A 57671-nucleotide genomic window follows, 5' to 3' on the forward strand; every position below is an offset into this window, starting at 1 on the left:
TGATCGATGATCCGCGCTTTGCCACCAAGGCCGATCGCCATGCCCGCTCGGTCGAGCTGATCAGGATCTTCGACGAGACCTTTGCGACCAAAGACCTCGCCGAATGGCGAAAGATCCTCGACCGCAACGGCCTCGTGTTCGGCGTCGTCGCCATTCTCGACGACATCCCGAACGACCAGCAGATGCTCGATAACGAGGTGCTGGTGCCGTTCGAGAACGACACCATGCTGACCATCTCCAGCCCGATCTGGATCGATGGCGCCACGAAGGTGCAGCCGCGCAAGCCGCCCGCGGTCGGCGAGCACAGTGACGAGATTTTGCGCGGGGCGGGATACGACGAGGCGGCGATCAGGCAGCTGCGGTCGTCGGGAGCGGTGGGGTAACGCGACGTGCTGGCGCTACGCACTCCGCTGTCGTCCCGGCGAACGCCGGGACCCATAACCCCAGGGAGAAGTTTGGCGAAGACTCGTCGTTCGGTACCCCTACCGATCACGGCCGATGGATTCCGCGGTATGGGTCCCGGCGTTCGCCGGGACGACACAGAGCAAGCGGCGACACCTCGACGACAGATGCATTGCTGGATTGCTTCGCTGCGCTCGCAATGACGGCGTGGAAGCATCTCGTTATAACAATCGACAAAACACCGCCTCGCGAGGTCCCCATGCCCAGCTATCGCCTGCACTACTTCCCCGAATCCGGCAACAGCTACAAGCTGGCGCTGATGCTGACGCTTTGCGGCGAGACCTTCGAGCCGGTCTGGACCGACTTTGGCGGTGGCGTCACGCGCACGGCGGAATGGCGCCGGAGCGTAAACGAGATGGGCGAGATTCCCGTGCTCGAGGTCGACGGCGTGAAGATGACGCAGACCGCGCCGCTCCTGCTCAAGCTTGCCGATCAGTACGGGCGGTTCGGCGCCGAGACGGAAGACGAAAAATTCGAGCTGCTGCGCTGGCTGTTCTGGGACAACCACAAGCTCACCGGCTACATGGCGACCTACCGCTTCATGCGGGCGTTCACCGAGAAGAACGATCCGCAGGTGCTGAAGCATTTTCGCCGGCGGCTCGAGGACTTCCTCGGCATTCTCGACGGGCATGTCCAGCACAACGCCTTCGCGATCGGCGCGAAGCCGACGGTCGCCGACATCTCGATGATGGCCTATCTGCACTATCCGAGCGACGAGCACGGCTTCGATTTCGCGACGAGCCATCCGGCCATCCACGCCTGGCTCGGCCGCATGGCCGCACTGCCCGGCTGGAAGCCGGCCTATGAGTTGCTGCCAGGCAAGCGCATGACGAATTACGCGAAGTGAAGTGCTCTCTTCCCCCTCGCCCCGTTCTTACGGGGAGAGGGTTGGAGTGAGGGGCCTCTCTCCGCGCATGAGATCGTCGAGGGACCTGTACCCCCTCACCCGGATTGCATCTGACGATGCAATCCGACCTCTCCCCGCAAGCGGGGCGAGGTGAACCCGCGGCTTACTTCACGATTCAATCGAAAGAGTCCGCAGCCTACCTCAGCGCCAGCCAGCCGAGCGTGAACAGGATGCCGCCGACGATGACGATGACCGCGACCGCCCAGATGCTGACGCGGACGCTGCCGGTGACCTGCTTGGCTTCCTCATTGCGCGCAATCTCGCGATTGCGCTCCTTGTTGGCTTCGCTGGTATCCGTCATGGGTCATCCGAACCTGTTGGGGGTCGAACCTAACGCGTCTTGATGAAGCACATGCCGATGCGGCTCGAGGCCGCGGCAGCCTGACAGGTGAGACCGTTAGCACAACTCCATGACGTAAAACTCTCATCCCGCGTTCCCGATCCCGCATTTTGCAGGGAACAATGCGCACCCCAGCCATCCTGATATTCGCTGCCGGCCAGCTCGCGGCTGCCGCGGGTCTGCGGGCGGTCGGCAAATCCGCGTGAGAAATCAGGACGCTTGCCCGCGGCAAACGCGGTCAGGATGTCACGGCGGCGCAGCTGGTCGCCAAGGAAATGCGGCGAGGCCGGCACGATGGTGGACTTGGACGGCTGGTCAGCAAGCCAGTCGACGCCCGGGAAATGGAAGCCGCCGATGCCGCGGGTCTGGTGACAGCCGGCACAGGTGACGTCGTTGAGACGGCGCTGGAAGCCCGCCACCGAGCGGATGTTCTGCATGTCACCGCGCGCGGTCGCCTGCTTCAGGGCACCGACCACGTCGTCATCGCTGAAGACGGGATCGCCTTTGCCTTCCCCTTGCATCATGCCGAACTCCGGCTGGAGTGCAGAGGCATCAAGGCCAGCCGGCGTCGGCACCACCGCGGCTCTGGCCAGAAACTTCTCCGGGATCAGCACCGTGCCGCGATCGAACTCGCGGAGATGATCGGGCGCGAGCAGCCAATGCTTGAAGTCGCGCCGAAGATCGTTGTCGGCGAGAATGCGGTCGCGATCGATCTGGTTCTCCAGCGTCGATTCCTCGAACTGCTTCGTGGCGGCGTCATACTTGAACACCTTGAGCAGATAATCGGAGCGGAAATCATGCAGCGCCGATTTCGGCGCGACGGAGACCTGGATGTTGGTCTCGATGCGATCGAGCATGGCGTCGGAGGGATGGAAAGAACCGCCGATCAGCTCCTGCCAGTCGCCGTTGTCGAGCCAACGCCGCGCGACCTCAGCGCAGGCGATCGGCCTGCCGTTCCCGTCCGTCTGGCGCGCGTCGCGCGCCTTCATCACCAGATTGAACGTCATCGGCAGGCGCGTTGCGGTCTTGCCGCCCTCCGGCCTGTTGTCGAAACGCGCAAGACGGTAGATCAGGCGGATCTCGCCGCAGGACTCTTCCGACACATAGGCGCGGTCCATGCGGTTGACGATGCCGGCCAGCACGAAACGCGTGTCGCGGGATTTCAGATTGGCAAGGTCGAACAATTGCGCGTCAAAGCCCTCGCCGACGCCGATGGTCTCGCCCGGATATATCGCCCTGTACCGCGCGATGTAGCGATCGAACTCCGCATCGATCGCCGGCGGTATCGCTTTGAGCTGCGGCAACGACGAGAACATCAGGTCGGTCGCGAGCGGAACGTCCGCGTTCAGCTCAGGCCGCAACAGGCGCGAGATCGTCAGCGTATCGTTCTGATCCAGCTTGCGCAAGAGATCGGGATCGGTAATCGCCGTGCCGCGCGCCAGCTGCGCGTTCTCCGCCGCCGAAAGCGAAACGACGCCGCCAAACAATGCGGCGACAGCAACGAGAATTCGCAGCGCTCGGCTCATGCCTCCAGTAACACCGCGGAGGGACGCCTATTCAAGCAAAAAGGCGCTTCACATGGTGGTGAAGCGCCTCTTCGGAAGCAAGAGATCGAACGGCTAAGGCGCGATGAGATTGGAATGAATCGTCATCGCGCCTTAGGTTATTGTTTGAGCATGATCTTTTCGGAAAACCGCTTCGCACTTTTCCGGATCATGCTCAGCGCGCGACGATCAGGCCCTTGCTGGTGACGACGACCCAGCGGCCGTCCTGGCGGCGGATTGCATCGACACGGCCAACGCCGGGGATGGGATCGCCGGGATAGACCTCGTAGAGGCCGTCGCGGCCCTCGATCAGCGCACCGCCATTGGCAGCGTTGCGCAGCCTCCAGCCTTCGATCGTCGGCAGGCGGCCGACCTCGGTCTTGGGCGCGGCGGGCGCCGGAGGCGGTGCGGCGGCGGTCGCAACCTGGGTCGGTGCGATCGAGCCGGTGGTCTCCTTGGCGGGCGCCGCGGCTGCGGCCTGTGCGGGGGCGGCAGGCGGCGTGGCACGGAGCTTGTCGACGGTCTCCGACAGCTTGGCGATCTTGGCCATCGGCTCGGCCTGCGCCTTCTCGAGCTTGTCGAGACGGTCGTTGGCCCGGTTGAGCTGGCTGACGCCGGTTTTCGAGCTGTGCTCGACATTGGCCTTCAGTGCGACGAGGTCGGCATCGATCCGCGCGACCGAGGCGTCGAGCGCGCTGGTGTCGGCGACCCGGACCGGCGCCTGAGCCGGGGCGGCGAAACGCATCATGCCGGCAGTCGCGAGCGCACCGCTGATCGCGCCGACGCAGGCGGCAATCGCCACCACCGCGGCCATCGCCGACAGGCGGCGCTTGCCGCCGGTCTCGCGCGGCTCCTCGGCCTTCACATGGGGGGCAAAGTCCTCGCGGTCCCAGGAGCGCTCCGACGGCGCCATGACGATGAGCTTGCCGGGCTTTGGCTCGGGCTTGGATTCGGCTTTGGTTTCGAACTTCGGCACCTCGATCCTTGGTGCCTCGATTTTTGGTGCCTCGATTTTTGGCGGTTCGACCTTGACGGGATCAGGCTTGGGCGGCGCCTCATGGTCGGGGGCGATCGAGGGGGCTTCGATCCCGGCGGCCTCGACGGCCTGCGGCGCGGTCGCTGCGGCTTCGACCACGCCATGATCCTGGGCAGCCTGCTCGGGCATTGGTTCGCTCACGGCTCAAATACTCCAGTCCTGGTTGACCTTTTGGTAACTTTCATTGCTTGCGAAATCCTTACCTCCGGACCCGCTTACCGGAATTTTAGGAACTTATCCGGGGCTGAATTTGGCCGGGAAAGTGGAACCGGCGTGGCGAGCATGAAACAATTTGTAACCGGGGGAAGATGAACGGCTGCGCAACGGCGACACGAGGCGCAATTCCCAACCCGTCATCCTGAGGCGCGAGCCATGAGGCGCAACGCGCAGCATGGAGAGCCTCGAAGGATGAGCGGCCGCGCCGTTGCAGCCGGACCGTCGCCCTTCGAGGCCTCCGCTACGCTCCGGCACCTCAGGGTGACGGCGAGAGAGTTGAGTTCGCTATCTCCACACCGTCATTGCGAGGAGCGCAGCGACGAAGCAATCCAGACTCCGCCGCGGAAAGACTCTGGATTGCTTCGCTGCGCTCGCAATGACGGACGTGGATAGGCCTGCGGTCACATCACGACCGGCGCATCCGGCAGCTCGTTCGGTCGCGATCCCTGCGGCGGGAAATGCTGCGCCAGCTCGCGCGACACGGCCTCGATGCCGCCGATCACGCCGCGTTCGAACTGGCCTGAGCCGAACTCGGCCTCCATCGCGCGGCAGATGTTCTCCCAGCCCTGCGTACCAACCTTCGCGTCGATGCCGCGATCGGCGACGATCTCGACGTCGCGATCGGCGAGCAGGAGATAGATCAGGACGCCGTTGTTGTGCGCAGTGTCCCAGACGCGCAGATGCGAGAACACGTCGAGTGCCCGTTCGCGGGCCGGCTGGTTGCGGAACAGCGGGCGGCCATCGAGCGCGCCTTCGACCACGAAGCGGACCTGGCCGGAATGGGTGGCCTCCCCCCGCCTGATCGCCTGCTCGATGCGGGTGAGCACCTTTGGCGGAAAGATCTGCTTCGCTCGCCAATGATGCTGCACGAGATGTCTGGCAATGCGCTTGATGCTCATGACCGCTACCAGCTCCCCGAGGCGCCGCCACCGCCAAAACTGCCACCGCCGCCGCTGAAGCTTCCGCTGCTGCTCGACGACCCGCTGCTCCAGCCACCGCCGGAGGAGCCGCTCGACCACGCGCCGCCGCGCGACGACCCCCTGCTTGGCCCCATCGCTGAAAACAGATCGGCGATGAATCCGATGATGAAGCCGAGGGCGCCGAGAGCCAAGGCGAGCGCGAAGGAGCCGAGAATGAGCCAGCTCAGCGCTGCGATGATCCCTCCGGTCGCCAGTGATCCGAGCAGCCGCCCCAGCATGGCCCGGAAGAACCCGCCGACCCCGATCGAGGCGAACAGCGTCACGATGAAGAGCGGCGCGAGATCGTCCAGATTGCCGAAGTTGACCGTCGGCGAGGGGACCGGCAGCGGCTCGCCGTCGATGACGCGGATCATGCGATCGACCCCATCCGAGATGCCGCCGCTGAAATCGCCCGTCCTGAATTTCGGTGTGATGATCTCATCGATGATACGCCGTGACGTGACGTCGGTCAGCGCGCCTTCGAGCCCGTAGCCGACCTCGATGCGCAGATGCCGGTCGTTCCTGGCGACGACGAGAATCGCGCCGTCGTCGACCTTCTTGCGACCGATCTTCCAGGCGTCCGCGACGCGGATCGAGAACTGCTCGATCGTCTCCGGCTGTGTCGTTGGCACGATGAGGACTGCGACCTGGCTGCCCTTGCGGGTCTCGAAGTCACGCAGCTTCTGCGACAGCGCGGCGATGTCGGCGCTGGAGAGCGTACCGGTCTGGTCGACCACGCGGCCGGTGAGCTGGGGCACGGCGACGTCGGCCGAGACGGGGAACGCAAAGGCAAGGAAGAGTGCGACGACCACTATCGCCCGCAACAAATTCGCTGTCATCGCCCGCCTTGTGCGCCCTGCGCACTGGGGCGGGCGATCCAGTATTCCAGAGGCCGCAGTGCTTACACCGAGAAGCCGCGGCGTACTGGATTCCCCGCTTTTGCGGGGCATGACGGCGGAGCGTGTGGCGCGCATCGGAGGCGAACGCGCTTACTTCGACGGTGCGGGCGCCGGATTGAAATCGACCTTGGGCGCGGTCGATATCTCCTTCTCGTTCTCGACCGTGAAGTTCGGCTTCTCCTTGTAACCGAACATCATCGCGGTGAGGTTGCTCGGGAAGGAGCGGATGGTGACGTTATAGTCCTGCACCGCCTTGATGTAGCGGTTGCGCGCCACCGTGATGCGGTTCTCGGTGCCTTCGAGCTGCGACATCAGATCCTTGAACAGGGCATCCGACTTGAGCTGCGGATAGTTCTCTGTGACGACGAGGAGGCGCGACAGCGCGCTGGAGAGCTCGCCCTGGGCGGCCTGGAACTTCTGGAAAGCGGCGGGATCGTTCAGCACCTCGGGCGTCGCCTGGATGCTGCCGACCTTGGCGCGCGCATTGGTGACGCCGAGCAGCACGTCCTTTTCCTGCTGGGCAAAGCCCTTCACCGAGTTGACGAGGTTGGGCACGAGATCGGTGCGGCGCTGGTACTGGTTCACGACCTCGGACCAGTTGGCCTTGATCCGCTCGTCCTCGCTCTGAATGGCGTTGTAACCGCAATTGGTCAGGCTCAGCGAGGCCAGTGCCGCCAGCACGGTGAGGATCTTGCGCATTAAATTTCTCCCGGTGAAATCCTGTGACTCAATACCAATAGCAATCACACGATGCCAGTTTTCGTCATTCCGGGGCGCGAAGCGAACCCGGAATCTCGAGATTCCGGGTCTGGTCCTTCGGACCATCCCGGAATGACGGCGGTGAATGAGCGAGCGCCAGCCGATTGACGCAAGCCTCTTGCCTATCGCTGGCCGACATAGTCAACTCTGCGAAACAACAAGATCAAGCGGGAAACGCCAGGGGAACGCGATGGGAAACGCGATGACCTCGTTCGAGACCATCCTCGTGGAGAGGCCGGATCCGGCGATCACCCGGGTCGTGATGAACCGGCCCGAGGCGCGCAACGCACAGAATCTGCAAATGACCTACGACCTCAACGCCGCCTTCGATGCGGCGGTGCAGGACGATGCGGTCAAGGTGATCATCCTCGCCGGCAGCGGTCCGCACTTTTCTTCCGGTCACGATCTGCGCCCCGGCGGCAAGAATGCCGCAGGCGTGGATTTTCCGCCGATCGGAAATTGGGGCGGCTTCGCTGAACCGAATGCGCATGGCCGCTTCGCGCGCGAGCAGGAAATATATCTCCAGATCACCCGGCGCTGGCGCAATCTCGCCAAGCCGACCATCGCCGAGGTCCACGGCAAGTGCATCGCCGGCGGGCTGATGCTGGCCTGGGCCTGCGATCTCATCGTCGCCAGCGACGACGCGCAGTTCTGCGACCCCGTCGTCACCATGGGCGTCTGCGGCGTCGAATGGTTCGTGCATCCCTGGGAGCTGGGCCCACGCAAGGCCAAGGAATTCCTGTTCACCGCCGACAGCTGGAGCGCGCAGGAGGCGCAGCAACTCGGCATGGTCAACCAGGTCGTGCCGCGCGCGGAGCTGTCATCGCGCGTGCTGGCGCTGGCGCAGCGGATCGCGACAAAACCGTCCTTCGCGCTGAAGCTCACCAAGGAGGCGGTGAACCGCTCCGTCGACGTGATGGGTCAGCCCGCCGCGATCGACCAGGCCTTTGCGCTGCATCAGCTCTGCCACGCCCATAATCTCCAGGAGTTCGGCATGATCGTCGATCCATCCGGCCTGCATCCCTCCGTGCGCAAGCCACCGGCGGCGGAGTAGCGCGATGGATCTCAACCTCAGTGACGAGCAGCGCCTGCTGCGCGAGAGCGCGGAACGCTTCGTGGCCGAGAGCTACGATGCCGATCATCGCCGCAAGATGGCGAACGATCCGCTCGGCTTCAGCCCTGATGTCTGGAAGCAGTTCGCCGAGCTCGGCTGGCTGGCGCTTCCGCTTCCCGAGGAGTTCGGCGGGCTCGGCGGTGGCGCGGTCGATGTCGGCATCCTGATGGAAGCCTTTGGCCGCGGGCTGGTGTCGGAGCCCTATGTTGCGACCGTGGTGCTGGGAGCCGCGCTGATCGACAGATGCGGCACCACGGAGCAGAAACAGGCGAGCCTGCCCAAGGTGGCGGACGGATCCCTGAAACTCGCATTTGCGCATTCCGAGCGCGCAGCGCGGTTCGACCTCGCCAAGGTCGCGACATCAGCCAACAAGACGGCGCAGGGCTGGCGCCTGGCCGGCAGCAAGATCGCCGTGCTCGACGGGCATGCCGCCGACGAGATCATCGTCTCCGCGCTCATGCATGACCATCACGGCCCTTCGGGACGTATCGGCCTGTTCGTGGTGCCGGCGACGGCGCCGGGCCTCGCGATCTCCGACTACGCGCGCCTCGGCGGCGGGCGCGCCTGCAACATTGAACTGTCCGACGTGCACCTGCCGGAAGACGCCCTGCTCGGCGACGGCGACGACGCGCTGCCCGCGATCGAATGGGCGGTCGACCGCGCCATGGCCGCACTCGGCGCGGAAGCCGTCGGCATCATGCAGACGCTGCTCGACACCACGCTGGAGTACACCAAGATCCGCAAGCAATTTGGCCGGCCGCTCTCCGCCAACCAGGTGATCCGCCACCGCCTCGCCGACATGGCGATGCAGGTCGACGAGTCCCGCTCGATGGCGCTGCACGCCGCGCTGAAGGCGGACGGCAGGCCGATCGAGCGGGCGCGCGCCGCCTCGGGCGCGAAGGCGAAGATCGGCAAATGCGCGCGCTTCGTCGGCGAGCAGGCGATCCAGCTTCACGGCGGCATGGGCGTCACCGAGGAGCTCGAGGTCGGCGCCTATTTCAAGGGTCTCGTCGCCTTCGATACGCTGTTCGGCGGCAGCGCGCATCACTATGGCCGCCATGCCGAGCTTGGCCGCGTCGCCATGACGACCTGACGAGAGGAGCGCATCATGGACCTGTCGTTCAATGCCGAGGAGCGCGCCTTTCAGGATGAGGTGCGCGGCTTCATCGCGAAAAACCTGACCGAGGAGATGAAGCGCGCCACCGCGCTGACGCCGTCGGTGTTCTCCGACCCCGAGATCGGCATGGCCTGGCAGCGCGCGCTGCACAAGCAGGGCTGGGGCGCGCCGGGCTGGCCGGTCGAATATGGCGGGCCGGACTGGACCCCGGCGCAGCGCTGGATCTTCGAGACCGAATCCGCGCGGGCCGGCGTGCCCAATGTCAACGTGATGGGCGTGAAGATGGTGGGGCCCGTCATCATCGGTTTCGGCTCGCCGGAGCAAAAGAACTTCTACCTGCCGCGGATCCTCTCCGGCGAGGATTACTGGTGCCAGGGCTATTCCGAGCCGGGCTCAGGCTCCGACCTCTCTTCGCTGAAGACGCGCGCGGTGCGCGACGGTGACGACTACATCATCAACGGCACCAAGATCTGGACCACCCATGCGCACCACGCCAACCGCATGTTCGCGCTGGTGCGCACCAGCGACGGGCCGCGGCAGCAGGACGGCATCAGCTTCATCCTGATCGACATGAAGACGCCGGGCATCACGACGCGCCCGATCCTCACCATCGGCGGCGACCACGAGGTCAACCAGGTGTTCTTCGACGACGTGCGCGTGCCTGTGGCCAACCGCGTCGGCGACGAAGGCAAGGGCTGGACCTACGGCAAATATCTGCTCGAGTTCGAGCGCGGCTCCGGCATCGCCTCGGCGAAGCTGCGCGAGGGGCTGAAGGCGATCGCGGAGCTGGCCGAATCCGACCTGACCGGACGCGCGATCGACAGTCCGGATATCGCGACGCGCATCTCGGAGGTGGAGGTCGACATCGACGCGCTGGAGATGACCGAGCTGCGCGTGCTCTCGGCGCTGCAGACCGGGCAGAATCCCGGTGCGGTGTCGTCGATCCTGAAGCTGCGCAACAGCGAGATTCGGCAGGAGGTCACGCGACTAGGGGCCGACGTGATCGGCCATGACGCCCTCGCGGTCGAGCCGATGCGACCGCTGTACAAGCTGAACCACGAGCCGGCAATTCCCGAGGAGATGCTGACGGTGATGCCGGAATATCTCAACGGCCGCGCCTACACGATCTTCGGCGGCACCTCGGAGATCCAGCGCGACATTATTGCGAAGATGATGCTGGGGATTTGAGCTGCCTGCGATTTAACGACACGCGCGCGACATTCTCCGCTGTCGTCCCGGACAAGCGAAGCGCAGATCCGGGACCCATAACCACAGGCGGATGTGGTTACGGGGACTCGGAGTTGCCGCTTCGTACCAAACTCCGCCCTGTGGTTATGGGTCCCGGGCTCGCGCTTCGCGCGCCCCGGGACGACAGTTGAGTTTGTCGCAACAGCCTGCGTCACAGAACGTCCCGCTCAGCCCGCCGCCTTCGCGTCCCGGATCGCCTGCCAGATCTTCTGCGGCGTCAAGGGCGTATTCAGCTGGGTGATGCCGAGCTCGGCGAGCGCGTCCATCACGCCGTTGGTGACGCAGGGCGGGCCGCCGATGGCGCCGGATTCACCGCAGCCCTTGGCGCCGAGCGGATTGGTGCGGCAGGGCGCGGAATCGTCCAGCGTCACAACGATCGGCGGCACGTCGTCGGCGCGCGGGATGCAATAGTCCTGGTAGCTCGCGGTCAGGAGCTGGCCGTCGGCATCGTAGGAGACGCCCTCATACAGCGCCTGGCCGATGCCCTGCGCGACGCCGCCATGGATCTGGCCCGTGACCAGCATCGGGTTCACGGCAACGCCGACGTCGTCAACCGTGGTGTAGCGCACGACCTTGGAGACGCCGGTCTCAGGGTCGATCTCGACCTCGCAGATATGGGTGCCGTTCGGCCAGCTCGGACCGTCGACCTCACCTTCGGAATCGACGCTGAGCTTGGCGCCGCCTTCCTTCTCGGCGAGATCGAACAGGCTGATGCGGCGGTCGGTGCCGACCACCGTGAGCATGCCGCCCTGATATTCGATGTCCTCGACCGAGGTCTCCAGCACGTTCGCCGCCTTCTCGCGCGCCTTCTGAATGAGATCGTTGGAGGAGACCGCGACCGCGGTGCCGCCGACGAACAGCGAGCGCGAGCCGACGCTGCCAAAGCCCATGGCCAAATCAGTGTCGCCCTGGACGACGTCGATCTTGTCCATGGCAATGCCGAGCGTGTCGGAGATCATCTGGGTGTAGGTGGTCTGCAGCCCCTGCCCCATCGCCATGGTGCCGGAATGCAGCACGACGCGGCCCTGCGAGGTCGCGTGCAGGCTGACCTTCTCGGTATGCGCGCGGCCGCCGGTCCATTCGATATAGGAGGTGAGGCCGCGGCCGTAGAGCAGGCCCTTCTTCTTCGCCGCCTTCTTGCGCGCCGCATAACCATCCCAATCCGCAAGCTTCACGGCGCGATCGAGCATGTGCGCGAAGGCGCCGGAATCGTAGACCTGGCCGGCGGCGTTGGTGTAGGGCAGCTGTGCCGGCTTGATGTAGTTGGCCTTGCGGATCGCGCGCGGATCCATACCGATCTTTCGCGCGGCGGCGTCGAACAGGCGCTCGACGATGAAGACCGCTTCGGGACGGCCTGCGCCGCGATAGGCGCCGACCGGCGCGGTGTGGGTCATCACCGACTGCACCTCGAAATGCACCAGCGGCAGATCGTAGACGCCGGTCTGCACGAACGGCCCGAGCACCAGCGGGATGATATTGGCCGCGCCCGAGGAATAGGCGCCGGTGCAGCCGATCGACTTGACGCGATAGGCCAGCACCTTGCCCTTCTCGTCGAGCGCGAAGGACGCGGTCGAGGTCAGGTCACGGCCGTGGGTACCGCCGACGAATTCGTCGGTGCGGTCGCCGCGCCAGCGGATCTTCTTGTTCAGCTTGGTCGCGGCATAGGCGACGATGCCGTCCTCGGGATAGAGGTTGGTCTTCTGGCCAAAACCGCCGCCGATGTCGCCGACCAGCACGCGCACGCTGTCCTTGGGACGCTTGAGCACGGCCTCGGCGAGCACGTCGCGGGTCGAAGCGGGGGTCTGCGACTGCACGTGCAGGAGAAGACGTCCGGACTTCTTGTCGATCTCGGCAATGGTCGAGCGCGGCTCCATCGCGGAGGGCACCAGGCGCTGGCTGACAATGTCGAGCTCGACGGTATGCGCCGCCCTCGCAAAGGCCTCGTCCACCTTGGCCGCATCGCCGTAAGCCATCGCACCCACGATATTGTCGGGCGCCTCTAGCCACACCACGGGCGCGCCGGGCTTCACCGCCTCGACGGGATCGACCACCGCAGGCTGCACGTCATATTCGACCACGATCGCCTCGGCCGCGCTCTGCGCCTCGGTGCGCGACGACGCCACCACAGCGGCCACGGCCTCGCCGGCGTAGCGCACGACCTCGTGGGCGAGCAGGCGGCGCGGCGGCACCGTCATCGGCTTGCCGTCGGGGCGCTTGAAGATGCTTAAGGTAGGGATGCTGCCGATATCGTCCTTGACGAGGTCGGCACCGGTGTAGATCGCGGTGACGCCCGGCATCGCCGCCGCGGCGCTGGTGTCGATCGAGACGATCTTCGCGTGGGCGTGCGGCGAACGCAGCACGTGCAACCACAGCGCGCCGTCTTGCGGCTTGTCGTCGATGAACTGTCCCTTCCCGGTGAGCAGCCTCTGGTCTTCCAAACGCTTGACGGGCTGGCCCGCTCCGAAACGCAAATTGCCGGGAAGAATGTTCATTCCGTGGGGTCCTCTAAGCCTCAAAGTGCGGCCGCCTTTTAGCGGATCGAGGCAGGCGAGACCAGCCGCGGTTTTGGGCGGGTGGGATACCGTCATTCCGGGGCGGTCCGAAGGACCGAGCCCGGAATCTCGAGATTCCGGGTTCGCCCTGCGGGCGCCCCGGAATGACGACTACGCCAGCTCCCGCAATGCCGCTTCCACGACCTTGCGTGCATCGGCCGTCAGCGCGGCCTGCGGCGGGACGGGATCGCCGACGTCGTAGCCCTGGATCGAAAGGCCCGCCTTGATGCAGGCGGCGAGATTGAAGCGGGCGAAGGCCTCGTTGATCCGCCACAGCCTGCGCTGGAGCACCATGGCCTCGTCCCAGCGGCCGGCCTTGCAGAGATCGTAGAGCTTAACGCTCTGGTGCGGGATGATGCAGGCCGGTCCCGCCATCCAGCCGAGCCCGCCGATCAGCATCACCGCAGCCGGGATATGGGCCGAGGCCGAGAACACCCGCAAGGCATCGCCGCAGCGGTTCATGATCGAGAGCAGCCGGCCGGTGTTGGTCGAGGCGTCCTTGATGTAGCCGATGCGCGGGTGCTCGGCGAGGCGCGCGATGATTTCGAGCGTGAGATCGGAGCGCTGAAATTGCGGATTGGTGTAGATGACGACAGGGATGTCCACGGCATCGGCAATGGCGCGGAAGTAGGATTCGACCTGGGCATCGGCGAGCGGGAAATAAGCCTCCAGGATCGCGAGGATGCCGTCGGCGCCGAGCTTCTGATACGCCCTCGCCTGCGCCACCGCATCCGCCGTCGAGGTCGAGGCGACGCCGGCCACGACCGGCACGCGGCCCCTCGCTGCCTCGATCGTGGTCCGCACGATGGCGGTGCGCTGCGCGGCATTGAGATAGGCAAACTCGCCGGTCGAGCCCAGCGGCGTCAGACCGTGAACGCCGGCGCCGATCAGATCGTCGCAGAGCCTGGCGAGCACTTGGGTGCGCACGCTGCCATCGGCATCGACAGGCGAAACGAGATAGGGAAAAACGCCGTGAAAATCGGGCATGTCAGGTGTGAACCCAAAAAAACTGGTTGCGCCTGACCGGTCTTACCAATGCCCGCGGCCGCGATCAAACCCTGAGCAGCCGCACCCGCGTGCCCCAGGGATCGGTCGCCTCCACCCCATCCGCAAGTGCCGTGACGTTCACACCACTCTTGCGCAGGCGTTCCTGCTGTGCGGCGAGCACTTCCTGCTTCTCCGTCACCAGCGAGAACCAGGCGAGGCCCGTGGCCTGGTCGTCGCGCTGGCCCGCGCCCTGGCTCTGCCAGACGTTCATGCCGAGGTGATGATGATAGCGGCCCGAGGACAGGAACGCGGCGCCGTTGCGGCGGCGGGTCGGATCGAGGCCGACCGTACCGTGATAGAAGCTTTCCGCCTGCGCAAGATCGCCGACGCGCAGATGCATGTGACCGACGCGCAGGCCATCCGGCGCCTTGGCATAGTCGGCAATGCGCGTATTGGTCAGCGACAACAGGTCGGGGATGTTGAGCTCGTCCGTTGCCATCTTCACGCTGCCCTCGCTCCACTGCCATTGCGCGGGATCACGATCGGCATAGACCTCGATGCCGTTGCCTTCGGGATCGTCGAGATAGACGGATTCGCTGACGAGGTGATCGGCAAAGCCTGACAGCGGAACGCGATGCGAGGCGGCGTGCACCAGCCAGCGCGCCAGATCCTTGCGCGTCGGCATCAGGAAGGCGGTGTGGTAGAGGCCGGCGGCGTTGCGCGGCTCGAGCGCGGCGTCGGGACGGGCTTCCAGCACGAGCAGCGTGATTCCGGCCGTGCCGAGCCTTGCTGCAGTCCCCGAACGCTCCATCACCGTGAGCCCGATCACGTCACGGTAGTAGTCCGCAACCTTGTCGAGATTCTTGACCCGCAGCGTCACCATGCCGACCCGCATCGGCGTGCGGCTGGCGTAGGTCGGCCCGGCGCCCTGAGGAGCGCCCTCGGCGCGCGCCGCGGCTGCGGCCGCCATCGCGAGCGAGGTCGCGCCGGCGAGTTGAAGCAGGGTGCGGCGGGTGAAGTCGATGGTCATCGGTTGAAGCTCGCTGAAATCCTTGAGGTCATGCGGCGCGATTTCCGGATTGCTACACGTTCCCGTGAGCGCCTCCCAATCACATGTTCGTCGGCCGCTGCAGCCCGGAGGTCCTGACCACCCGGCCAGTTTCGCAAACGCCTGCGACGTCCCAGATAGAGGACAGCTACAGGAGCCTGCCATGACCGACTTTACTCCCCTGTCTTCTCTATCGTCCGCACTTGCGGACGTCGCGGCGCGTGCCGCGCCGTCCGTGGTCTCCGTGCACTCGCACCGCTCCCGCGCAACCGGCTTCGTCTGGAAGGCGGGCCTGATCATCACCGCCGACGAGGCGCTGGCCGATGAGGGCGAGGTCGAGATCGGCCTTCCCGACGGCAGCACCGCGGCCGCCACGATCGCCGGCCGCGACCATACGACCGATATCGCACTGCTGCGCACTCAGGCCGCCATCGCGCCGGTCAAGCTGACGGCCACGGTCCCGCCCCTCGGCGCGCTGTCGGTCGTGGTCGCCACCAACCGCGATACGCCGAGTGCGGCGCTCGGGATGGTGTCGGCATCCGGCAAGAGCTGGCGAAGCCTGCGCGGCGGCGAAATCGATGCGCGGATCGAGCTCGACGTGCGCCTGCGTCCCAGCCAGGAGGGCGGCCTCGCGCTAGATGCCTCGGGCGAAGCGTTCGGCATGGCCGTGCTCGGCCCGCGTCGGGTGCTGGTGATCCCGACGGCGACGATCGAGCGCGTCGCGCCCCAGTTGGAGGTACGCGGCCGTATCGCGCGCGGCTATCTCGGCCTCGGGCTCCAGCCGGTGCGGCTCGAGGACGGCGTCGGCGCCATGGTGATGAATGTCGACAAGGCCGGACCTTCGGCTGCGGCCGGCATCCGTCAGGGCGACGTCATCGTCGCGGTCGACGGCCAGAAACTCTCCGGCGTGCGCGCGCTGTCGCGGACCCTGGGTCCGACGAGCGTCGGCGCCGTGGTCGATGTCGCGGTTCGTCGCGGCGGCGAGCCGGTCAATTTCAAGGTCACGGTCGGCGAGAGGCCGGAAGCGTGAGCGAGCACAACGCGCCCGAGATCGTGCTGTCGCTGGAGATCGACGATTCCGCCCTCGCCGATCGTCTGGCGGCCCTGCTCGGTAGCGTCGCGGGGCTGCGCCTGGCCGCGCCCGGCGAGCAAGCGGCGGCAGCGATCGTCGCCCGCGATCCGCGCGTCATGCCTGCGGACATCGCGCTGACGCAGCGCGAGCTCGACGTGCTGGCGCTGATGGCCGAGGGCGCCTCCAACAAGATGATTGCGCGCCAGCTCGGCATCTCCGTGCACACCGTGAAATTCCACGTCGGCTCGCTGCTCGACAAGCTGGATGCCACCGGCCGCACCGACGCGGTGGCGCATGCGGCGCGCCGCGGCGTGATCGAGCTCTGAGCGCGGTAAGTCATCCGGACGGAGCGATCTGCGCCAGCGCGCGCAGACGTTCCATGTCGACGACGCGGCCATGGCTGATGACGACACGCGGCGGAGCGTGGAAGCGAAGCGCCTCGGTGACATCACCCTGATCGAGGATGACGAGATTCGCCGCGCAACCAAGCCCGAGGCCATAGCGTTCCAGATTGATCGCGGTCGCCGCACGCGTGGTGATCATGTCGTAGAGCGTCTCGCGCTCGCTCTTCCTGGTCATCCACAGCAGATGCGAGGCGAGGAACGCCACCTCCAGCATGTTGTTGCGGCCGTGCGGATAATAGGCGTCCGAGATGTCGTCCTGGCCGAGGCAGACATTGATGCCGGCGCCCAGAAGCTCCTCGACCCGCGCATGCAGCGGGCCGGTGTGAGGATTGCTCACGATGCTGACGCGGGCCTTCCCGAGCAGCGCCATCAGCTCGCGGAGGTAGGTCTCGGGATAGAGCGCCATCGCCCGGCAATGATGGGCGAGTGCCCGTCCCTCGGCGCCACGCGCGATCACCGCGCGCGCCATCATGTCGAGCGTGCGCATGTCGGGATCGCCGACATCGTCCAGCAGCATCGAGACGTCGGCGCCGTGCTCGGTCGCCAGGTCGAAGCAGAATTCGACATGGCGGCGCATGTCCTCCTCATTGGCCTCGATCCAGGGAATGCCGCCGACGATATCGGCCCCGAGCGCCATCGCCTTGCGCATCAGATCTTCGGCCCCCCGCTCGCGCGACAGACCGTCCTGGGGAAAGGCGACGACCTGGATCTCGACGATGCCGCGAAATTCCTCGCGGATTGCGAGCAATGCCTTGACGCCTTCGAGCCGGGCCTTGGTGTCGACATCGGCGAAGGCGCGAATATGGAGATTGCCGTGGAGCGCGGCGAGCGCCACGGCGCGCCGCGCGTTCGGGACGATCCAGGACGCGTCGTAGCCGCTCTTCACGACGGCGGCGAGATCGACCGCCTTCGCCGCCGCGCTCATGCCGCCGCCCTGATAGGCCTCCAACGCCTCCTCCGACATCATCGGCAGGGTCCAGACCTTGCAGAGGTGCAGGTGCGGATTGACATAGGCCGGCGTCACCAGACCACCCCCGGCATCTACGACGGATTTCGCGCCGGTTTCAAGCCGGCTGCCGATCGCCGTGATGACGCCGTCGGTGATCGCGATGTCGACGATCTCGCGACCGCGCGTACGGGCGTTGGTGACGACGATGTCGGGCAGCCGGGACATTGCGAAACTTTCACTCGGTACCCACGCTCATGCAAACGCGGTGCCGGACTGGGACGGCGGCGGAAACTGGAGCCGGACGGTGAGGCCCGGCGCATTGTCATGGAGGACAATCTCGGCGCCATGGAGGCGGGCAACCGCCGCGACCAGGCTCAGGCCGAGGCCGTTGCCCGGCGTGTAGCGGCTCTGTTCGAGCCGGTAGAAGCGTTTGAAGACCTGGTCCCGCTGGTCGGCGGGAATGCCGGGACCGTCGTCGGCGATCGCGATCGCCGCACCGCCATCGGCGCTGCGGCAGGTCACGGTCACCGTCCCGCCCTTGCTACCGTGCTTGATCGCATTGTCGACGAGATTGGCGACGGCGTCGAACAGCAGGTCGCGGTCGCCTGTGATCGCAACCTCGCGGTCGCCGCCGAGGCTGAGACGGGTCGCGACCTGCTCGGCTGCGGCGTCGTAGAGCTCGACGACTTCGCCCGCGACCTCGGCGAGGTTGAGGGTCCGGAACGCGCTCCGGCGCGCGCGGGTCTCGATCTCCGAGATCCGGGTGATCGAGGCGAACATGTGAAGCACCGCGTCGAGATCGGCGATGGTGTCGCCGATCAGCGCCGCGTCGGCCTCGCCGTTGCGTGGGGTGTGATAGGCCTTCTCCAGCCGGCCGCGCATGCGCGTCAGCGGCGTGCGCAAATCATGGGCAACGTTGTCGCTGACCTGCTTGACCTCGCCCATCAGCGTTTCGATGCGATCGAGCATCTGGTTGAGGTTTTCCGCGACGCGGTCCCACTCGTCGTTGCTGTCGCGCAGGGGGATGCGCTGATCCAGCCCCGACAGCATGATGGCGCGGCTGGTGGCATTGATCTGCTCGATACGCCCGACCGTACGCCGTGTCACCAGCACGGCCGCGAGCCCGGCGAGCACCAGAAGCAGAACGGCGACCGCGACCATCGCAAGCTCGATCATGCGCGTGAAGGCATCGTGATCGCCGGCGTCGCCGATCCGGCTCTGCACATAGGCGAGCGTGCCGAAATAGACATAGGCCATGATCGCCGCGACGATCAGCCCGAACGCCGCGATCGCGATCAGCGCCAGGCGGAAGGTCGAGGAACGGAGCGTCTTAGCCAGGAGCACGGAGGCAATATCCGATGCCGCGGATGGTGTGGATCAGCGGGTAGTCCTGGCTGTCGTCGACCTTGCGGCGGACCCGTCCGACATAGACGTCGATGATGTTCGTGGAGGGGTCGAAATGCAGGTCCCAGACATGCTGGAGCAGCATGGCGCGGGAGACGACGCGGCCCTCGTTGCGGACGAGATATTCGAGCAGCTGGAATTCCCGCGGCAGCAGCGGAATCTTCCGGCCGCGGCGGCTCGCGCTGCGCGCGATCAGGTCGATGGCGAGGTCGCCGACCCGCAGAAGCGTCTCCTTGGCAATGGTCTCGCTGCGGCGGCCAAGGGCTTCCAGGCGCGCCAGGAGCTCGACGAAGGAGAACGGCTTGACGAGGTAATCGTCGCCGCCGGCGCGCAAGCCGCGCACGCGGTCATCGACCTCGCCGAGCGCGGAGATGATCAGGAAGGGCGCGGCGATGCCGTCATCGCGCAATTGCCGCATCACGGTGATGCCGTCGATGTCGGGCAGCATGCGGTCGATGGTGATCACCGCATAGTCGCGCGCAACGCCGTGGCTCAGGGCTTCGCGCCCGTTGGCCGCGAGGTCGACCTCGTAACCGGAGGTCGTCAGCTCCTCGACGAGCTGGCCTGCGGTCTCCGGGTCGTCCTCGACGACCAGAATGCGGCGGTGACCTCCGGTCATGCAAAACTCCGCGCGACGATCGCCACCAGACTATCCCGTTCCGGGGCTGAGCGGAACTGCCCGATGGCGATCGCGACAATGGTGCGGTAGGGCGATGCGACTACCAATAGTCTCCGCACACATTGACCCATTGCCACCCATAGGCTGTCCAGCTCCTCTGCCAGCAGCCGTCGTCATAATAGTTGGCATAGCTGGCATAGAAGAACGGCGCGCCGGCGAAAGCGAACCGGTTGAAGCGGTGACGGTGGAAGAAGGCATGGCGGCCGATGAAGGGCCTGCCGTGCCAGCCCGGGCCAGCAAACCGCGGGCCGAAGGCGGCGCGGGTCGCTAATGGTGCACCGGCAAAGCGCGGCCCCATGGCAGCACGGGCGGCCATTGGCGAACCGGCGAAGCGGGCGCCACCGAAACGAGCACCGCCCATGCCGCCAAATCGCATGCCGCCGCCACCCATGCCGCCACCGCCGACATGCATCCCGCCGCCACCGAAGTGGCCACCGCCGCCGAAATGGCCGCCACCGCCAAAGCCGCCATGGCCGCCGCCGCCGCCACGTGCGAGCACCGGCGAAGCAACCGCCATCGCTGCTACAATCATCGTCGCGGTGAGGCCTTTGAGAAGCCTGTTGTTCATCGAAACGTCCTCCTTGCAGCGCGGCAGTCTGCGTGCCGCGCGAGGAGGATTAGATGAGGAGAACGAGCCCTCTCCTTCAACTTACAAATGCGCCAGATTCTGACGCGGGTGTTAGGGAGGTGGAGGCCCACTCTCTCCTCGTCATTGCGAGCGCAGCGAAGCAATCCAGAATCCCTCCGCGGAAAGACTCTGGATTGCTTCGCTGCGCTCGCAATGACGACGTGGATAGAACTTTCCGTAAGTCGAGTAGCTCGACGCGCGGACGGCTCCCCCTCACCCGGAATCCGCGCTGCGCGCGAATTCCGACCTCTCCCCGCTGAAGGGCGGGGAGAGATTAAGACATCACACGCGCTTGCCGTTGCTCTTCTCGGCCGCGCGGCGCATGGCTTCGGCGAGAGCGCCGCCGCCGGAGGATTCCTGCTTGCGCGGTGCGGACGAAGTCATGCGGTTGGCATTGCGTGAATTGTCGCGCTGCATGCCGGGCGCGTCCTTCTTGGCACCGACCTCGTCGTCGAGCCGCAGCGTCAGCGAGATGCGCTTGCGCGCGACCTCGAAGTCCAGCACCTTCACCTTGACGATGTCGCCGGGCTTCACCACCTCGCGCGGATCCTTGATGTAGTTCTTGGACATCGCGGAGATGTGCACGAGGCCGTCCTGGTGCACGCCGATGTCGACGAAGGCGCCGAAGGCGGCGACGTTGGTCACGGTGCCCTCGAGGATCATGCCCTTCTGGAGATCCTTGATCTCCTCGACGCCCTCCTTGAACACCGCCGCCTTGAACGCCGGACGCGGGTCGCGGCCGGGCTTCTCGAGCTCGCGCAGGATGTCGGTGACGGTCGGCAGACCGAAGGTCTCGTCGACGAAATCCTTCGGCTTCAGCGTGCGGACGATGTCGCTGCTGCCGATCAGCGCCTTGATGTCGCTCTTGGTCGCCGCGAGAATCCGGCGCACCACCGGATAGGCTTCCGGATGCACGCCGGAGGCGTCGAGCGGGTCCTCGCCGCCGAGGATGCGCAGGAAGCCCGCGCACTGCTCGAACGCCTTGGGCCCGAGCCGTGGCACATCCTTGAGCGCCTTGCGCGACTTGAACGGGCCGTTGGCGTCGCGATGCTGCACGATGCTCTGCGCGAGACCGGAGCCCACGCCCGACACGCGCGCCAGCAGCGGCGCGGAGGCGGTGTTGACGTCAACGCCGACCGCGTTCACGCAGTCTTCGACCACGGCATCGAGCGATTTGGCGAGCTTGGCCTGGCCGAGGTCGTGCTGGTACTGGCCGACGCCGATCGCCTTCGGCTCGATCTTGACGAGCTCGGCGAGCGGGTCCTGGAGCCGTCGCGCAATCGAGACTGCGCCGCGCAACGTGACGTCCAGCCCGGGCAACTCCTGCGAGGCGAAGGCGGAGGCCGAATAGACCGACGCGCCCGCTTCCGATACCACGATCTTGGTCATCTTCAGTTCGGGCAGCCCCTTGACGAGATCGGTCGCGAGCTTGTCGGTCTCGCGGGAGGCCGTGCCGTTGCCGATCGCGATCAGCTCGACGCGATGCTTCAGCGCCAGCCTGCCGAGCGTTGCCAGCGACTCGTTCCATTGCCGCTGCGGCTCGTGCGGATAGATCGCGGTGGTGTCGACCACCTTGCCGGTCGCATCGATCACCGCGACCTTGACGCCGGTGCGGTAGCCGGGATCGAGCCCCATGGTGACGCGGGTGCCGGCCGGCGCTGCCAGCAGCAGGTCGCGCAGGTTCGAAGCGAACACGCGCACGGCCTCGGTCTCGGCCGCATTCCACAGCCGCATCCGCAGGTCGATGTTGAGATGCACCTGGATCTTGGTGCGCCAGGCCCAGCGCACGGTGTCGATCAGCCAGCGGTCGCCGGCGCGCTTGAGGTCGGCGATGCCGAACCGCTTCATGATCTTCAGTTCATAGGCGCCCGGCACGCCCGGCGGCGGTGCCTCGGCCTCGGCCTGGATCTGCAGATCGAGGATCTCTTCCTTTTCGCCGCGGAACATCGCGAGGATGCGGTGCGAGGGCAGCTTCGTCAGCGGCTCGGAGAAATCGAAATAGTCGGCGAACTTCTCGCCCTCGGTCTTCTTGCCGTCGCGCACCTTGGAAGCCATGCGCGCATTGGTCCACATCTCCTCGCGCAGTGCGCCGATCAGGTCGGCGTCCTCGTCGAAGCGTTCGACCAGGATGGCGCGGGCGCCGTCGAGTGCGGCAGCGGCGTCGGCAACGCCCTTCTCGGCATTGATGAAGCTTTCTGCCACGACCTTCGGATCGTTGCCGGGCTCCGCCATCAGCTGATTGGCGAGCGGCTCGAGGCCGGCTTCCTTGGCGATCTCGGCCTTGGTGCGGCGCTTCGGCTTGAATGGCAGATAGATGTCCTCGAGGCGCGCCTTGCTGTCGGCAGCGAGAATGGTGGCTTCCAGCGCAGCGTCGAGCTTGCCCTGCTCGCGGACCGATTCAAGGATGGCCTTGCGGCGGTCCTCGAGCTCGCGCAGATAGACCAGCCGCTCCTCCAGCGTACGCAATTGCGCGTCGTCGAGCGCACCGGTCGCTTCCTTGCGGTAGCGGGCGATGAAGGGAACCGTGGCGCCGCCATCGAGCAGCGTTACCGCCGCTTCGACCTGCTCCGCACGAACCCCAAGCTCCTGCGCAATCTTCAGGTTGATATTTGCCACGCGAGAATCCTTCTATCCAGGCACGCAACGCGGGGGCGAACCACCGGCTGCGGGACGCCGCTTATGGACCAACCAAGGTTGATTCATCAAGGTGCGGTGCACAACCGTCGACAGAGGATTTTTTTCTTGCGTCGATGCGATCTCGCCACATTCGTTCGGGTGCGGCAGACAGGGGACAATAGCCCCTCATCCGGCGAGACGAACCAATGGCGCAACGCGGTGCTCGGAAACTCGCCGTCGTCGGCGAGCGAGTTCGCGATCGGGCATGTAATGAACGATGCCGCAGCCGCGGCGATGTCGGCGTCGGAGAGCTGGTCCCGGCATCGCAACGCTGGCAGCCGGGGACCGGCGGACCGGGTTGCAGCGACCGCACGGCTCTCTCTTTGATAGGATTACCTCTCCGTCCCATGCAACCCTGCCCCTCGCGCCGGCTCGGTTGATTCAGGCGGGCCCTTGCGAAAGGAAGGTAACGCCGCATCAAGGAGATTTGGACTTTCATGACTTTGCCGATGAGCTGGAATGAATGGGCGCAGCACGACGGCGTGGCGCTGGCCGCCCGCGTCCGCAAGGGCGAGCTGACGGCAAACGAGCTGGCGCGGCAGGCCGCTGCGGGCGTCGCCAAGGTCAATCCGGCGCTGTCGGGCGTGGTCGAGCTGTTCGACGACGTGATCGCCGATCCCGCCAAGGATGGCGCCAATCTCTCCGGCCCGTTCGCCGGCCTGCCCTTCCTGATGAAGGATCTGGGACCGACCATGAAGGGCCGGCTCCAGGAGATGGGCTCGCTGCTGATGCGCGGCAATCGCGCCCCAGCCGACACGTTCCTGACCGGTAAATTCCGCCAGGCTGGCCTCAACCTGATCGGACGCACCACGACGCCGGAATTCGGCGTGTGCAGCTCGGCCGACAATCCGGCCGTCTACGTCACGCGCAATCCCTGGAATACCGACTACACCACCTGCGGCTCGTCCGCTGGCAGCGCCGCGATGGTCGCCGCCGGCGTGGTGCCGATCGCACATGCGACCGATGGCGGCGGTTCGATCCGCATTCCCGCTGGCGTCAACGGCAATATCGGCCTGAAGGTCTCGCGCGGCGTGTTCTCGCTCGCCCCGCACATGTCCGATCTCACCGGTCTCGTCTCGATCCAGGGCTGCCAGTCGCGCTCGGTGCGCGACACCGCTGCCTTCGTCGATCATGCCCGCGGGCCGGCGCCGGGCGAGTTCATGCCGTTCTGGACCACGGCGCAGCCCTATTCCGAGATGATCAAGCGCGATCCTTCAAAGCTTCGCATCGCGCTGTCGCACACATGGGGCGACTACACCGCGACGCCAGAGATCGCAGCCGAGCTGGAGAAGGCCGGCCGCTTCCTCGAGGGACTCGGCCATCACGTCGACTACGCGCTGCCCGAGCTCGATTTCCGCGCTGCCTTTGCGGCGCAGACAACCTGCTACATCTCGAATTTCGCGGTGGTGATCTCCAACATGCTGGCCGCGCGCGGGCTGGAGAAGCCGCCGGAAGATCTGATCGAGCCCATGAACATCCGGATCTGGGAAGCCGGCCGGCACACGAGCTTCGCCGAGCGGGCGAAGATGCAGGGCGTGTTCAACACCACGTCACGCGGCTTCGGCGCGTTCTTCGAGCAGTGGGACGTGATCCTGACGCCGATCACCGCGCTGCCGACGCCGAAGGTCGGCACCAAGGAATATCTCACGATCTCCGACAATCCCGATGTGCTCGACTGGTTCGGCAATCTCTGGCGCTTCTTCGCCTTCACGCCGCTCGCCAATCTCTGCGGCATGCCGGCGATCTCGATGCCGATGGCGAGCCAGGAGCACGGCCTGCCGCTCGGCATCCAGGCCATCGCCAAGCAGGCCAATGACGGCCTCCTGCTGCAACTCGCCGCCCAGATCGAGCGCGCGCTCGACGGCAAGTGGAACGGCGGCAGGAAGCCGAAGGTGCATGTGGGCTGAAGAGCTGCGATCGCGATGATCTGCGATCGCGCTACCCGCCTCAGTTCTTCACCGCCGGGATATCCTCCGCCGGCGGCTGCTGCTGACCCTGCCGGTACATCGCCAGCGCCTTGTCGAGCGCTTCGCGCAGCGCCAGCGCCGCGGCGACACTGCAACGTAAGTGCGCGGTCTGGACCACATCGACCCTGACGGCGGGGCCGACCGGCATCAGCAGGTTCGCGGCGAGCTCGATCTGGATCGCGCCGTTGTGATGGCCGAAGCAGGATGCGCCGTCGAAATAGATGATCGGCGCCCGCTCCGAGCTTGAGCTCGAAATGGTGACGGGCCCCTGATTGGTGGCGGGCGTTTCGGGGTCGGTCATGGGCGCTCCTTACGGCTAGTCGACGGGCGCTCACCATCGTTGCTTCGGCCCGCTCTGTCGAGGCTAAACCGCCCGGCAGACCTGCCGTGCGACACGTTTTCGGGGTTTTGCGCGACGCCCGACACTGGTCTAGAACATCGCCATGTCCAGCACACCTACGACGCTCCCGTTCGAGGAACTCGCCGAGGCCATCAAGGGCCGCCGTTCCGATTACGGCCATATCAGCGGGCTCCAGCTCGACCGTTTCGCGCCGGGCGAAGCCTGGTCCAGCCTACCCTACCGGCCCGTCTTCGTCGGCGACACCGAGACCGGCGTGCTGCATGGCGGCGTCGTCACCGCGATGCTGGACGAGAGCTGCGGCATGGCGGTGCAGCTGGCGCTCGACGGCACGCGCGCGATCGCAACCCTCGATTTACGGATCGACTACCAGAAACCGGCGACACCCGGCCTCGACATCAAGGCGCATTCAGTCTGCTACCGCACCACGCGCTCGATCGCCTTCGTGCGCTCCACCGCCTATCAGGAGTCCGAGGACGATCCGGTCGCGACCGCGACCGCCTGCTTCATGATCGGCGCCAACCGCACCAACATGCTCGCCGACCGCAGGATGGATGCGCGCAGCATCCCGACGCTGGAAGCGCCGGAGGATCCGGACGGCCCGTTCGCGCGCAGCCCGTTCGCGCGCTGCCTCGGCATCCGCCTCAACGACGACGGCACGCTGACGATGCCGTTCTCGCCGCAGATCATCGGCAATCCGATCCTGCCCGCGATCCATGGCGGCATGACCGGCGCTTTCCTCGAGACCACCGCGATCGTCGGCGTGGCGCGCGAACTCGGCACTGCGGCGCCACCCAAGCCGATCGGCCTCACTGTCAACTATCTGCGCTCGGGCCGCGCGCTCGACACCTTCGCCAACGTCTCGATCGTGAAGCAGGGCCGGCGCATCGTCGCCTTCGAGGCACGGGCCTGGCAGGATAATGCGAACAAGCCGATCGCCACGGCCTTCGGTCACTTCATGCTGCGGCAGGCGCCCGGAAACGACGAGGAATAGGCGCATTTTACTTGACGGCCGGGGCTCGGGCCACAACGATAGCGCGTTCTCCGCGAGAGGTATTGGGTTGCGGCATCCGCTCGACATCGTCGCCATGTTCGCCGCACTCTGGCTGCTGGCCTCGATGGTGCTCGACGCGCTGACGCCGAAGGAGCTGACGGCGATGATGATCGCCATCGCGATCGGGCCCGCCATCGTCATCACCGCCGTGTTCTATTACCTGCGCTGCCCGCGCACGGATTTCGCGGTGATGTTCGCAGCGCTCTGGCTGATCTCGGACATCGCGATTGCCTTCATATCGCCGAAGGAGCTGCCGCATTTCCTGATCGCTCTCGGCTTCGTGCCGGCCCTGCTGATCGGGATCGTGCTGCACTGGCAGCGCTTCCAGCGCCGCCACGAGCGGCTGCCCGTGCCGTCAGTGAAGCGCGGCTAGCGTAAAAGCGGACGCCCCGGCTCAGCCACCCTGCTCTTTCTTCAACGTCTCGACGGCGCGGATCACCACCTGATCCTCATCCCAGTGCAGACGCTCAAAGGAAACCGCGACCCGTCCCGCGGCGTCCAGGATGTAAAGCTCGATGCGGTGACGGTTCACCAGCGATTCGACGAAATTGACGCCGAGCTGGAAATGCGCGCGCAGCGCATCATTGCCCTCGATCGCCCGTAATATCCGATGATCTTCATCCATGCGGACCGCGCGGTCCTTGCCGTAGACGCGCAGCCGTTCGGGCCGATCGAACTCCGGATCGTACGTGATCGCGGCCGTGCGGATGCGCGTCGCGAGGCCTTGCGCGTCGAGCAATGCCTGGACACGCGCAAGCTTCGCGACCGTGAGCGAGCACTTCAACGGATTGTCGCATCGCGTATAGAAGAAAACCACAATCGACGGGCTGCCACGGAAGAAGTCGACGAACTTCAGCAATTTTCCGTCCTGATCCTGCATCACGATGGAATCGATCGATTCGAACTCCCGGCGAGCGGTCGACGTACGGATCGAGACGTTGCCGCCTTTGGGCAAGCCACCGCAACATGATGGAGTGCCGCCGGCGGTCGCGCTGATGGCCTGCAGAACCCTGTCGAGGTCGAGGCGAAGCTTCCGTGGCAGCCCCGGCTCAACGCGCCAGCGCTCGAGCTGGGGCAGAATCGCCCGCGCGTTCGGACCAAGCCAGGCCAGGGTTGCCAGCAATTCGGATACCGCGCTCGTGCCGCTGGATGACGTGGCGTACTCGCCGTAGCTTTCGAACGACACCGGTTCGTCGTGGTATCGAACCTGGTTGAGAGCACGCGCGACGAACGGCGCAAAACTCTCATTCGGTTTTGAATAGGAACGCAACGCCCGGGCGGCCGCAGCGACCAGGTAAGCATCGATACCCGTGTCCAGCTCTTCGAGCACGAAGATCAGCGCCTGATCGGAGAGCCCGGCGCGCGCGAGCGCCAGCAGTATCCAGCCGCGCATGCGGACGACAGTTGCCGCCCCTCGCCCGCTGTAGACCGGATGTTCCTCGCGCAGCAAATCCGAGAGCTGCGCGCTGCCGACCGGATCGGCCGCAAGCGAGTCGACCAGTCCGGCGAAGTCGTCCTCCGACACCGCGCGCGTTGCGTTGCCGAAGATCACCATCTTACTTTACCGGCCGTACTTGCTGAGGAAGCGGCGCGCGGTCTGCTTGTACTTCGCCGGGGCCTTGGCTGCCCCGAAGCGCGTGACGCTCTGCATCAGGACCTTGTCCTTGCCAAGCGCGGCGTCATCGCCGAATTGTTCCAGCGCAGTCAAGCTGGTGGCCTTGATGTCCGAGTAGTCTTTTTTGTCCTTCAGTATCTTGAGCGCCTGCTGTTGCAGCTTTTCCGGGTTCAACGAATGCAATGCGGAGGCTGCGAGCTGCCGGTTCTCGCGCAACTCCTTCTTGTCGCGGAGCACCTTCTCGAACAGCGGCGCCGATCTGGCGTCGGCCGCGAGCAGACGCAACGCCTCGCGCTTCGCCTCCTTGTTCGGCGGCTTCTTCACGATCGCTCGTGCGGCCGCGTAGGCTTCCGCGTGCACATCATTGCCGAGAAGCTGAAGCGCCTTCTCCGGCGGAAGCAGCGCCTTGGCGGGATCCTTCAGGCCGTTCAGGAGCTTCTTCTGTGCAAACCCGTCCTTGTTGCGCATGAGGATGCCGAGGGCGCGCCGCCGCAGCTGCTCGTGAGAATCTGTCGAGACGTCCCGCAGGGCCGCAATGTAGTCCGCATTCACTGATTCGAAGTTGGCGACGCTGAACGCCGCCGCACCAAGCGATTGCAGCGCCGCCATCCGCACTCCGATCGGCTTGCCGATGTTGCGCAGGAGTTTCAACAGGCGCCGCACATCGTCGGTGTTCTCCGCCACCTGGACGGAGGGCGGCGCGCCGGCTTTTCGCTTTCGGGGCTCGAGCTTCTTTGCAACTTTCCGTTTCGTTGCCATCATCTCATCTCCCGATGCCAGAGCGCGCTAGATCTGGACGTCGTCATAGCCGAATCCCATGTTGGACCCGGCATTGACGGTGCCGAGATAGTCAATGCAGTCTCGGACACGCGGCTGCAGGCCCGGTGCTCCGACGCAGAGCGAAGTCGCCAGGGACCCGCCGGGAGCCGTCGGAGGACGGGTGGGGTCGGTGGCACTGGTGATGCCGTTCCAGGGCCACATGGTGTCGTTCAGTCTGTGGCCCGGCCGGCTGCCCGGCCTGTCGTCAAATGACGACGTGGCTGCCGGGTCGAAACGGCCGTTCTGACGTTGCCATTTCGCCCACAGCCGATCGACGTTGCAGTGAAGCAGGAAGAACAGCGGGTCTTTCGCCGCCGTCGGCGGGTCGTGGATGAAGCCGCCGAAGCTCGTATGTGCGAGCCCGTGCGGGTCACCTTCCATGCTCCGGAACGTCCGGAACTGAGTGCCCAGCGCCAGCGTTTGCGCCTCCTTCATCGGATTGGGGGGCGCCTGCGAGACCGGAAAGTCGGGCGTGCGGCTAATCCCCGGAGTGCTGTCCGTCTTCCAGAATTCCAGCGGGTTGCCGTTGCGGAATTTCACGGTCCCGTTCGCGTCGGACTCGCCTAGAAAGTCGCGCGTGAAAACATTCGGCGCGGGTTGATCGAAGCGCCAGTAGGGCAGCGCCACGCTCGGATCGAGCGCCTGAAGCTCGCGCTCCAGATCGAGCAAATAGGCGCGATGCCAGGGCAGAAAGCCCGGCGCGGCGTGCGCCTGCGACAGGTTTGGAACCTTGTGCATGTTGTTGAAATCCGAGTAGCGCCCGAGCCCCTGATTGTTGAGCTTGGCGAACGCCGCGATGAATCGATCGCGCTCGGCGTTGGTGAGCTTGGAGGCGTTCTTGCGGATGCGCACCATCAACCCGACGGATCCGACCAGCGTGTTTCCCACACGCGCCTCGATCTTGACGTCGCCGTTGCTGGTGCTCGGCTGGCCAAATGTCCCGGCCGTGAAGAACGGAACGGTCGCCCCGCTTGTCGGAACGGTCAGCGTGAGAGTGCTTGCGAACGCTCCGGTCGGGCCGCTGCGGAATCTGACCGCGCCCCCGTTTGCCGCCGATACACCGGTGATCTTCACACTAACGGTTGGCGTGTTCGCGCCAGAAGGATTGGTCACACGAATCCGGCACGGAGAAGGCGACCATGTAACAAACCGTGCCTCGGGAGCGATGCTGTTATTAATCTGCAGTTCGACGTCCATAATTATGCCCTCCCAAGTCTGGACGGCCTAAACGGCATTCTCTGCGAGCAATGATTAAGATTACAACCAGACTGCGCAAATGGCAATACGCTCAATCGGCACAGGTCAGCTCTCGGGTTGAGACCGAGAGGCCGTACCGACTCCAGGGCTGCTTTCCGAGGGCAGAGCGGGGCCGACGAAAGTTGGCGAGGGCTCGCCTTAGCGCGGCAAGAGATTCGTCTTCGCGAGATCGAGCACCTCGTCGCCGCGGCCGTTCATCACGGCGCGCAGGACCCAGAGGCTGAAGCCCTTGATCTGCTCCGGCGTGATGGTCGGCGGCATCGACAATTCCTGCTTGGCGGTGACGACGTCGAGCAGCGCCGGCCCGTCGTGGGCGAGCATCTCCTGCATCACGCCGGGGAGCTCGCCGGGATCCTCGACGCGCCTCGCGAAGATGCCCATCGCGCGCGCCATCGCCGCGAAGTCCGGGTTTTCGAGATCGACATTGGTGTCGACGAATCCTGCGGCCTTCATCTCCAGCGCGACGAACCCGAGCACGCCGTTGTTGAAGACGACCACCTTCACCGGCAGCTTCATCTGCGTCAACGTGATCAGATCGCCCATCAGCATCGTGAACCCGCCGTCGCCCGACAGCGAGATCACCTGACGGCCGGGCTGGGCGGCCTGCGCGCCGATCGCCTGCGGCATGGCGTTGGCCATCGAGCCGTGCACGAAGGAGCCGATCAGCCGGCGGCGGCCGTTCATGTCGAGATAGCGCGCGGCCCACACCGTCGGCGTGCCGACATCGGCGGTGAAGACGGCATCGTCGGACGCATGGTCGCTGATGATTTTCGCCAGATATTGCGGATGGATCGGCTTGCTGCCGGGCGTGCCCCTGGCGAGTGAATCCAGACCTTCGCGGGCCTTCTTGTAGTGCGCGATCGCATCGTCGAGATGCTTGCGCTGGGTCTTGGTCTTCAGCAGCGGCAGCAGCGCCTCGATCGTCAGCTTGACGTCGCCGACGAGGCCGAGATCGATCCTGCACCGCCGTCCCAGATTTTCCGGGCGGATGTCGATCTGCGCAACCTGGCAGTCGGTCGGGAAGAACTGCTTGTACGGAAAATCCGTGCCGAGCATCACCAGCGCGTCGCAGGCGTGCATGGCGGCATAACCCGAGGAGAAGCCGATGAAGCCGGTCATGCCGACGTCGTAGGGATTCTCGTATTCGACATGCTCCTTGCCGCCGAGCGCATGCACGATCGGGCTCTTCAGGGTCTCGGCAAGCTGCATCAGCGGCGCGTGCGCGCCGGCGCAGCCGCGGCCGCAGAACAGTGTGATGCGTTCGGCACCGTTGAGGAGGTCGGCGAGGGCCTGCACCTCATCGGCTTGCGGCACCACCTTCGGCGCCGCCAGCGCGAGCCCGCGCGACGTCGAGATCGCGCGCTTCGGCGGACTGCGGAAGGCGACGTCGCCGGGCATGGCGACCACGGCGACGCCACGCAGGCCCACCGCCGCGCGGATGGCGTTTTCCAGCACGTAAGGCAGCTGGCTCGCATCCGAGATCAGCTCACAATAATGGCTGCATTCGCGAAACAGGTTTTGCGGATGGGTTTCCTGGAAATAACCGCCGCCGATTTCGGCCGAGGGGATCTGCGCCGCGATTGCCAGCACGGGAACACGGCTGCGATGCGCGTCGAACAGGCCGTTGATCAGATGCAGATTGCCGGGACCGCACGAGCCGGCGCACACCGCGAGACTCCCGGTCATCTCGGCTTCGCCGGCCGCGGCGAACGCCGCAACCTCCTCGTGCCGGACATGGATCCATTCGATGGTGCCGCGGCGCCGCAGCGCCTCGGTGAAACCGTTCAGACTGTCGCCGACGATGCCATAGATGCGCTTGACGCCGGCCTGTTCGAGCGTTGCCACGAACAGATCGGCTATGTTGTTGATCGCCATGTCGGCCCCCTCATCTCGCTGGTGCAGCAAGCTAGGATAACGCGCGACAATGACGGCATCACGGCTTGTTTATTGCGGCTCAGTCTTTCGCAATCGCCCGATCGTAGGCTGCGATCGTCGCCTTTGCACGAGCGGCAACATCTGCCGCCGTCATGCCCGGCTTGTAGAGGCTGGAACCGAGCCCGAACGCCGTCACGCCGCCCTTGATGTATTCCGCAAAATTCTGGTCGGAAACGCCGCCGACGGCGGCGATCATCACGCCGGCCGGCAGTACGGCGCGGATCGCGGCAATGCCGGACGCACCGAGCACACTCGCCGGAAAGAACTTCAGGCTCGACGCACCGGAACGCGCCGCAAGCAGCGCTTCGGTCGGTGAGAACACGCCGGGCATCGTCACCATGCCGTGCTGATGCGCACGCGCCAGCACCGCTGTGTCGACATTCGGCGAGACCATGAGCTTGCCGCCGACATCATTGAGACGGTCGACGTCTGCCGCCGTCAGCACCGTGCCAGCGCCGATCAGCACGCCGGCCGGAGCCAGCTTCACGGCGGCCCCGATCGAGCGGAACGGATCGGGCGAGTTCAAGGGAATCTCGATCGCGGTCATGCCGGCCGCGATCAGCTCGCCGACGATGGCCTCGGCTTCCTCGGGCTTCACACCACGCAGGATCGCGACCAGGGGCCGCTTCATCGACGGAAAGGGAACGCTCATCCAGAGACTCCTTCTATTTCGTCCAGATCGCCGCAGCCGCCATCGACAGGCCGCGGCGAACCGCTTCATCGGCATCGATCGGCTTCACGGTGACCGCCAGCGCGTCGAAGGCGAGCCGATACAGCATCGCCAGCCGTCCCGATGCGATCAGCATGATGCCCGCTTTCGGCACCGCGCCGGAGAGTCCTGCCGCCAGCTCGATGCCGATCAACGTGCCCGACAGCGTTTCGCGCGCCGCGGCTGGCGTGCCGCCGAACAGCAGCTGCCGCGACCGCGCGCCGAACAGGAGATTGGCGGCGAAGGCCGGCGCTTCGTAGGCGGCTTTCACCGCCGTCTGGAAGCTCGCAACATCCTCGGCGTCGTCAGCGCCGGCGACCGCGAGCGACAGGATCGTCTCGCGCGAGACCGCGCTGAAGAGCTCGCCGGTCATGAAGGTGGAAAAGTGCTCGACCGCCCCATCCTTCACCCGCACCCATTTCGAATGCGTGCCGGGCATGCAGACCACCGCTTCGCCGGTGGCATCGAGGCCGATCGCGCCGAGCAATTGCGTCTCCTCGCCGCGCATCACGTCCGGCGCTCTTTGGTCGCGTTGCGCGATGCCCGGCAGGATACGGATGTCGCGCGCCTGCTCGGGCACAAGCGCAGCCTGTTTCAGGATCGCCGATAACGGCGCCGGTGTGTCGACATAGCCGGCTTCGACCCAGCCGGTCTTGGCGCCGGCCATGCCACAGACGAGAACCGGCAGATGATCCGGAGCCTCGACCGCAGCAAGGTGCGATTGCAGCACGGTCGCGAACCCGGCCCTGGCCGCAACCAGCATGCCCTCGCCACTGCGGCGCTCGGCCAGGATCTGGCCGGCGCGGTCGATCAGCCAGAGGCGGAAGCTGCTGGTGCCCCAATCCACCGCGACATAGGCGGGTTCAGTCATCTTGACGGGTATCCTCGTCTCACAGCCAAGACACCGTCTCGCGACAATGAGACGGCGCCCTGCAAATCCGCCCCGGGATATCGGCAATTGCCGCCGCAAACCAGCCTTTTCTCGCGGGTCTGAGGCGCCGCTCGCGCTGGCACACCGCTTGCTGCTAGCGCATCGTTTGCTGAAGCATCCCCACTCACGTCCGTGAACCGCGCAACAAGACGCGTCAACATCAGATGAGGAAACCCATGGAGATCGGCTATTTCACGATGCCTTCGCATCCGCCGGAGTGCGGGTTGAAGGAAGGGAACGACTGGGACTTGCAGGTCATGCGCTGGCTCGACGAGCTCGGCTACCAGGAGGCCTGGGTCGGCGAGCACCACACGGCGCCCTGGGAACCCAATCCCACCCCGGACCTTTTGATCGCCCAGGCGCTGATGCAGACCAAGCGGCTGCGCATCGGGCCGGGCGGCTTCCTGCTGCCCTATCACCACCCGGCCGAGCTCGCCAATCGCGTCGCCATGCTCGACCATCTCTCCGAGGGCCGGCTCAATTTCGGCGTCGCGGCCAGCGGCCTGCCGAGCGACTGGGCGATGTTCAACGTCGACGGCATGAGCGGGCAGAACCGCGACATGACCCGCGAGGCGCTGGAGATCATTCTCAAGCTCTGGACCGAGCCGGCCCCGTTCACCCACAAGGGCAAGTTCTGGACGGTGACCAAGCCGGACACGATGTTCGATTTCCTGAAACCCCACATCAAGCCGCTCCAGGCGCCGCATCCGCCGATCGGCGTCGCCGGGCTGTCGAAGAACTCGGACACGCTGAAGCTCGCGGGCGAGCGCGGCTTCATTCCGATGAGCCTCAACCTCAACCCGGCCTATGTCTCCAGCCATTGGGACTCGGTCGAGATCGGCGCCGCCAAGACCGGCCGCAAACCGAACCGGCAGGACTGGCGGCTGGTGCGCGAAGTGTTCGTCGCCGACACCGACGAAGAGGCCTGGAAGCTCTCGACCGGCGACATGATGGGCCGGATGATGCACGAATACTTTCTGCCGCTGCTCGGCCATTTCGGCTTCAAGGACTATCTGAAGCACGCACCCGACGTCCCCGACAGCGACGTCACCGTGGAATATTGCGCCAAGCGGAACTGGATCGTCGGCTCGCCCTCGACCGTCGCCGAGAAGATCGAGAAGATCTACGACGAGGTCGGCGGCTTCGGCGTGCTGCTGGTGTTCGGCTTCGACTACAAGCACAAGGCCGAGGCCTGGCGCCACTCGCTCTCGCTGCTCAGCAACGAGGTGATGCCGCGCCTGAAGCATCTCGGCTCCGCAAAGAAGGCGGCTTGACCCCCGGGCGGGTGCGGCGCGATCGTGCCGCACCCGCTACCGTTACGGAGATGTCCGCGTGAGCGTCGACGCAAAGGATTTCAAGCAGGCGATGCGCCAATGCGCTGGCGCAGTGGCGCTGGTGACGGTCGGCGCCGAGCACGGCAAGCGCACGGGGCTCACGGTGACGTCGGCCTGCTCGCTGTCGGACAATCCGCCGTCGCTGATCGTCTGCGTCAACCGCAACGCCAGCGCGCATGCGCGCATCCGCGAGGAAGGCGCGTTCGCGATCAACTTCCTGCATGAGGATCACGCGCTGCTCGCGCTGACCTTCAGCGGCCAGAAGGGCGTCAACGGCGACGACCGTTTTGCCTTCGGCCAGTGGACAAGCGGTGTGACCGGCGCGCCGGTATTGATCGATGCAGCTGCCGCCTTCGACTGCGTGCTGGCGCAGGAGTTCGAGACGAAAACGCATTCGATCTTCGTCGGCGAAGTGCGCGGCGTGTCGCATCTGGCTTCCGTCGCGCCGCTCGTCTATCTGCGCAGCAACTTCCATACCCCGCAGGAGATGCGCGAGGCGGTCGCGCTCGGCGACCTCGATGCGCGGCATCTGAGCTGGACGGATTTTTCGTGATCTAGAACAGATCATATCCGGGCGTGAGGATGCCGCCCGGGTCATGACGGCGTCTGGCTTCGCGCAGCAGCGGCCATCTCGGGCCGAAATGGTCCGCCCAATCCTGTGATGACATGGCAAGCGCGCTCACCGGGTACAGCATCCCGCCTGCGGCCCGAATGCGATCGTAAATGGCGCGATTCTGCGCGACTTGCCGCTCCGCATTCGCCTTGTCCGCCACCGCAGGGATGCGGATGAGATTGAACGGGAACACGATGCGTTCGTCGGGCAGCCGAAGCAGAGGCGTGCGGCACCGGTCCGTGAACATCGGGTAGTAGGTGATCCGTCCGAGCGGACCGAGGTCATCGCCGTTCAGCCCGGCGATGACCTCGCTTGCAATCTCAAGCGCATTGCTGCCGGGCAGATAGGTCAAAAGCCATGGATGCGGATTGAACCATTGTCCGTTCGATCGCAAGAGCTTTTCGAGCTTGGCGAATGCGTTGGCGTCGTCGCCAAAGGTCAGGTCGGAGACGGTCTCGCGCTTGTCGGTAAGGCCCGCAAACAGAACCTTTTCGTCGGGCAACGTGCTGCCGTCGTAGAAGACCCCCGCTTCCAACTGATAACGCCAGCCGCCGGTACCGTCGGGCACGACAGCCCCCTGCAACTGATCGAAGCGCGACTCGGCCAGGACGCGCCGCTGATCGGCGCTCAATGAAGCAAGATCGGGATAAGACAGCAGATAGCGCCGAACACGTTCGGGTGCGCGCATGAGCGCAAGCGTCGCTCTGGTGATGATCGCGCATTGCGCAAGACCGGCCCGAACGGCATCGAAGAGTTCGGCGTACGAGGTTGGCGAGCAGGTCAGCTCCACGCCTTCGCCGGTGACGATGTCGAGCTCCAGAACCTGGTCGGACTGGAGGCCGTGGCGGGACGACGACCCGCCGATCCCGCCGACGGCGAGCGTGCCGCCGACGGAGAGGCCAAGATAGTTGGTCAGAACCGGCGGGGCGAGCCCTCTGGCCAGGGTTGCGTCGAGCACCGTGTGCCAGGTCGCTCCGGCGTCGACGACGACACGGTCGGGCTCGATGCGATGGATCGTCGTCAGCGCGCCGAGATCCAGTACGATGCCATCTTCGGCCATGGCCCGGCCGTAGGTCGCGTGGCCCTGCCCGCGTGCCGCAACCTTCAGCCCTTGTTGCCTGGCCCAGCGCAGGATCTCGGCGACCTCGCCGCTCGTTGCGGGCTTGCAGACAGCCCGTGGCCGCCTGGAAATGATCTGACCGAAATCGCGTGCGGCCGCCGCGCAGGATTCCGCATCATCCGCAAGCAGGACCTTGGATGGCCGCAGGTCGCCCGCGCCCGTCGGCGGTCCGGCAAAGCTGGCGGAGGCCAGCGTCGCGGTGACGCTGACGCCCGCATGCAAGAGTGTACGTCGATCAGGAGTCATGATGCAGTCCTTTGCGGCGCTGAGCGGATGTGCCCCCGCGCTTCAAGCTGCGATCGACCGCTGGCCGGGACAACCGGCGCGCTGCGGGATAGACACTCCCGCTATCCGGTAGAATGACGCGTTCCCCAACGCGCCCGCGGAAATGGCGTCATCGGCGTCGATGTCAAAGTCGCTCGTGCTTCAGCTTCTCCGCCAGCAGGTCCACGAAGAGACGCGTCTTGGCAGGCGGTATCGCGCTCGGCGGAAACACGGCGTGCACCGGCATCCGGGGCGCCTCGAAATCTTCCAGCACGATCTCGAGCGCTCCGTGATAGATGAGGTCACGGATCTGCCAGAACGGACCGTAGCCGACGCCGATGCCATGACAGGCCGCGGCATGCAGGGCCGTAGTATGATCGGCTCGAAAGCGGCCGTTCACCTGCACCGTCTTCACCTCGCCGCCAAGCTGGAACCGCCACATGTCCGTGTTGCCCCGGCCGGTCTCGCGCACGATGCATTGATGATCGGCCAGATCGTCGGGATGCCGTGGACGGCCATGGCGCGCGAAATAGCCGGGCGCGCCGTACACGACCGTGCGCAACTCGCCGAGCCGCCGGACCTTCAGCGACGAGTCCGGCAACTCCCTGATCCGGACGGCGAGGTCGAAACCATCCCCGACGACGTCGATCGGCCGATCGGACACATGGAGATCCGCCTCGATCCGCGGATAGCGCGCCATGAATGCGGCGATGGCTGGCACGACGTGCGTCGATCCGAACAGGACGGGCGCGGCAATGCGCAAGAGACCGGATGGCTCGACGCGCCGATTGGCCGCTTCCAGCCGCGCCTCGTTGATCTCGGCGTAGGCCGGCTTGACGCGACGATAGAACGCCAGTCCCGCTTCGGTCGCCACCGATTGCCGGGTGGTTCGTCGCACCAGTTCGACACCGACGCTGCGCTCCAGCGCGGCGAGGACCCGGTTGACGGACTGGAGCGACCGTCCCAGTTGCCGCGCGGCCGCGGTCTGGCTGCCGGCTTCGATGACAGCCAGAAAGACTTCGATCTCCTCCATCGAATCCTCTCCTTGCCTCGTTGTGGTGAAATGCATGGTCACGCGGGTGCCCGGCACCCGCTCACGCAAGCTGCACGAGGATTCCGGAGATCTTTCGGCAAAACCCGAGCCGCGGAACTAGGACGGGCCCGTGTCGACCTTCAGCACCTTGATCTTCCGATACAGCGTGGCCCGGCTGAGCTTTAGCGTGCGCGCGGCCTCCGCGACGCGGCCGCCATGCTTGCGCAGGGCGTCGACGATCGTCGCGCGTTCGGCTGCGGCGAGATCGGGCTCTGCTCTCCGCCCGCGGAATGGCGGCAAGTCGAGGTCAGCGTCGGCGATGATGCCATTCTCCGCCGTGCAGCCGGCGAGCCGCAGCACGTGGCGGAGCTGGCGCATGTTGCCGGGGAACGGATAGGCCGCGAGCTGCGACCAGGCACTGTCCGAGAGACGGCAGTTCGGCGCCTCCTCGCGCGCGATCTGGCGGATGACGTCGTCGCGGTCGGCGCGCTCGCGTAACGCCGGCAAATGCACCTCCATGCCACGCAGACGGAAATAGAGGTCGGCGCGGAAGCCTCCCTCCTCGGCCAGGCGACCGAGATCGCGATGGGTGGCGCTGATCAGGCGGATGTCGACCGGTACCGGCTTGAGCGCGCCGAGGGGCCAGACCTCGCGGTTCTCCAGCACGCGCAACAGGCGCGTCTGCAGCGCGATCGGCATGTCGCCGATCTCGTCGAGGAACAGCGTGCCGCCGTCGGCCTGCACGATCAGGCCCTTTGAGCCGTCGCGCCGCGCGCCGGTGAAGGCGCCGGCCTCGTAGCCGAACAGTTCGGCATCGATCAGGCTCTCCGGCATCGCCGCGCAATTCAGCGCGACGTAATGATTGCGCGCGCGACTGCTCGCCGCATGAATGGCGCGCGCGAACACGTCCTTGCCGACGCCGGTCTCGCCATGCAGCAGCACCGGCAGATTGTGATCGCCGATGCTTCTGAGCCGCTTCACGCTCCTGATCAGGCCGGGGTCGCGTCCAGCGAGCCTGTGCAGCGCATCGAAGCGGTCGACAGGCGCATCGCGGCGCTGAGTGAGCGGGCGCGCACGCTGCGGCGGCGCGATCTGGCCCTGGCCCAACGGCCTGCCATCGGCGCGGCGCAGCTCGACGATCTCGTCCGCGCCGCGTGCGGCGCGATGGTCGAACCTGATGTAGCGCGACAGGTCGATGCCGGATGCGATCAGGCCGTCGGTGAGGCCCAGCAGTGCGCGGGCCGAACGGCAGGCGCCGACGATGCGGTGGTCGTCATCATAGGCGAGCAGGCCGCTGCCGCCGTTATCCGGCACGGTCGCGATCCAGGCGTTGCGGAAATGGCCGCGGAAGATCGCGCCTTCCATCCGCCGCGTCGCCTCCATCGTCACCGCGAGCGCGAGCTGGTGCGCGGCGCGGCTGAGGTCGTCACGACAGGACGTGATGTTGACGGCGCCTGCAATGCGACCGGCTTCGTCGAACAAGGGCGTCACCGCGCAGGAGAAGATGCCCCACTGCTCGCGAAAATGCTCGTCGCGATGGACCAGGATCGGTTTCTGCTCCGCAAGGCAGGTGCCGAGCCCGTTGGTGCCCTCGAAGGCCTCCGAAAAGTTCGAGCCGGTGTAAACCTTCCAGCGCAGGAAGATCTCGGTGTCGGCCTCGCCCGGCAACCGGCTGAGCAGCATGGTCGCGTTGACATCGGCGAGATTGACGCAATAGCCGGCGTCGCGCAGCACGCGGGCGAGATCGTCGAGCTCGGGCGTGAGCAGGCGGATGGTCTCTTCCATCGGCTCGGCGACGTGACGGACCTCGGCTTCGGTGAGGGTCTGCGGCGGACCCCGGCGGGCGGGATCGAGCTTGTGACTGACCAGGCAGCGCCGCCAGGAATTGGCGATCCGCGAAGAGGCGTCGACGTCGGCCACGTGGTTGGCGACGGACAAGACACGGGCGACATGGTTCGAGGCCGAAAGGCTGGCCATCGCGGACGTCTCCACCCTGTATTATTGCGCAAAGTCTGGCACCGCAGGCGGGGATGTCAATCGGGAACCGGGAACGCCGAGTGGCGCCGCCACCTCTCTCTATCGTCATTCCGGGGCGGCTCGAAGAGCCGAACTACGGTGCGCCATTGCGCACCTGAGAATCTCGAGATTCCGGGTTCGATGCTTCGCATCGTCCCGGAATGACGGCTGAAGCGACGGCCAGGACCCAATCAAGATTGCTGCACCGCCCTCACCACGTATCGATGCACGGCCGCTTCTTCCCCGTTCTCGCGGGCGGCTTCGGCACCGAGCGCAGGCCCGCCATGATCCAGCGGCGTGTCTCGGCGGGGTCGACGACGTTGTCGATCTCGAACACCGAGGCGATCGAGACCGCCTTGCCGTTGGCGTAGAGCTCGGCGACCTTGTTGCGGTAATAGGTCTCGCGCTCTTCGGGGTCGGCGATCGCCTCCATCTCCTTGCGGAAGCCGAGGCGGACGTAGCCTTCGAGGCCCATGCCGCCGAACTCGCCAGTCGGCCAGGCCGCCGTGAAGAAGGACGCATGGAAGCCGCCGCCGATCATCGACTGCGCCCCCAGCCCATAACCCTTGCGCAGCACGATGCCGAACAACGGCACGGTGAGGCTGGCGCCGGTCACGAACATGCGCGAGACGTGGCGCACGATCGCGGTCTTCTCGGCTTCGGGGCCAACCATGAAGCCGGGCGTGTCGCAGAGCGAGACGATCGGCAGATCGAAGGCGTCGCAGAGCTGGAGGAAGCGCGCGGCCTTGTCGCCGGCATCGGCATCGATCGCGCCGCCGAGATGGCGCGGATTGTTGGCGATCAGTCCGAACGGCTTGCCCTCGATGCGGATCAGCGCAGTGATCATGCCGACGCCGTAGTCGCGACGCAGCTCCAGCACGGAATCCTTGTCCGCGACGAGGTCGATCACGCTGCGGATGTCGTAAACGCGCAGGCGGTTCTCGGGGATCGCGCGACGGAGCAGGCGCTGGTCGGCGGCCTGCCACTCCGTCACCGCGCCCTGGAAATAGGACAGGTATTTCTGCGCGACGCGTGTCGCCTCCTCCTCGTCCTCGACCAGGATGTCGACGACGCCGTTCGGCGACTGGAACGAGACCGGGCCGACCTCGGCCGGGTGATAGACACCGAGCCCGCCGCCTTCGATCATGGCCGGGCCGCCCATGCCGATCGAGGCGTTCCTGGTGGCAATGATGACGTCGCAGCAGCCGAGCATCGCGGCGTTGCCCGCGAAGCAATAGCCGGAGACGACGCCGATCACCGGCACGAGGCCGGAGAGCCTTGCGAACTGCACGAAAGACGGGCCGTCGAGGCCGGTCATGCCGAGCCGGTCGGTGTCGCCGGGCCGGCCGCCGCCGCCTTCGGCGTAGAACACCAGCGGCACGCGCCAGTCTTCCGCCAGCGTCAGCATGCGGTCGATCTTCTTGTGGTTCATGTGGCCCTGCGTGCCCGCGAGCACGGTGTAGTCATAGGCCACGACGATACAGCGGCCGCCTTCAGGCCCGAACTTCTCGGCGTTGACGGTGGCAACCCCCATGACGAGACCGTCGGCCGGCGTGTTCTTGATGAGATCGTCGAGCTTGCGACGGCGGCGCTGCGCGGCGATGGCGAGGCTGCCGTACTCCATGAACGAGCCTTCGTCGACGAGCTGCGCGACATTCTCGCGTGCGGTGCGCTGGTTGGTGTTGCGGCGGCGCTCGACCGAGGCCGGCCGGTTTTCATCGAGCGTGTTGGCCTGGCGGGCGATCAGCTCGGCCAGATCGGGGCGAATGTGATCGAGATCGATGTCGGTTTCCGCCGCCGTGCTATCAGCCGCGACGTCGAGCGGCTCCAGATACATGATCGGCTCGCCATGCATCAGCGTGACGCCGTCGCCGGCGACCAGCTTCATGACGCGGCCGCCCTGCTCGGCCATGACGAGGTGCTCCATCTTCATGGACTCGATCACCGCGAGCTGCTGTCCCGGGCGTACGATCTCGCCTTCCTGCACCTGGATCGTGACGATGGTTCCCTGCAAGGGCGCCGCGACCATCACCGCGCCTTCGGGCACGACTTGCGCGACGTGCGCCTCGGTGCCGTGAGCGCTGCTTCGCTCCGTCGCAGCAAAGTAGAGCGGCTTTGCTGCGCCATCAGCCGCCTCCACGAGCTTGCCGACGTTGCAGTCGATGAAATCGGTCGCGATGCGGTTGGTCCTGAAATCGGGATGCGCCAGCACCGCCTGGAGGAAGGCGATATTGGTGACCACGCCGTCGATCCGGAACTCACGCAGGGCGCGCGCGGCCTTCGCGACCACGTCGTGCCAGGCTTCACCCGGCGTATGCACGATGACCTTGGCCAGCAGCGAGTCGAAGGCAGCGCTGGTCTTGTAGCCGGCATAGCCAAAGCTATCGACGCGGACGCCCGGCCCCGACGGCGGCTCGAACACGGCGAGCACGCCGCCGGTCGGATGCGTCGCCCCCAGCTCGTCCAGCGTCTCCATGTTGACGCGGAGCTGCATGGCATGGCCGCGCGGCTTCGGGATCGAAGCCTGCGCAAGGCCGAGCGACGCCAGCGAGGTTCCTGCAGCGACCGCGAGCTGGGCACGGACGAGGTCGAGGCCGAGCACCTCTTCGGTGACGGTGTGCTCGACCTGGAGCCGCGGATTGGCCTCGATGAAGGCAAAGCTGTCCTCGGCAGTGCCGTCGACCAGGAACTCGAAGGTGCCGAGATTGTCGTAAGCGGCAGCCGTCGCGAGCTGCTTTGCCGCCTCGATGATACGGCCGCGCAAGCCGTCGCTGAGCGATGGGCTCGGCGCCACCTCGATCAGCTTCTGGTGCCGGCGCTGGATGGTGCATTCGCGCTCCCAGAGATGGGAGATCCCGCCGTGGCGGTCGCCGATGATCTGCACCTCGATGTGGCGCGCCTGCCGGATCAGCCGTTCGGCATAGACGCCGTCGAAGCCGAACGCTGCCCTGGCTTCGGACTGGCAGCGCGCAAAGGCCTCCGCGAGATCGGATGCGTTCTCGACCACGCGCATGCCGCGGCCACCGCCGCCGGCCATTGCCTTGATCACGATCGCCGCATGGCTGCCGAGGGACGCAAAGAACCCGGTGATTTCCTCCAGCGAGGACGGCCCACTGGTACCGGCGATGATCGGCACGCCGCAGCGTTTTGCCAGTTGCCGTGCCGCAACCTTGTCGCCGAACAGTTCGAGCGCGGCCGGCTTCGGTCCGACGAAGGCGATGCCGGCATCGGCGCAGGCTTTGGCGAACGCGGCGTTCTCGCTGAGGAAGCCATAGCCGGGATGCACGGCATCGCAGCCAGCCGCGCTTGCAGCCTTTACCACCGCGTCGATGTCGAGATAAGCGCGCGCGCCGCGGCCGGGGATTTCGACTGCCTCATCGGCAACGCGCACGTGCAGCGAGAGCGCATCGTCGGCCGGATGGATCGCCACCGTCGCGATGCCGGCATCGGCCGCCGCGCGTGCGATGCGGATGGCGATCTCGCCGCGGTTGGCGATCAGGAGCTTCTTGAACGACATGCAGCGGTCTCCATGCCCGCGAGGAGAGGCGCGGGTCGGCAGGTTCGATGATCCTGCTTCTTCACTTTAACCGCAGCCGTCAAGGGCGGGAAAGCCGGTCGCGATGACCACTCCCGCGGGCCGGAATTTCGATCGGCCGCGCGAGCCGTGACGAGGCCAATAATCCACGTCACGGCAGACCGGATCGGCGAAGATCAGGCCGCCCGCACACCCGCAACGAAGGCGCTGACCTCGTTCTCGAGGGATTGCAGCTTCTGGGTCAGCCGGCCGCTCGATTGCAGCACGAGACCGGCGGCCTGGCCGGTCTCGGCCGTCGCGTCTGAAACGCCGGAGATGTTTTGCGAGACCTGATCGGTGCCGGAGGCCGCCTCCTGCACGCTGTGGGCGATCGCCTGTGTCGCGGCGCCCTGCTCCTCGACCGCGGCCGCGATCGACGAGGAGATCTCGTTGACCTCCATGATGGTAGCGCGGATGCTCTCGATGTTGCCGACGACCTGATTGGTCTCGGCCTGGATCGCGGTGATCTGCGCACCGATCTCGTCGGTCGCCTTCGCGGTCTGGCTCGCCAGCGACTTCACTTCGCTCGCGACCACGGCAAAGCCCTTGCCGGCTTCGCCGGCCCGCGCCGCCTCGATGGTCGCGTTGAGCGCGAGCAGATTGGTCTGCGAGGCGATCTGGTTGATGAGGTCGATAACCTCGCCGATCTTGTGCGCGGCGGCGGCCAGCCCCTGCACCGTGTCGTTGGTGCGCTGACCGTCGGCGGCGGCCTTGTCGGCCACGCTTGCAGCCTGCGCGACGCGCTGGCTGATTTCGGTGATGGAGGACGACAGCTGGCCGGCCGCCGAGGCCACCGTCTGCACGTTGCTGGAGGCCTGCTGGCAGGCGGTGGCGACGAAGCTCGCGCGATCGGTCGCCTTGTTCGCGGTCTCCGACATGCCTTGCGCGGCCTGCTGCATCGCGCGCGCCTCGTTGAAGACGTCGCGGACGACGGCCTGGACGCTCGCCTCGAACTTGCCGGCGAGATCAGTCATCGCCTTGCGCTTCTCGTCGTCGGCCTTCTGCTTGAGTTCCTGCTGCTCGGCATGCATCCGGCCCACCGCCGACGCATTGTCCTTGAACACGGCGAGCGCCTTGGCGAGCCCGCCGACCTCGTCGCTGCGGTTGGTGTAGGGCACCTCGAACGCGCTGTCGCCGGCAGCGAGGCGCTCGGTCAGTGAAGTGATTTTTGCCAGCGGCCGGGTGACGCTGCGGCCGATCAGGAAGGAGGCGCCGAGGACGAGGACCAGGACAGCCAGACAAATGTAGGCGAACGTCATCGCGTTCTGACGGAAGACGGCGTCGACGTCATCGAGATAAATGCCGGTGCCGATGATCCAGCCCCAGGGCGCAAAGCCCTTCACATAGGAGATTTTTGCGACCGGCTGGTCGAAGCCGGGCTTCGGCCAGAGATAGCTGTAGAAGCCCGCCCTTTGCTTGTTGACGACGTCAACGAAGCCCATGAACAGCGCGTTGCCGGCAGGATCCTTCATCCCGGAGAGATCCTTGCCGTCGAGTTCGGGCTTGATCGGATGCATGACCATCCTGGGGGCCATGTCGTTGATCCAGAAATATTCGACCTTGTCGTAGCGCAGGCTCTTGATTTCAGCCATCGCGCCGGCCTGGGCCTGCTCGCGCGAGAGTTTTCCCTCGCTCTCGAGCCTCTGGTAGTGCGCCAGGATGCCGTAGCCGACATCCACCATGTGTTGCGTCTTGGCCTGGCGATCGGCGACCATCTGCGCGCGCAGGGTCGAAAGCGCGATCGGGACCAGCGCGATCATGCCGAGAAGGCTGATGCCGACAATCAGGACCAGCTTAAAACTGATGCGGGAGAAAATCATCGGTGCTCACAAGAAATTGGAAGGGCTGATATGCGAGTTTATCCCGTTCCCCTTAGCAAAGCTTTAAGCATTGGACTCCCGAAAACCCCGCAAGATTGCATGGGCGCGGCCGCCATACATCCAGCGTCCATCTGCTTCTCCTGATGCCTCGCCATCGCTGGAGAGTTTGGAATTCATCGACGCTCCCCTTGTTTGGAATAGTTCAAGACAAGGCTGGCTGCAGCGGCGACTCCAGGCTCTTTAGATCTAGAAGACCTCGATATCGCCCCTTCGAGCGTTGACTTGCGAAGGGCTGTGGCAGAACGATCGGCGCAGATCATCGGCGCCAGCCGTGGCGTCAACGCAGCCAAAGGCCAGAGGCTCAATGCATCAATCGACATACGGCAGAACCCTCGATCTCCCTGCGCTGAGCGCGGCAGAACGGCTCTTCATCTGGGGATTTCGGGCCAAGGCACGCAGCGGAAGCGCCGTTCCGACCGCGGCCGACATCCAGCAGGTGTACGACCACTTTCGCGTCGGCGATGCCGTGCCTTCGCTGGAGTCCATCATCGAGATCTTTGCATGCACGGCGCATACGGCCATCGAAGTGCACTGCCCAACTTGTCCAAAGATGTCGGAGAGCGAGCATGGCATCTTGCGGGCGATCGCCGCTGCGCAGAAAGAGCGCGACGATGTCGCGCGCGAGCAGTTCGAGTGCTGGCTGCCGCCGGTGGGCGCGGATTGGGCGCTGGCGCCGGTCCGGGGACTTGCGACGATCTTCCGCATGGCCGGTCTCATTCTGCCTGACCGGCACGTCCGCTCATTCGACCATGACCGGATCTTGGCGATGAAGAGCTGGCTTGTAGGCAGTCCCACGCTGCACTGACGGGATCGTTGATGATGCAGGATGCGTGCGGCTCTGTGCCAGTTCCGGAATCCGGCCCATCGCGGCGCTGCCCTCTCCAGGCCGCGCTTTCGACGCGCCCGTGCATCGAAAGCTACGATGATTTTTGCCGCGTCGCGCTGTCGCTGTTCCGGTTCATTGGAGCTGCCTATGCGACCGGCGCGTCGGATTGCTGGGAGGCGGCCTATCGCTATGCCGACGAGGCTCCTGATATTGCCGACAGCGCGCTGCTGGTCGCACGGGCTGCGGCACTCGTCCGAATCCTGCGCAGCGGCCGGCCCTGCGAGCTGTGCTTCATGCCACCATCCTGCCGCCGCCTGTCCAAGGACGAGGCGGAATTGATGCGACTGCTGGCGGTCGCCCGCCGCAAGCAGCCTGGCGAACTCGCGTCCATCGTCGGCCAGCTCGTCGGTTCCGGCAAGGAAGATGCGGCAACGCGGGCGGTCAACGCGCTTGCCTTCTGCTGAGCCTTTGATGGGTTCTAGTCGCATCAGGCGCGGCCTTGCGGTATCCACATCCCATGGAGACGCAGAGCTCGATGCCCTCCATGAAACCTCCAGACGATCCCAGCGCGACCACCGCTGGGGTCGTCGTTCTGGCAGTTCCACCTAGCCGCCCTTCTTTCCCAGCACGAGGTCGATGGTGTGGGCAGCGATCTTGCGCAACTGCGGCTCGTCGCTGAAGGCGCGTTCGAGCACGGCGAGACCGCGCGTCACGGTGATGATGTGCAGGGCCGCGGCCGCAGGGTTGCCGCTGAACTCGCCGCGTTCGGCGCCGGCCGACAACGTATCCTGGACCAGAGCGGTGATGCGCGCGACGAGGTTTGCGAAGGCCTGACGCGCCTCTTCGTCGAGCCCTTCGCCTTCGACCGAACCAAGCTCCATCAGGCCACGCGTGGTCGGACACCCCCGCGGCGGCGAGCCTGCGCGGAAGTTCGTGATGGTCAGGTCGAAGAACGCGGTAAGGCGCTTGCGCAATGAGCCCGTGCCGAGCGCCTTTTGCAGGGCGATGAGATAATCGCCCGCATAGCGTTCATAAGCCTGGAGGAACAGCGCCTCCTTGCTGCCGAAGGCGTTGTAGAGGCTGCCGCGCTGCACGCCGGCGTCGCGCGCGATGTCCGACAGCGAAGTGCCGCGCACGCCCTTGCGCCAGAACTGGTCGAACGCGATGCGCAGGACGTCGTCGTGGTCGAACTCGCGCGGCCTCAAATTCTACTCCTCTGTGCAGCGAAAGTATTTGACACGGTGTCAAGAAAATGGATTCTAGACATCGTGTCAAATACCAACTGGAATTGATAGCCCGTTTCGTCAATGGGCCGAACGGTCGGCGCTTGCATGCGCGTGGCCGGCCGGGCCCGCATGCAAAGGGACCACTCATGCCTCTGCTCCACATCGCGATGCGCGCCGGCAAGCCGGAAGCCTACCGGCAGGCGATTCTCGACGGCCTCTACCGCGCCATGCGCGAGACGCTGAATGTCCCCGAGGGCGACGAGTTCATGACCATCAGCGAGCATGAGCCTGCAAATTTCCGCTGCGGCGACGCCTACAGCGTCGAGCGCAGCAACGACGCCGTGCTGATCCAGATCACCGTGTTCGCCTCGCGCACGGCCGAGCAGAAGAAGGCGCTGTATCGCCGGATCACGGACCTGCTCGGCGAGAATCCGGGCATCCGTGCCGAGGACGTCTTCATCAACGTGCTCGATGCCCCCAAGGAGAACTGGTCCGTCGGAAACGGCATCGCCCAATTTGCGTGAGGCCACGCCACGCTCACTCTGCAACGCACGCCTCCATGGCCCCATCGAGTTCCGCCTTCGACAGCACCCCGAGCTCGGCGATGAAGACGATCCGTGATCGGGGCGCGCCTGGTGCGGGCGCTTCACCCGGCGCGAGCGTCGCGCGGCCGGCGGCGAACTGAAACACCATCATGCGGCCGGGCTGCTCGACCGTCTCGAACAGGCCTTTTGCGCGCGCAAGCCTTGGCGCAAGACGATTGATGGCCTGCTGCAAACGCGACAACGAGATCGGCCGGTCCGAGGTCCAGCTCAGCGTCTCGAAGCGTTCTTCGGTGGGGCGTCGCGGGCCCGGCTCGCGCGACGCCGGTGCGCGATCGACGTTGGCAGGGAACAGCAGTGCGGCAGGAATCTCGCCGTGGTTCGCATCGACCACCACGGCAGGCACGCGCTGTGCGCGGATGGCCTCGCGCATCCGGCTACCAGACCCCTCCTCCGCCAGATCCAGCTTGCTCAGCGCCACGATATCGGCAACGCGCAATTGCGATCGGTGGAGCGCATCGTCCAGCGCGGCCGGCGGCGCCGTCGCATCCATCACGCAGAGCACCGTCTCCAGCGGCGCCTCGCGCAGGATCACCGGGTCCATCAAATTGCGCACGATGTCGGCGGGATCGGCGACGCCGCTGGTCTCGATGACGATGTATTCCGGCTTGGGATCGCGCCGCAGCAGGGTCGAGAGCGTGCGCAGGAGGTCGCCTTCGAGCGAGCAGCAGATGCAGCCGTTGGCAAGACTGACCACACCGTCGCTTGCGCCGGCGATCAGCTCCGCATCGATGTTGATCGCACCAAAGTCGTTGACGACCGCAGCGATGCGCCGTCCCTCCGCATGCGCCAGCAGATGGTTCACGACCGTGGTCTTGCCCGCCCCCAGAAAGCCCGTCACCAGGAGAATGGGGACCGGCATGGGTCAGCCCTCGACGACCGGACGTCGCACCGGCCGGCCGGGACGCGCCGCCACGTCCAGCACGCCGTCGGTAATCAGCGGCTGGCCGCTGACGACCAGATGCCGCACGCCGTCCGACGGACGGTTCATCGCCGTGAAGGTCGCGCGGTCCGAGAGCTTCTCGTAGTCGAACACGACGATGTCGGCGTCCGCGTCCTTCGAGAGCCGGCCCTTGGCGCGCATCGCCGGCGTGCTCTGCGACAGGATCTCGGCAGGGATCAGCGCGCATTTGCGCACGCCTTCGAGCAGCGACACGGTCTTGCGCTCGCGCACCCATTCGCGGATGAACTTCGTGAAGCAGCCGGCCGAACGCGGATGCGAGGTCGCGTCGTCCGGCAGCGGCCAGGCATCGCCGGTGTAGGTTTTGCCATCCGAGGTCGTCCACGGCATCGCGTCGGAGGCGATCGCGCCGCCGGGATAGAGCACCGACATGTCGAGGAGGTCGCGGTGATGCGCATTGTTCTCGGTGTCGAGGATGTGCCAGAGCACCAGTGAGGACGGCTCTTCGGCCTGCGCCTTCAACAGCTCCTCGCGGTCGCGGAAGCGATGACCGTCGGTGACGCGCTGCACCGAGTCGTAGCCGGTGCCGTTGCGCTCGACGAACTGGGGGTCGCTGAAGAACGCCGCGGCCAGCACGGTCGAGCCCGTGCCGTAAGGATAGGCCTCGACCGTGATCGGCAGGCCCTGTGCCTGCGCCTTCTCGACCAGCACGCGGCAGCGCTCGATGTCGGTCTTGCTCGACGAGTTGAAATGGCAGATGTGCATGTGCGCACCGGTGGCGCCGGCATAGCCGATCAGGCGGATATAGGCCTCCGCCGCGCTTTCGGGATCGATGCGCGACATGAAGGCGACGTGGGTGAAGGTCGGCACGTCCTTGGCCGCCGCGAGCTGGCAGACCGCGGTCAATTCCTGCACGCCGGCGCCCGGGGCGTAAGCGTTCAGGATGCCGATGCCGATGCCGCCCTCGTTCAGCCCGCGCGCGAGACGCTCGAGGATGCCGGCGACCTCCGCATCGGTCGCGACGTTCTCGATCCAGCGGCGGTCGCGCATGGCATTGCCGAACGCCTCCAGCGAGCTCTCCGCATTCGAGCCCGTCATCGCGCCGATGCGCGCAAACGCCCAGTTGGTGGCGGCGCCGTAGTTCAGCACGCGGCCCTTCCGCGCCTGGCGCTCATACCACGACCCGACCGGCAACACGCCGGCTTCGAGATCGAGCGTCGTCGTCACGCCGTCGAACGCCTGCATGCGGTCGGCCGGGATCGACTGGCCGTGCGCGTGCAAATCGATGAAACCGGGCGCGACCACGAGGCCGGTGGCGTCGATCACCCGCTCCGCGCCGCCGAGCGAGGAACCGACCGCGGCGATCTTGCCGTCCACCACCGCCACATCGCCGACGGCGTCCATCCCGCTCGCGGGATCCACCACCCGGCCGCCAGAGATCACCAAGCCGCTCATTTCAAAACTCCTCCGCGCTGACATCGCATCAAGGCAGATTCCGGGGGCAACGACCACCTCCACTGAAGCCGATGCATCATGCTCACACGGAAGATCATTTGGCAGGCCGATCGCAGACACGCGTTCGCGTCCTCGCGGCATGATTTGCCCGAGCTGCGCTCTCCTCCTCACACCCTTTCGGAAGAAAGGGCGCAGGGAAGACCGGGCGCCGGCTGGCACCCATAAGACCCCTGCGCTGAACGAATGCACGCGCAATGCACAGGGGAGACACAGGGCAGCCGAGACCAGGCCTTCCCTGCGCGATGGTTTGACGGCCTATGCCGCGCTCTCCCGGGAGCCGAGTTCCTTCTGGCCTCCCTCACCTCCGCGAAATGCACGGCACCGCGCCGGTTGACGCGATGACGCCTTCGCCAAGGCTTGACCGTAGCAACGACGGCCAGGACCACACGGTTTCGCCGTACGCGGACGACCCTGCTTCGCCACGAGGCTTCGCAGGGCACTGGCGCCGTTCGTCTTCGCAGGTAGTGCCATGCTCACGAGGTTCATCTCGCCCTGCACGCAACAAGCCCGCCTTTAACGCCGCCCGCGTCCACCGCAATCCAGCCCGCGTTCGTGACGACGTACGACCGCCCCTTTGGTGGGCTGGGATGCGCGACACATACGATAAATCCGAATTTCGGTAAAGTGGAATATATTCTTCAGGAGGGCTTGACAGCGATTCGGGTGTTTCGCCTTGTCGCATGGGCCACGCCGCTCTTTCAGGATGAGCGCATTTCTGTATGTTGCACTCCATGGAGACGGCCATGCCAATGAAGTTCGCACAAATCGTCGATGCCTTCGAATTCGCCAACAACGGCGACATCGGGGAATTCCGCGCTTTCGTCTGCAGGCAAACCGGGAAGATCTACTGTCAAACCGATTTTATGGACGCAGCAGAGTTCAACGACGAACTGCCGGACGACATCGACGACGAGGAGAAATATCTGGCGCTTCCGGACAAGCGCGAGCTCGGCCTGGGCAAGCCGCTCGTGCTCGATTTTGCCCGCGAGTTCCTGCGAGACGATTTCGACGACGTCCACTATTTCTTCAGCAAGCGGGGCGCCTATCCGAAGTTCAAGTCCCTGCTCGCCCGACGAGGAGCGATCGATCGCTGGCATGCCTACGAGAATGAAGCGACAGAGCGGGCATTGCGCGATTGGTGCAAGCTCCATTCGATCGAAATCATCGACTGATCAGGCGCTTGTCCGGACGCCATGACTTGAACCGACAGCGAAGCTGGCTCCGCCGTCTTCTCGCCCCCATTGTCATTCAGGGAATGAGGCGGGGCGGCTTACGGTGGGCAAAGTTCCCAAAGGTTCCGCGTGATCGTCCGACATCTTCTGCAACGCGACTCTCGTCACCCTGTTTCGCGCCGCACGCTCCTGGGCGGGCTGCTATCTGCGGGCAGTGCTCTCGCGCTCGGCGGATGCGCAGGCTTGGGCGCGACCGGCGCGCGCTACGACGCGTCGTCCCTTTCCGCTGACCCCACACTGCTCGTCGCCACCACACGCAAGCCCGTCAAGGGTGGCCGCACGAAACCCTGGTTCGGGCCGGAGCGCGCGACCGCAATGACGGTCGCGCGGGCAAGGCTAGTGGCGCCGGACGAGAGCCGTCTTTCGCTCGCCTCGGTCGGAATAGGCGATTGGCGCCTCGATCAGGTCGAACCGGTGCAGGCCGAAATTGGCGATCTGCTTGCGCAGGGCGGCGCGGGAGGAGACGTGCTGATCTATGTCCACGGCTTCAAGCAGACGTTCGAGACGGCCGCGCTCGATGCCGCCCATCTCTCCGACGGGATCAAGTTCCGCGGCCGGACCATGGTGTTCTCCTGGCCCTCCAAGGCGGGATTGTTCGACTATGCCTACGACCGGGACAGTGCGATGTATTCCCGCGACGATTTCGAACGCGTGCTCTCGTCCCTCGTGTCGGCGCCAGGCAGCGGTCGCGTGCACATCGTTGCGCACAGCATGGGAACCATGCTGACGCTCGAAAGCCTGCGTCAGCTCTATGCGCGATACGGCGACACCGTCACGAGCAAGATCGGCACGGTCGTGTTCGCCGCACCCGACATCGACATGGACGTGTTCACGTCGGCAATCCACCGCATCGGTCCGCTTGCCGGCAAGATCACCGTGATCGCCGCGACGAACGACCGCGCACTCGCGCTGTCGGGACAGCTCGCAGGCGGGATGACCAGGGTCGGCGCCGCCGAGAAGGCCGCCATCGCGCAGCTCGGTGTGCGCGTGATCGATGCTTCGCAGGAAGGCTGGGGCATCATCAACCACGATCTGTTTCTGTCCAATGCGGAGGTGCAGCGGGTGATCCGCCGCTCGATCGACGGCACGACCGCCTAAGGGAGGGCCTGCGCGGCGTCGGTCTACGCGATCAAACGCTGCACCAATGCCGACTCGCTCGAGTACGTCAGGAGCGCCTCGTGAGTCGCCCGGGTAACCCCAACATAGGTCAGCCGGACGCACTCCTCGACGGTCTCCCCGTGGCGTCCGAGTAAGCCCAGGCCGGCAATAGCGACGCAGGGAAACTCCAGCCCTTTCGCGGTGTGCATGCTCAAAAACCGCACGGCTACCCGCTTGATCGAAACCCTGTTGCGATTGTCCTTGGCCATATCGATGGGAACGTCATGCCTGGCGAGTATCTGCGCGACCCGCCCGCCGATCCAGTGCTCTGGGTAGAGACACGCCATCTGCGACCACTCGTACCCGGCCTTTTTCCGGTCGAGAAACCATTCGGCGACGCAGTGAGCTTCTGCGTCGATGCTCACACACCGCCGCACGGCCGGCTCCAGTCCCTGCCGGCCGGCATCTTCGGGCAACAGGATGGCGTGCTCGTCGTCGGCGGTGATGCCGGGAGCGCCAATGACGTCTGCAGCGAAGCGTCTCGCGAAGGCAACGATTTGCGAAGTGTTGCGATAGTTGATTTTCAACACGGTCGTTCTGCCCGACGCTTCAATTCCAAGCTGTTTCCACACCGGGCGTTCACGTCCCTTGTAGATGGCCTGGATGTCGTCGTAGACGATCATCAGCGCCTTCGTGCGCGGGCTTACCATCTTGGCCGCGAGCGCGAGCCATTGCGGCTCGAAGTCGTGCGCCTCGTCGATCAGGACAGCGTCGTACTGCTCCGTTGGGATATGGCCTTGATCTACCGCCTTCATGACCTCTGAGACGCTCGCGGCCAGTCGCTTTGCGTAATCCGGATACTCTCGCTCGGATGGAGCGGGGATCCCATAAGTCCGCAGCATCCGGTAACACCAGGAGTGAAAGGTGAGGACCTGAACGCGGTCCTCCACGCCCCGGCTCTGCATGGCATCCTCAAGTCGCCCGGCGATGCCATTGGCGTAACACAGGATGAGCACCGGCTTTGCCGCTGCACGTGCCAGATACTCGGCTCGAAAGGCAAGGATCAGGGTTTTGCCCGATCCGGCGACGCCGCGAATAATTCGATGCCCCTCTCCCAGGCTGCGCGCGAACTGCTCCTGATGCATGTCCATGACCGCAAGCGTCCGGTCGGATGGATCGGCCCCAGTCGCATCGTCCAGCGGCAGGGCAATCTGTCGTATGCGTATTTCCGGAAAGAGCAGCGCCCGCAGGCGGTCGAACTGCGGCATGGACAGCGGCTCTCCGAAACGCGGATGAACCATGTGCCACAATCTGGTCCGAAACGCTTCGGGATGCGCGCCCTCCGTCATTTCGTCCTTGAACAGACATAGATGCTCGGCCAGCACCTCCTTGAGATTGGTCTGGTTGAACTGCTTGCGCGTGATGTTCGTGAATACGGCCCCGAAGCCGAACGGAACAATGGACCGGCCGACGAAGCGATGACCAGGCGGAAACAGCAATTGCCCGTCGCGCTCCAGCGTGCGCACGACCTCGAACGTATATTTGCGAGCCTGCTCAAGCGGATTACTCTCCCGCACAACACCACGGCTCGTCAGCAGCTCGACCTTTGTCTTGTCCGCCGAAACGATCGTCTCCAGGCGCCAGTCTTTCACCTCAAGCACGAGCAGGCCGTTCGCGGGATGGACGATGATAAAATCCGGATGCCGGTTGAGAGGGCCAACAGGGAGGTTGTGCCAAACGACAGCGTTCTCTTCGAGGAAGTCCTTGAGTCGTTCCGCCAGGCGTAGCTCCCCACGGCTGTCGAAGCGCGCGAAGCCCAGACTGGGGATCAGGATTGCCATGTAGCGACCGAAAGGTTGACTGCTAGCTCAGAGTTTACCGCCTCAACACCTGTCAAATCGATGCTCACGGCCCTGCCTTCGCAAATCACGCGCTCTCCCGCAGCCAGTGTGAGCAGAACTGACCTCGCTTGTAAATTGCGTCACCGTCGGGCGGAAAAGCCTGCGCCAGCGCAGGCTTGTTGCGGCTTCAAGCGGAAAACCGGCCGCGTTTTGCAGTGCCCAGTTCCGCGGGGAAATCGCGCGCCGTTCAGAATAAAATCGCGAACTCTTATGTAATTGAAATCGCTACATAACTTCGACGCAGGCTTCGCATGGGATCCTCGGATGTGCTCAAACGACGAGCCGCCGGAGCCCGTCGACGAATTGCAGCTTGCGGATGGAAGTCCTATGTTGGGTCGATAGTCAGGCAGCCGCCCATCGTATGGCGAGAGTCTGCTGGGAAGACCTCACGGTGGATGGTTTGCATTCCGCATCGGAGGTGATGTCATGGCCATTGCTCCCACGCTCCAGAAATACCTAGCCGCTGAAAACATCCAATACGAGGTGATCCCGCACGAACTCAGCATGACGTCCGCTCGGACGGCCGAGGCATGCCATATCTCGGGCGACCGCCTCGCCAAGGGCATCGTGTTGCGGCGCGACGGCGGATACATGCTGGCCATCTTGCCCGCATCGCATCACCTCCGCCTGTCGGACCTGAGGACAAGTCTCGGCGACAATGTCCATATGGCCAATGAAACCGAGATCAATCGGCTGTTCAGCGACTGTGCACACGGTGCAGTTCCTGCCGTCGGCAAATGCTACGGATTGGATATCATCGTCGACGACAGCATCGAGGCACAGCCGGACATCTATATGGAGGCCGGCGATCACGAGACGCTGCTTCATATGGGTCGTGCGCAGTTTGCGCGTCTGACGGCCAATGCGCCGCACGGGCGCTTTAGCGCGCATGATTGAGCCTTTTGCGCACTGCCCATTGCCGTTGCGATCCTGGGCGGAAACCCCGAGGTCGTCGTCAAATTGTTCAGGAGAGTGACGGTCGTACAATTCAGAAGATTGGGGGCGCCGCTGCATTGCATCAATGCATCTGGAACCCACGAACGGAGGCTCCGCCATGAAAGTCAAGGACGTGATGCACAAGGGTGTCGACTGGGTCAGCCCCAACACCCCTATTACCGAACTCGCCAAGTTGATGCGGGCGCATGACATCGGCTGCATTCCGATTGGCGAGGACGACAAGCTGGTCGGGATGGTGACCGACCGCGATATCGTCTGCAAAGGGCTCGCGAGCCACGGCTTCGATGCCGGCCGCGCGACCGCGCGCGACGTGATGACCGAGGGCATCCATTGCTGTCGGGAGGACGATGACCTCGCAAAGGCGATGCATCATATGGAGAAGCTACAGGTCCGCAGGCTGCCGGTGATCAACAAGAGCAAGCGGATGGTCGGCATCATCAGTCTGGGTGACGTCGGCCATTCCGCGTCAGGTGATTTGCTGACCGAGACCGTCAGGAGCGTTTCGGCGCACCACTGAAATACGGCCAGGAATACGGCCAAGGAATACGGCCAAGGCTCCGCTCGCGATCGCCGCTCGACCAGGTTGAGCTGGGCCGGAGCCATGCCTTCGACATGCAACCATCGCGCGGCGCGAAGGCGGCGGCCCGCAGCGCTTTTTATTGCGCCGGCTCGAACGCAAGGCGATGTGGGCGCACGTCGATTTGGAAGACCGCGAAGGCGACTTGAGACCACTTGCCCAGCTTAAGAGGAGGAGTGAAGGGAGGTTCGCATCATGGTTGCCAAGGATCTGAAATTCGCGACCGAAGCGCGCGAACGGATGCTGCGGGGCATTGATACGCTGGCGAATGCCGTCAAGGTCACGCTCGGTCCCAAGGGGCGCAACGTGGTGATCGAAAGATCGTTCGGCGCGCCGCGTATCACCAAGGACGGTATCACGGTCGCCAAGGAGATCGAGCTTGAGGACAGGTTCGAGAACATGGGCGCCCAGATGGTGCGCGAGGTGGCGTCCAGGACCAGCGACATCGCGGGCGACGGCACCACGACCGCAACCGTGCTCGCAGAAGCCATTGTCAAGGAAGGCGCCAAGTCGGTCGCCGCAGGCATGAATCCGATGGACCTCAAGCGCGGCATCGATCTTGCGGTGGACGCGATCGTGCATGACCTGAAGTCTCATGCCAGGAAGGTGACGGCTAACGAGGAGATCGCTCAGGTCGCCACCATCTCGGCGAATGGCGACGCCGAGATAGGCAAGTTCCTCGCCGACGCCATGAAGAAGGTCGGCAATGAGGGCGTCATCACGGTGGAAGAGGCAAAGAGCCTCAGCACCGAACTCGAAATCGTCGAAGGCATGCAATTCGACCGCGGCTACATCTCGCCCTATTTCGTCACCAATGCCGAAAAGATGCGCGTCGAGCTTGAGGACGTCTATCTGCTGATCCACGAGAAGAAGCTGTCTGTACTGCAGTCCCTGCTTCCGCTCCTGGAGGCGGTGGCGCAATCGGGCAAGCCGCTTCTGATCGTCGCGGAGGATGTTGAAGGCGAAGCGCTCGCAACGCTCCTGGTCAACAAGCTGCGTGGCGGCTTGAAGGTCGCCGCAGTGAAGGCGCCGGGTTTTGGCGATCGCCGCAAGGCGATGCTGGAAGACATTGCCATCCTGACCGGCGGCACCGCGATCTCCGAAGATATCGGCATCAAGCTCGAGAATGTCACGCTCGACATGCTCGGGCGCGCCAAGAAGGTCGTGATCGATAAGGAGAGCACGACCATCGTCGACGGCGCCGGCGCGAAAAAGGACATCGAAGCGCGCATGACGCAGATCAAGGTGCAGATCGAGGAGACCACCTCCGACTACGACCGCGAAAAACTGCAGGAGCGTTTGGCGAAGCTTGCCGGCGGGGTCGCGGTGATCCGCGTCGGCGGCGCAACCGAGGTCG

General features: G+C 65.3%; 50 protein-coding genes (2 of these 50 only partly in view). 20 read left to right on the forward strand and 30 right to left on the reverse strand.

The window, feature by feature from the left end; translation table 11 throughout:
* Together GPL20_RS04550 and GPL20_RS04555 are read left to right on the forward strand one after the other, a co-directional pair.
* Positions 1 to 383, forward strand: the end of a protein-coding gene (locus GPL20_RS04550; RefSeq protein WP_157328076.1) for a CaiB/BaiF CoA transferase family protein. It extends 823 nt beyond the left edge of the window; 383 of the gene's 1206 nt are visible here — the last part of the coding sequence; its start codon lies beyond the left edge, outside the window; it ends in the stop codon at positions 381 to 383.
* 278 nt (positions 384 to 661) lie between these two features.
* The gene (locus tag GPL20_RS04555) at positions 662 to 1309 is read left to right on the forward strand and encodes a glutathione S-transferase family protein (protein ID WP_157328077.1); all 648 of its coding nucleotides are present in this window, start codon (positions 662 to 664) and stop codon (positions 1307 to 1309) included.
* A gap of 196 nt (positions 1310 to 1505) precedes the next feature.
* On the opposite strand, the gene GPL20_RS38685 is transcribed toward GPL20_RS04555, so the two are convergent.
* The 6 genes from GPL20_RS38685 to GPL20_RS04580 all read right to left on the reverse strand — a co-directional run bounded on the left by GPL20_RS38685 (position 1506) and on the right by GPL20_RS04580 (position 7062).
* A complete protein-coding gene (locus GPL20_RS38685) occupies positions 1506 to 1670 on the reverse strand; it encodes a hypothetical protein (protein WP_167532883.1) in 165 nt (54 codons plus the stop codon).
* Positions 1671 to 1699: 29 nt separating this feature from the next.
* On the reverse strand, positions 1700 to 3235 hold the full coding sequence (locus tag GPL20_RS04560) for a hypothetical protein (protein WP_157328079.1): 1536 nt from the start codon (positions 3233 to 3235) through the stop codon (positions 1700 to 1702).
* Between the two features lie 193 nt (positions 3236 to 3428).
* The gene (locus GPL20_RS04565; protein WP_157328237.1) at positions 3429 to 4418 is read right to left on the reverse strand and encodes a hypothetical protein; all 990 of its coding nucleotides are present in this window, start codon (positions 4416 to 4418) and stop codon (positions 3429 to 3431) included.
* Between the two features lie 488 nt (positions 4419 to 4906).
* On the reverse strand, positions 4907 to 5404 hold the full coding sequence (locus tag GPL20_RS04570; RefSeq protein ID WP_157328081.1) for a TPM domain-containing protein: 498 nt from the start codon (positions 5402 to 5404) through the stop codon (positions 4907 to 4909).
* 5 nt (positions 5405 to 5409) lie between these two features.
* Entirely contained in the window at positions 5410 to 6303 is an 894-nt protein-coding gene (locus GPL20_RS04575; protein ID WP_167532884.1) for a TPM domain-containing protein, read from the reverse strand.
* 150 nt (positions 6304 to 6453) lie between these two features.
* Complete coding sequence (locus GPL20_RS04580; RefSeq protein WP_157328085.1) at positions 6454 to 7062, reverse strand: LemA family protein; 609 nt, start codon at positions 7060 to 7062, stop codon at positions 6454 to 6456.
* Between the two features lie 262 nt (positions 7063 to 7324).
* Here GPL20_RS04580 and GPL20_RS04585 point away from each other — a divergent pair, with 262 nt between their 5' ends.
* From GPL20_RS04585 to GPL20_RS04595, 3 genes are read left to right on the forward strand one after another with little or no spacing between them, the layout of a single operon-like run.
* Entirely contained in the window at positions 7325 to 8176 is an 852-nt protein-coding gene (locus GPL20_RS04585; protein ID WP_157328239.1) for an enoyl-CoA hydratase, read from the forward strand.
* A 4-nt stretch (positions 8177 to 8180) separates the two neighbouring features.
* A complete protein-coding gene (locus GPL20_RS04590; protein WP_157328087.1) occupies positions 8181 to 9329 on the forward strand; it encodes an acyl-CoA dehydrogenase family protein in 1149 nt (382 codons plus the stop codon).
* A gap of 15 nt (positions 9330 to 9344) precedes the next feature.
* Positions 9345 to 10541: an acyl-CoA dehydrogenase family protein gene (locus tag GPL20_RS04595; RefSeq protein ID WP_157328089.1), complete on the forward strand. Its 1197-nt coding sequence runs from the start codon at positions 9345 to 9347 to the stop codon at positions 10539 to 10541.
* A gap of 227 nt (positions 10542 to 10768) precedes the next feature.
* On the opposite strand, the gene GPL20_RS04600 is transcribed toward GPL20_RS04595, so the two are convergent.
* The 3 genes from GPL20_RS04600 to GPL20_RS04610 all read right to left on the reverse strand — a co-directional run bounded on the left by GPL20_RS04600 (position 10769) and on the right by GPL20_RS04610 (position 15170).
* Entirely contained in the window at positions 10769 to 13093 is a 2325-nt protein-coding gene (locus GPL20_RS04600; RefSeq protein WP_157328091.1) for a xanthine dehydrogenase family protein molybdopterin-binding subunit, read from the reverse strand.
* Between the two features lie 171 nt (positions 13094 to 13264).
* Complete coding sequence (locus tag GPL20_RS04605) at positions 13265 to 14140, reverse strand: dihydrodipicolinate synthase family protein (protein ID WP_157328093.1); 876 nt, start codon at positions 14138 to 14140, stop codon at positions 13265 to 13267.
* A gap of 64 nt (positions 14141 to 14204) precedes the next feature.
* Positions 14205 to 15170, reverse strand: a complete 966-nt coding sequence (locus tag GPL20_RS04610; RefSeq protein ID WP_157328095.1) for a VOC family protein — start codon at positions 15168 to 15170, stop codon at positions 14205 to 14207.
* A 181-nt stretch (positions 15171 to 15351) separates the two neighbouring features.
* Between GPL20_RS04610 and GPL20_RS04615 the strand changes: the two genes are divergently transcribed.
* Positions 15352 to 16218 carry a S1C family serine protease gene (locus GPL20_RS04615; RefSeq protein WP_157328096.1) on the forward strand — a complete coding sequence of 289 codons (867 nt, stop codon included), beginning with the start codon at positions 15352 to 15354 and terminating at the stop codon, positions 16216 to 16218.
* Positions 16215 to 16586 (forward strand): response regulator transcription factor, encoded by a 372-nt coding sequence (locus GPL20_RS04620; RefSeq protein WP_254125682.1) that lies wholly within the window; start codon positions 16215 to 16217, stop codon positions 16584 to 16586. The genes GPL20_RS04615 and GPL20_RS04620 overlap by 4 nt, the downstream gene beginning before the upstream one ends.
* Before the next feature lie 10 nt (positions 16587 to 16596).
* On the opposite strand, the gene GPL20_RS04625 is transcribed toward GPL20_RS04620, so the two are convergent.
* The 5 genes from GPL20_RS04625 to GPL20_RS04650 form a co-directional block, all read right to left on the reverse strand.
* Positions 16597 to 17838 carry an amidohydrolase family protein gene (locus GPL20_RS04625; RefSeq protein WP_157328098.1) on the reverse strand — a complete coding sequence of 414 codons (1242 nt, stop codon included), beginning with the start codon at positions 17836 to 17838 and terminating at the stop codon, positions 16597 to 16599.
* A 27-nt stretch (positions 17839 to 17865) separates the two neighbouring features.
* A complete protein-coding gene (locus tag GPL20_RS04630; protein WP_254125680.1) occupies positions 17866 to 18957 on the reverse strand; it encodes a sensor histidine kinase in 1092 nt (363 codons plus the stop codon).
* A complete protein-coding gene (locus tag GPL20_RS04635) occupies positions 18944 to 19636 on the reverse strand; it encodes a response regulator transcription factor (protein ID WP_157328100.1) in 693 nt (230 codons plus the stop codon). Before GPL20_RS04635 ends, GPL20_RS04630 begins: the two co-directional genes overlap by 14 nt.
* A 100-nt stretch (positions 19637 to 19736) precedes the next feature.
* Positions 19737 to 20264: a hypothetical protein gene (locus GPL20_RS04640; protein ID WP_157328103.1), complete on the reverse strand. Its 528-nt coding sequence runs from the start codon at positions 20262 to 20264 to the stop codon at positions 19737 to 19739.
* A 342-nt stretch (positions 20265 to 20606) separates the two neighbouring features.
* Positions 20607 to 22940, reverse strand: a complete 2334-nt coding sequence (locus tag GPL20_RS04650; protein ID WP_254125678.1) for a Tex family protein — start codon at positions 22938 to 22940, stop codon at positions 20607 to 20609.
* Positions 22941 to 23437: 497 nt separating this feature from the next.
* Between GPL20_RS04650 and GPL20_RS04655 the strand changes: the two genes are divergently transcribed.
* Positions 23438 to 24907, forward strand: coding sequence for an amidase (locus GPL20_RS04655; RefSeq protein ID WP_167532885.1), 1470 nt, complete (start codon positions 23438 to 23440; stop codon positions 24905 to 24907).
* Between the two features lie 40 nt (positions 24908 to 24947).
* Here GPL20_RS04655 and GPL20_RS38690 read toward each other — a convergent pair whose 3' ends face one another.
* Positions 24948 to 25268, reverse strand: coding sequence for a hypothetical protein (locus GPL20_RS38690; RefSeq protein WP_167532886.1), 321 nt, complete (start codon positions 25266 to 25268; stop codon positions 24948 to 24950).
* A gap of 142 nt (positions 25269 to 25410) precedes the next feature.
* Between GPL20_RS38690 and GPL20_RS04665 the strand changes: the two genes are divergently transcribed.
* Together GPL20_RS04665 and GPL20_RS04670 are read left to right on the forward strand one after the other, a co-directional pair.
* Positions 25411 to 26319, forward strand: coding sequence for a PaaI family thioesterase (locus GPL20_RS04665; protein WP_157328107.1), 909 nt, complete (start codon positions 25411 to 25413; stop codon positions 26317 to 26319).
* Positions 26320 to 26386: 67 nt separating this feature from the next.
* A complete protein-coding gene (locus GPL20_RS04670; RefSeq protein ID WP_167532887.1) occupies positions 26387 to 26752 on the forward strand; it encodes a hypothetical protein in 366 nt (121 codons plus the stop codon).
* A gap of 21 nt (positions 26753 to 26773) precedes the next feature.
* Here GPL20_RS04670 and GPL20_RS04675 read toward each other — a convergent pair whose 3' ends face one another.
* The 6 genes from GPL20_RS04675 to GPL20_RS04700 form a co-directional block, all read right to left on the reverse strand.
* Positions 26774 to 27934, reverse strand: coding sequence for an SCO family protein (locus GPL20_RS04675; RefSeq protein ID WP_157328109.1), 1161 nt, complete (start codon positions 27932 to 27934; stop codon positions 26774 to 26776).
* Positions 27935 to 27940: 6 nt separating this feature from the next.
* Complete coding sequence (locus GPL20_RS04680; protein WP_157328111.1) at positions 27941 to 28756, reverse strand: hypothetical protein; 816 nt, start codon at positions 28754 to 28756, stop codon at positions 27941 to 27943.
* Positions 28757 to 28780: 24 nt separating this feature from the next.
* Complete coding sequence (locus GPL20_RS04685) at positions 28781 to 30010, reverse strand: tyrosinase family protein (protein ID WP_157328114.1); 1230 nt, start codon at positions 30008 to 30010, stop codon at positions 28781 to 28783.
* Between the two features lie 198 nt (positions 30011 to 30208).
* A complete protein-coding gene (gene poxB / locus GPL20_RS04690) occupies positions 30209 to 31945 on the reverse strand; it encodes a ubiquinone-dependent pyruvate dehydrogenase (RefSeq protein ID WP_157328116.1) in 1737 nt (578 codons plus the stop codon).
* A gap of 79 nt (positions 31946 to 32024) precedes the next feature.
* Positions 32025 to 32657: a 2-dehydro-3-deoxy-6-phosphogalactonate aldolase gene (locus tag GPL20_RS04695; protein WP_157328118.1), complete on the reverse strand. Its 633-nt coding sequence runs from the start codon at positions 32655 to 32657 to the stop codon at positions 32025 to 32027.
* Positions 32658 to 32670: 13 nt separating this feature from the next.
* Entirely contained in the window at positions 32671 to 33585 is a 915-nt protein-coding gene (locus GPL20_RS04700; RefSeq protein ID WP_157328120.1) for a 2-dehydro-3-deoxygalactonokinase, read from the reverse strand.
* A 236-nt stretch (positions 33586 to 33821) separates the two neighbouring features.
* Here GPL20_RS04700 and GPL20_RS04705 point away from each other — a divergent pair, with 236 nt between their 5' ends.
* Complete coding sequence (locus tag GPL20_RS04705) at positions 33822 to 34919, forward strand: LLM class flavin-dependent oxidoreductase (RefSeq protein WP_157328250.1); 1098 nt, start codon at positions 33822 to 33824, stop codon at positions 34917 to 34919.
* 58 nt (positions 34920 to 34977) lie between these two features.
* Positions 34978 to 35532, forward strand: a complete 555-nt coding sequence (locus GPL20_RS04710; protein WP_254125676.1) for a flavin reductase family protein — start codon at positions 34978 to 34980, stop codon at positions 35530 to 35532.
* Between the two features lies 1 nt (position 35533).
* Here GPL20_RS04710 and GPL20_RS04715 read toward each other — a convergent pair whose 3' ends face one another.
* From GPL20_RS04715 to GPL20_RS04740, 5 genes are all read right to left on the reverse strand, one after another.
* Positions 35534 to 36934: an FAD-binding protein gene (locus GPL20_RS04715; protein ID WP_246250093.1), complete on the reverse strand. Its 1401-nt coding sequence runs from the start codon at positions 36932 to 36934 to the stop codon at positions 35534 to 35536.
* 187 nt (positions 36935 to 37121) lie between these two features.
* A complete protein-coding gene (locus GPL20_RS04720) occupies positions 37122 to 38009 on the reverse strand; it encodes a LysR family transcriptional regulator (protein ID WP_167532888.1) in 888 nt (295 codons plus the stop codon).
* 117 nt (positions 38010 to 38126) lie between these two features.
* Positions 38127 to 39986: a sigma-54-dependent Fis family transcriptional regulator gene (locus GPL20_RS04725; RefSeq protein ID WP_157328124.1), complete on the reverse strand. Its 1860-nt coding sequence runs from the start codon at positions 39984 to 39986 to the stop codon at positions 38127 to 38129.
* Positions 39987 to 40236: 250 nt separating this feature from the next.
* Positions 40237 to 43542: an acetyl-CoA carboxylase family protein gene (locus tag GPL20_RS04735; protein ID WP_157328127.1), complete on the reverse strand. Its 3306-nt coding sequence runs from the start codon at positions 43540 to 43542 to the stop codon at positions 40237 to 40239.
* A gap of 194 nt (positions 43543 to 43736) precedes the next feature.
* Positions 43737 to 45419 (reverse strand): methyl-accepting chemotaxis protein, encoded by a 1683-nt coding sequence (locus tag GPL20_RS04740; RefSeq protein WP_157328129.1) that lies wholly within the window; start codon positions 45417 to 45419, stop codon positions 43737 to 43739.
* Positions 45420 to 45783: 364 nt separating this feature from the next.
* On the opposite strand from GPL20_RS04740, the gene GPL20_RS04745 reads away from it, so the two are divergent.
* Both GPL20_RS04745 and GPL20_RS04750 read left to right on the forward strand, forming a co-directional pair.
* The gene (locus tag GPL20_RS04745) at positions 45784 to 46284 is read left to right on the forward strand and encodes a hypothetical protein (protein WP_157328131.1); all 501 of its coding nucleotides are present in this window, start codon (positions 45784 to 45786) and stop codon (positions 46282 to 46284) included.
* Between the two features lie 11 nt (positions 46285 to 46295).
* Positions 46296 to 46769, forward strand: coding sequence for a hypothetical protein (locus GPL20_RS04750; RefSeq protein ID WP_157328132.1), 474 nt, complete (start codon positions 46296 to 46298; stop codon positions 46767 to 46769).
* 141 nt (positions 46770 to 46910) lie between these two features.
* On the opposite strand, the gene GPL20_RS04755 is transcribed toward GPL20_RS04750, so the two are convergent.
* Complete coding sequence (locus GPL20_RS04755; protein WP_157328134.1) at positions 46911 to 47510, reverse strand: TetR/AcrR family transcriptional regulator; 600 nt, start codon at positions 47508 to 47510, stop codon at positions 46911 to 46913.
* A 167-nt stretch (positions 47511 to 47677) separates the two neighbouring features.
* On the opposite strand from GPL20_RS04755, the gene GPL20_RS04760 reads away from it, so the two are divergent.
* Entirely contained in the window at positions 47678 to 48055 is a 378-nt protein-coding gene (locus GPL20_RS04760; protein ID WP_157328136.1) for a tautomerase family protein, read from the forward strand.
* A 13-nt stretch (positions 48056 to 48068) separates the two neighbouring features.
* Here the strand turns inward: GPL20_RS04760 and GPL20_RS04765 are convergent, their stop codons facing one another.
* Positions 48069 to 48995, reverse strand: a complete 927-nt coding sequence (locus GPL20_RS04765; protein ID WP_157328138.1) for a CobW family GTP-binding protein — start codon at positions 48993 to 48995, stop codon at positions 48069 to 48071.
* A 3-nt stretch (positions 48996 to 48998) separates the two neighbouring features.
* Positions 48999 to 50489: an amidohydrolase family protein gene (locus GPL20_RS04770; RefSeq protein ID WP_246250094.1), complete on the reverse strand. Its 1491-nt coding sequence runs from the start codon at positions 50487 to 50489 to the stop codon at positions 48999 to 49001.
* 791 nt (positions 50490 to 51280) lie between these two features.
* Between GPL20_RS04770 and GPL20_RS04775 the strand changes: the two genes are divergently transcribed.
* Both GPL20_RS04775 and GPL20_RS04780 read left to right on the forward strand, forming a co-directional pair.
* Entirely contained in the window at positions 51281 to 51721 is a 441-nt protein-coding gene (locus tag GPL20_RS04775; RefSeq protein WP_246250095.1) for a hypothetical protein, read from the forward strand.
* A gap of 129 nt (positions 51722 to 51850) precedes the next feature.
* Positions 51851 to 52879 carry an alpha/beta hydrolase gene (locus GPL20_RS04780; protein ID WP_254125674.1) on the forward strand — a complete coding sequence of 343 codons (1029 nt, stop codon included), beginning with the start codon at positions 51851 to 51853 and terminating at the stop codon, positions 52877 to 52879.
* Positions 52880 to 52902: 23 nt separating this feature from the next.
* Here the strand turns inward: GPL20_RS04780 and GPL20_RS04785 are convergent, their stop codons facing one another.
* On the reverse strand, positions 52903 to 54720 hold the full coding sequence (locus GPL20_RS04785; protein WP_157328142.1) for a DEAD/DEAH box helicase: 1818 nt from the start codon (positions 54718 to 54720) through the stop codon (positions 52903 to 52905).
* 486 nt (positions 54721 to 55206) lie between these two features.
* Here GPL20_RS04785 and GPL20_RS04790 point away from each other — a divergent pair, with 486 nt between their 5' ends.
* The 3 genes from GPL20_RS04790 to groL form a co-directional block, all read left to right on the forward strand.
* Positions 55207 to 55677: an aminoacyl-tRNA deacylase gene (locus tag GPL20_RS04790; protein WP_157328144.1), complete on the forward strand. Its 471-nt coding sequence runs from the start codon at positions 55207 to 55209 to the stop codon at positions 55675 to 55677.
* A gap of 157 nt (positions 55678 to 55834) precedes the next feature.
* On the forward strand, positions 55835 to 56254 hold the full coding sequence (locus tag GPL20_RS04795) for a CBS domain-containing protein (protein ID WP_157328146.1): 420 nt from the start codon (positions 55835 to 55837) through the stop codon (positions 56252 to 56254).
* 255 nt (positions 56255 to 56509) lie between these two features.
* A protein-coding gene (gene groL, locus GPL20_RS04800) for a chaperonin GroEL (protein WP_157328148.1) crosses the window boundary here: on the forward strand, positions 56510 to 57671 show its 5' portion. Its footprint extends 467 nt past the window's final position; 1162 of the gene's 1629 nt are visible here — the first part of the coding sequence; the start codon lies at positions 56510 to 56512; its stop codon lies beyond the right edge, outside the window.

Origin of the sequence: Bradyrhizobium cajani (assembly GCF_009759665.1) — a bacterium.
Lineage (GTDB): Bacteria > Pseudomonadota > Alphaproteobacteria > Rhizobiales > Xanthobacteraceae > Bradyrhizobium > Bradyrhizobium cajani.

Bases quoted from the DNA above. Each gene is read 5' to 3' on its own strand.
- GPL20_RS04555 (WP_157328077.1), top strand. From the start codon at position 662: ATGCCCAGCTATCGCCTGCACTACTTCCCCGAATCCGGCAACAGCTAC.
- GPL20_RS38685 (WP_167532883.1), bottom strand. From the start codon at position 1,670: ATGACGGATACCAGCGAAGCCAACAAGGAGCGCAATCGCGAGATTGCG.
- GPL20_RS04560 (WP_157328079.1), bottom strand. From the start codon at position 3,235: ATGAGCCGAGCGCTGCGAATTCTCGTTGCTGTCGCCGCATTGTTTGGC.
- GPL20_RS04565 (WP_157328237.1), bottom strand. From the start codon at position 4,418: ATGCCCGAGCAGGCTGCCCAGGATCATGGCGTGGTCGAAGCCGCAGCG.
- GPL20_RS04570 (WP_157328081.1), bottom strand. From the start codon at position 5,404: ATGAGCATCAAGCGCATTGCCAGACATCTCGTGCAGCATCATTGGCGA.
- GPL20_RS04575 (WP_167532884.1), bottom strand. From the start codon at position 6,303: ATGACAGCGAATTTGTTGCGGGCGATAGTGGTCGTCGCACTCTTCCTT.
- GPL20_RS04580 (WP_157328085.1), bottom strand. From the start codon at position 7,062: ATGCGCAAGATCCTCACCGTGCTGGCGGCACTGGCCTCGCTGAGCCTG.
- GPL20_RS04585 (WP_157328239.1), top strand. From the start codon at position 7,325: ATGACCTCGTTCGAGACCATCCTCGTGGAGAGGCCGGATCCGGCGATC.
- GPL20_RS04590 (WP_157328087.1), top strand. From the start codon at position 8,181: ATGGATCTCAACCTCAGTGACGAGCAGCGCCTGCTGCGCGAGAGCGCG.
- GPL20_RS04595 (WP_157328089.1), top strand. From the start codon at position 9,345: ATGGACCTGTCGTTCAATGCCGAGGAGCGCGCCTTTCAGGATGAGGTG.
- GPL20_RS04600 (WP_157328091.1), bottom strand. From the start codon at position 13,093: ATGAACATTCTTCCCGGCAATTTGCGTTTCGGAGCGGGCCAGCCCGTC.
- GPL20_RS04605 (WP_157328093.1), bottom strand. From the start codon at position 14,140: ATGCCCGATTTTCACGGCGTTTTTCCCTATCTCGTTTCGCCTGTCGAT.
- GPL20_RS04610 (WP_157328095.1), bottom strand. From the start codon at position 15,170: ATGACCATCGACTTCACCCGCCGCACCCTGCTTCAACTCGCCGGCGCG.
- GPL20_RS04615 (WP_157328096.1), top strand. From the start codon at position 15,352: ATGACCGACTTTACTCCCCTGTCTTCTCTATCGTCCGCACTTGCGGAC.
- GPL20_RS04625 (WP_157328098.1), bottom strand. From the start codon at position 17,838: ATGTCCCGGCTGCCCGACATCGTCGTCACCAACGCCCGTACGCGCGGT.
- GPL20_RS04635 (WP_157328100.1), bottom strand. From the start codon at position 19,636: ATGACCGGAGGTCACCGCCGCATTCTGGTCGTCGAGGACGACCCGGAG.
- GPL20_RS04640 (WP_157328103.1), bottom strand. From the start codon at position 20,264: ATGAACAACAGGCTTCTCAAAGGCCTCACCGCGACGATGATTGTAGCA.
- GPL20_RS04655 (WP_167532885.1), top strand. From the start codon at position 23,438: ATGACTTTGCCGATGAGCTGGAATGAATGGGCGCAGCACGACGGCGTG.
- GPL20_RS38690 (WP_167532886.1), bottom strand. From the start codon at position 25,268: ATGACCGACCCCGAAACGCCCGCCACCAATCAGGGGCCCGTCACCATT.
- GPL20_RS04665 (WP_157328107.1), top strand. From the start codon at position 25,411: ATGTCCAGCACACCTACGACGCTCCCGTTCGAGGAACTCGCCGAGGCC.
- GPL20_RS04675 (WP_157328109.1), bottom strand. From the start codon at position 27,934: ATGGTGATCTTCGGCAACGCAACGCGCGCGGTGTCGGAGGACGACTTC.
- GPL20_RS04680 (WP_157328111.1), bottom strand. From the start codon at position 28,756: ATGATGGCAACGAAACGGAAAGTTGCAAAGAAGCTCGAGCCCCGAAAG.
- GPL20_RS04685 (WP_157328114.1), bottom strand. From the start codon at position 30,010: ATGGACGTCGAACTGCAGATTAATAACAGCATCGCTCCCGAGGCACGG.
- poxB (WP_157328116.1), bottom strand. From the start codon at position 31,945: ATGGCGATCAACAACATAGCCGATCTGTTCGTGGCAACGCTCGAACAG.
- GPL20_RS04695 (WP_157328118.1), bottom strand. From the start codon at position 32,657: ATGAGCGTTCCCTTTCCGTCGATGAAGCGGCCCCTGGTCGCGATCCTG.
- GPL20_RS04700 (WP_157328120.1), bottom strand. From the start codon at position 33,585: ATGACTGAACCCGCCTATGTCGCGGTGGATTGGGGCACCAGCAGCTTC.
- GPL20_RS04705 (WP_157328250.1), top strand. From the start codon at position 33,822: ATGGAGATCGGCTATTTCACGATGCCTTCGCATCCGCCGGAGTGCGGG.
- GPL20_RS04720 (WP_167532888.1), bottom strand. From the start codon at position 38,009: ATGGAGGAGATCGAAGTCTTTCTGGCTGTCATCGAAGCCGGCAGCCAG.
- GPL20_RS04725 (WP_157328124.1), bottom strand. From the start codon at position 39,986: ATGGCCAGCCTTTCGGCCTCGAACCATGTCGCCCGTGTCTTGTCCGTC.
- GPL20_RS04735 (WP_157328127.1), bottom strand. From the start codon at position 43,542: ATGTCGTTCAAGAAGCTCCTGATCGCCAACCGCGGCGAGATCGCCATC.
- GPL20_RS04740 (WP_157328129.1), bottom strand. From the start codon at position 45,419: ATGATTTTCTCCCGCATCAGTTTTAAGCTGGTCCTGATTGTCGGCATC.
- GPL20_RS04745 (WP_157328131.1), top strand. From the start codon at position 45,784: ATGCATCAATCGACATACGGCAGAACCCTCGATCTCCCTGCGCTGAGC.
- GPL20_RS04750 (WP_157328132.1), top strand. From the start codon at position 46,296: ATGATGCAGGATGCGTGCGGCTCTGTGCCAGTTCCGGAATCCGGCCCA.
- GPL20_RS04760 (WP_157328136.1), top strand. From the start codon at position 47,678: ATGCCTCTGCTCCACATCGCGATGCGCGCCGGCAAGCCGGAAGCCTAC.
- GPL20_RS04765 (WP_157328138.1), bottom strand. From the start codon at position 48,995: ATGCCGGTCCCCATTCTCCTGGTGACGGGCTTTCTGGGGGCGGGCAAG.
- GPL20_RS04770 (WP_246250094.1), bottom strand. From the start codon at position 50,489: ATGAGCGGCTTGGTGATCTCTGGCGGCCGGGTGGTGGATCCCGCGAGC.
- GPL20_RS04775 (WP_246250095.1), top strand. From the start codon at position 51,281: ATGGAGACGGCCATGCCAATGAAGTTCGCACAAATCGTCGATGCCTTC.
- GPL20_RS04785 (WP_157328142.1), bottom strand. From the start codon at position 54,720: ATGGCAATCCTGATCCCCAGTCTGGGCTTCGCGCGCTTCGACAGCCGT.
- GPL20_RS04790 (WP_157328144.1), top strand. From the start codon at position 55,207: ATGGCCATTGCTCCCACGCTCCAGAAATACCTAGCCGCTGAAAACATC.
- GPL20_RS04795 (WP_157328146.1), top strand. From the start codon at position 55,835: ATGAAAGTCAAGGACGTGATGCACAAGGGTGTCGACTGGGTCAGCCCC.